At 72.2% G+C, this 55,142-nt stretch carries 54 protein-coding genes (2 of these 54 running past the window's edge); 24 read left to right on the top strand and 30 right to left on the bottom strand.

Features of this window, described 5'->3' with window-relative positions:
• Positions 1–767, bottom strand: the 5' portion of a protein-coding gene (locus tag ACFZBD_RS12340; protein ID WP_391139291.1) for a diacylglycerol kinase family protein. 202 nt of this gene lie to the left of the window's left edge; the window shows 767 of its 969 coding nt (coding positions 1–767); it begins with the start codon at positions 765–767; the stop codon falls past the left edge of the window.
• Between the two features lie 74 nt (positions 768–841).
• Between ACFZBD_RS12340 and ACFZBD_RS12335 the strand changes: the two genes are divergently transcribed.
• Positions 842–1,279: a hypothetical protein gene (locus tag ACFZBD_RS12335; protein ID WP_391139290.1), complete on the top strand. Its 438-nt coding sequence runs from the start codon at positions 842–844 to the stop codon at positions 1,277–1,279.
• Between the two features lie 99 nt (positions 1,280–1,378).
• On the opposite strand, the gene ACFZBD_RS12330 is transcribed toward ACFZBD_RS12335, so the two are convergent.
• The 3 genes from ACFZBD_RS12330 to ACFZBD_RS12320 form a co-directional block, all read right to left on the bottom strand.
• Entirely contained in the window at positions 1,379–2,317 is a 939-nt protein-coding gene (locus tag ACFZBD_RS12330) for a SigB/SigF/SigG family RNA polymerase sigma factor (RefSeq protein WP_391139289.1), read from the bottom strand.
• Positions 2,314–2,727: an anti-sigma regulatory factor gene (locus tag ACFZBD_RS12325; RefSeq protein WP_015036094.1), complete on the bottom strand. Its 414-nt coding sequence runs from the start codon at positions 2,725–2,727 to the stop codon at positions 2,314–2,316. Before ACFZBD_RS12325 ends, ACFZBD_RS12330 begins: the two co-directional genes overlap by 4 nt.
• Positions 2,728–2,986: 259 nt before the next feature.
• Positions 2,987–3,247, bottom strand: coding sequence for a UBP-type zinc finger domain-containing protein (locus tag ACFZBD_RS12320; RefSeq protein ID WP_391139288.1), 261 nt, complete (start codon positions 3,245–3,247; stop codon positions 2,987–2,989).
• 47 nt (positions 3,248–3,294) lie between these two features.
• Between ACFZBD_RS12320 and ACFZBD_RS12315 the strand changes: the two genes are divergently transcribed.
• Positions 3,295–4,893, top strand: a complete 1,599-nt coding sequence (locus ACFZBD_RS12315) for a Na+/H+ antiporter (protein WP_391139287.1) — start codon at positions 3,295–3,297, stop codon at positions 4,891–4,893.
• Between the two features lie 220 nt (positions 4,894–5,113).
• On the opposite strand, the gene ACFZBD_RS12310 is transcribed toward ACFZBD_RS12315, so the two are convergent.
• Positions 5,114–6,031 (bottom strand): pyridoxal-phosphate dependent enzyme, encoded by a 918-nt coding sequence (locus ACFZBD_RS12310; RefSeq protein ID WP_391139286.1) that lies wholly within the window; start codon positions 6,029–6,031, stop codon positions 5,114–5,116.
• Between the two features lie 153 nt (positions 6,032–6,184).
• Entirely contained in the window at positions 6,185–6,775 is a 591-nt protein-coding gene (locus tag ACFZBD_RS12305) for an N-acetylmuramoyl-L-alanine amidase (protein WP_391139285.1), read from the bottom strand.
• Positions 6,776–7,041: 266 nt separating this feature from the next.
• Between ACFZBD_RS12305 and ACFZBD_RS12300 the strand changes: the two genes are divergently transcribed.
• Positions 7,042–8,457: a family 2B encapsulin nanocompartment shell protein gene (locus tag ACFZBD_RS12300; RefSeq protein ID WP_391139284.1), complete on the top strand. Its 1,416-nt coding sequence runs from the start codon at positions 7,042–7,044 to the stop codon at positions 8,455–8,457.
• Positions 8,458–8,636: 179 nt separating this feature from the next.
• Positions 8,637–9,665 carry a family 2 encapsulin nanocompartment cargo protein polyprenyl transferase gene (locus ACFZBD_RS12295; RefSeq protein WP_391139670.1) on the top strand — a complete coding sequence of 343 codons (1,029 nt, stop codon included), beginning with the start codon at positions 8,637–8,639 and terminating at the stop codon, positions 9,663–9,665.
• Here ACFZBD_RS12295 and ACFZBD_RS12290 read toward each other — a convergent pair.
• Positions 9,646–10,248: a TetR family transcriptional regulator gene (locus ACFZBD_RS12290; RefSeq protein ID WP_391139283.1), complete on the bottom strand. Its 603-nt coding sequence runs from the start codon at positions 10,246–10,248 to the stop codon at positions 9,646–9,648. The two genes, ACFZBD_RS12295 and ACFZBD_RS12290, sit on opposite strands and share 20 nt — an antisense overlap.
• A gap of 119 nt (positions 10,249–10,367) precedes the next feature.
• On the opposite strand from ACFZBD_RS12290, the gene ACFZBD_RS12285 reads away from it, so the two are divergent.
• Positions 10,368–10,955 carry a dihydrofolate reductase family protein gene (locus ACFZBD_RS12285; RefSeq protein WP_391139282.1) on the top strand — a complete coding sequence of 196 codons (588 nt, stop codon included), beginning with the start codon at positions 10,368–10,370 and terminating at the stop codon, positions 10,953–10,955.
• Between the two features lie 458 nt (positions 10,956–11,413).
• Complete coding sequence (locus ACFZBD_RS12280; protein ID WP_391139281.1) at positions 11,414–11,833, top strand: DUF6304 family protein; 420 nt, start codon at positions 11,414–11,416, stop codon at positions 11,831–11,833.
• Positions 11,834–11,926: 93 nt separating this feature from the next.
• On the opposite strand, the gene snpA is transcribed toward ACFZBD_RS12280, so the two are convergent.
• A complete protein-coding gene (gene snpA / locus ACFZBD_RS12275) occupies positions 11,927–12,589 on the bottom strand; it encodes a snapalysin (RefSeq protein ID WP_391139280.1) in 663 nt (220 codons plus the stop codon).
• A gap of 186 nt (positions 12,590–12,775) precedes the next feature.
• Here snpA and ACFZBD_RS12270 point away from each other — a divergent pair, with 186 nt between their 5' ends.
• From ACFZBD_RS12270 to ACFZBD_RS12260, 3 genes are read left to right on the top strand one after another with little or no spacing between them, the layout of a single operon-like run.
• Positions 12,776–13,732 (top strand): LysR substrate-binding domain-containing protein, encoded by a 957-nt coding sequence (locus ACFZBD_RS12270; RefSeq protein WP_391139279.1) that lies wholly within the window; start codon positions 12,776–12,778, stop codon positions 13,730–13,732.
• On the top strand, positions 13,729–13,938 hold the full coding sequence (locus tag ACFZBD_RS12265) for a hypothetical protein (RefSeq protein WP_391139278.1): 210 nt from the start codon (positions 13,729–13,731) through the stop codon (positions 13,936–13,938). The genes ACFZBD_RS12270 and ACFZBD_RS12265 overlap by 4 nt, the downstream gene beginning before the upstream one ends.
• Positions 13,935–14,402 carry a GNAT family N-acetyltransferase gene (locus ACFZBD_RS12260; RefSeq protein WP_391139277.1) on the top strand — a complete coding sequence of 156 codons (468 nt, stop codon included), beginning with the start codon at positions 13,935–13,937 and terminating at the stop codon, positions 14,400–14,402. The genes ACFZBD_RS12265 and ACFZBD_RS12260 overlap by 4 nt, the downstream gene beginning before the upstream one ends.
• Here the strand turns inward: ACFZBD_RS12260 and ACFZBD_RS12255 are convergent.
• Together ACFZBD_RS12255 and sodN are read right to left on the bottom strand one after the other, a co-directional pair.
• Complete coding sequence (locus ACFZBD_RS12255; protein WP_391139276.1) at positions 14,375–15,520, bottom strand: hypothetical protein; 1,146 nt, start codon at positions 15,518–15,520, stop codon at positions 14,375–14,377. The two genes, ACFZBD_RS12260 and ACFZBD_RS12255, sit on opposite strands and share 28 nt — an antisense overlap.
• A 271-nt stretch (positions 15,521–15,791) precedes the next feature.
• On the bottom strand, positions 15,792–16,187 hold the full coding sequence (gene sodN / locus ACFZBD_RS12250; protein WP_215065625.1) for a superoxide dismutase, Ni: 396 nt from the start codon (positions 16,185–16,187) through the stop codon (positions 15,792–15,794).
• Between the two features lie 151 nt (positions 16,188–16,338).
• On the opposite strand from sodN, the gene sodX reads away from it, so the two are divergent.
• Positions 16,339–16,791 carry a nickel-type superoxide dismutase maturation protease gene (gene sodX / locus ACFZBD_RS12245; protein ID WP_391139275.1) on the top strand — a complete coding sequence of 151 codons (453 nt, stop codon included), beginning with the start codon at positions 16,339–16,341 and terminating at the stop codon, positions 16,789–16,791.
• On the opposite strand, the gene ACFZBD_RS12240 is transcribed toward sodX, so the two are convergent.
• Positions 16,746–17,324, bottom strand: coding sequence for an ABATE domain-containing protein (locus ACFZBD_RS12240; protein ID WP_391139274.1), 579 nt, complete (start codon positions 17,322–17,324; stop codon positions 16,746–16,748). The two genes, sodX and ACFZBD_RS12240, sit on opposite strands and share 46 nt — an antisense overlap.
• Positions 17,325–17,418: 94 nt before the next feature.
• Between ACFZBD_RS12240 and ACFZBD_RS12235 the strand changes: the two genes are divergently transcribed.
• Positions 17,419–18,183 (top strand): methyltransferase domain-containing protein, encoded by a 765-nt coding sequence (locus ACFZBD_RS12235; RefSeq protein WP_391139273.1) that lies wholly within the window; start codon positions 17,419–17,421, stop codon positions 18,181–18,183.
• Positions 18,184–18,288: 105 nt separating this feature from the next.
• On the opposite strand, the gene ACFZBD_RS12230 is transcribed toward ACFZBD_RS12235, so the two are convergent.
• The 3 genes from ACFZBD_RS12230 to ACFZBD_RS12220 are packed head-to-tail and all read right to left on the bottom strand — an operon-like array spanning position 18,289 to position 20,992.
• Positions 18,289–19,050: an ATP-binding cassette domain-containing protein gene (locus tag ACFZBD_RS12230; RefSeq protein ID WP_391139272.1), complete on the bottom strand. Its 762-nt coding sequence runs from the start codon at positions 19,048–19,050 to the stop codon at positions 18,289–18,291.
• 5 nt (positions 19,051–19,055) lie between these two features.
• Entirely contained in the window at positions 19,056–19,988 is a 933-nt protein-coding gene (locus tag ACFZBD_RS12225) for an ABC transporter permease subunit (RefSeq protein WP_391139271.1), read from the bottom strand.
• Positions 19,989–20,017: 29 nt separating this feature from the next.
• On the bottom strand, positions 20,018–20,992 hold the full coding sequence (locus tag ACFZBD_RS12220; protein WP_391139270.1) for a transporter substrate-binding domain-containing protein: 975 nt from the start codon (positions 20,990–20,992) through the stop codon (positions 20,018–20,020).
• 535 nt (positions 20,993–21,527) lie between these two features.
• Here ACFZBD_RS12220 and ACFZBD_RS12215 point away from each other — a divergent pair.
• From ACFZBD_RS12215 to ACFZBD_RS12205, 3 genes are all read left to right on the top strand, one after another.
• Positions 21,528–22,739, top strand: a complete 1,212-nt coding sequence (locus tag ACFZBD_RS12215; RefSeq protein WP_391139269.1) for a malic enzyme-like NAD(P)-binding protein — start codon at positions 21,528–21,530, stop codon at positions 22,737–22,739.
• A gap of 270 nt (positions 22,740–23,009) precedes the next feature.
• A complete protein-coding gene (locus ACFZBD_RS12210; RefSeq protein ID WP_391139268.1) occupies positions 23,010–23,975 on the top strand; it encodes a zinc-binding dehydrogenase in 966 nt (321 codons plus the stop codon).
• Between the two features lie 65 nt (positions 23,976–24,040).
• On the top strand, positions 24,041–25,495 hold the full coding sequence (locus ACFZBD_RS12205; protein ID WP_391139267.1) for a cellulase family glycosylhydrolase: 1,455 nt from the start codon (positions 24,041–24,043) through the stop codon (positions 25,493–25,495).
• 124 nt (positions 25,496–25,619) lie between these two features.
• On the opposite strand, the gene ACFZBD_RS12200 is transcribed toward ACFZBD_RS12205, so the two are convergent.
• A complete protein-coding gene (locus tag ACFZBD_RS12200; protein WP_391139266.1) occupies positions 25,620–26,552 on the bottom strand; it encodes a helix-turn-helix transcriptional regulator in 933 nt (310 codons plus the stop codon).
• A gap of 1 nt (position 26,553) precedes the next feature.
• Complete coding sequence (locus tag ACFZBD_RS12195) at positions 26,554–27,426, bottom strand: DUF4097 family beta strand repeat-containing protein (protein ID WP_391139265.1); 873 nt, start codon at positions 27,424–27,426, stop codon at positions 26,554–26,556.
• A gap of 215 nt (positions 27,427–27,641) precedes the next feature.
• On the opposite strand from ACFZBD_RS12195, the gene ACFZBD_RS12190 reads away from it, so the two are divergent.
• On the top strand, positions 27,642–28,457 hold the full coding sequence (locus ACFZBD_RS12190) for a hypothetical protein (RefSeq protein WP_391139264.1): 816 nt from the start codon (positions 27,642–27,644) through the stop codon (positions 28,455–28,457).
• Between the two features lie 69 nt (positions 28,458–28,526).
• Here ACFZBD_RS12190 and ACFZBD_RS12185 read toward each other — a convergent pair whose 3' ends face one another.
• The 7 genes from ACFZBD_RS12185 to ACFZBD_RS12155 form a co-directional block, all read right to left on the bottom strand.
• Positions 28,527–28,712 carry a DUF6104 family protein gene (locus ACFZBD_RS12185; RefSeq protein ID WP_260228030.1) on the bottom strand — a complete coding sequence of 62 codons (186 nt, stop codon included), beginning with the start codon at positions 28,710–28,712 and terminating at the stop codon, positions 28,527–28,529.
• 111 nt (positions 28,713–28,823) lie between these two features.
• Positions 28,824–32,660: a multifunctional oxoglutarate decarboxylase/oxoglutarate dehydrogenase thiamine pyrophosphate-binding subunit/dihydrolipoyllysine-residue succinyltransferase subunit gene (locus tag ACFZBD_RS12180; RefSeq protein ID WP_391139263.1), complete on the bottom strand. Its 3,837-nt coding sequence runs from the start codon at positions 32,658–32,660 to the stop codon at positions 28,824–28,826.
• A 259-nt stretch (positions 32,661–32,919) separates the two neighbouring features.
• The gene (locus ACFZBD_RS12175; protein WP_391139262.1) at positions 32,920–34,005 is read right to left on the bottom strand and encodes an ATP-binding protein; all 1,086 of its coding nucleotides are present in this window, start codon (positions 34,003–34,005) and stop codon (positions 32,920–32,922) included.
• A complete protein-coding gene (locus ACFZBD_RS12170; protein WP_391139261.1) occupies positions 34,002–34,739 on the bottom strand; it encodes a response regulator in 738 nt (245 codons plus the stop codon). Before ACFZBD_RS12170 ends, ACFZBD_RS12175 begins: the two co-directional genes overlap by 4 nt.
• 59 nt (positions 34,740–34,798) lie before the next feature.
• Positions 34,799–35,464, bottom strand: coding sequence for a spermidine synthase (locus ACFZBD_RS12165; RefSeq protein WP_391139260.1), 666 nt, complete (start codon positions 35,462–35,464; stop codon positions 34,799–34,801).
• A gap of 298 nt (positions 35,465–35,762) precedes the next feature.
• A complete protein-coding gene (locus ACFZBD_RS12160) occupies positions 35,763–36,275 on the bottom strand; it encodes a hypothetical protein (protein WP_391139259.1) in 513 nt (170 codons plus the stop codon).
• A 233-nt stretch (positions 36,276–36,508) separates the two neighbouring features.
• Positions 36,509–37,135, bottom strand: a complete 627-nt coding sequence (locus tag ACFZBD_RS12155) for a GNAT family N-acetyltransferase (RefSeq protein WP_391139258.1) — start codon at positions 37,133–37,135, stop codon at positions 36,509–36,511.
• A 137-nt stretch (positions 37,136–37,272) separates the two neighbouring features.
• On the opposite strand from ACFZBD_RS12155, the gene lon reads away from it, so the two are divergent.
• Together lon and ACFZBD_RS12145 are read left to right on the top strand one after the other, a co-directional pair.
• A complete protein-coding gene (gene lon, locus ACFZBD_RS12150; RefSeq protein WP_391139257.1) occupies positions 37,273–39,717 on the top strand; it encodes an endopeptidase La in 2,445 nt (814 codons plus the stop codon).
• Positions 39,718–39,984: 267 nt separating this feature from the next.
• Entirely contained in the window at positions 39,985–40,644 is a 660-nt protein-coding gene (locus tag ACFZBD_RS12145; RefSeq protein ID WP_391139256.1) for a DUF5701 family protein, read from the top strand.
• A 64-nt stretch (positions 40,645–40,708) separates the two neighbouring features.
• Here the strand turns inward: ACFZBD_RS12145 and ACFZBD_RS12140 are convergent, their stop codons facing one another.
• On the bottom strand, positions 40,709–41,545 hold the full coding sequence (locus ACFZBD_RS12140; RefSeq protein ID WP_391139255.1) for a GH25 family lysozyme: 837 nt from the start codon (positions 41,543–41,545) through the stop codon (positions 40,709–40,711).
• A 242-nt stretch (positions 41,546–41,787) separates the two neighbouring features.
• Between ACFZBD_RS12140 and ACFZBD_RS12135 the strand changes: the two genes are divergently transcribed.
• Complete coding sequence (locus ACFZBD_RS12135; protein WP_391139254.1) at positions 41,788–42,270, top strand: MarR family transcriptional regulator; 483 nt, start codon at positions 41,788–41,790, stop codon at positions 42,268–42,270.
• Between the two features lie 133 nt (positions 42,271–42,403).
• Here ACFZBD_RS12135 and ACFZBD_RS12130 read toward each other — a convergent pair whose 3' ends face one another.
• Positions 42,404–43,195 carry a hypothetical protein gene (locus ACFZBD_RS12130; RefSeq protein WP_391139253.1) on the bottom strand — a complete coding sequence of 264 codons (792 nt, stop codon included), beginning with the start codon at positions 43,193–43,195 and terminating at the stop codon, positions 42,404–42,406.
• 365 nt (positions 43,196–43,560) lie between these two features.
• Between ACFZBD_RS12130 and ACFZBD_RS12125 the strand changes: the two genes are divergently transcribed.
• The 5 genes from ACFZBD_RS12125 to ACFZBD_RS12105 all read left to right on the top strand — a co-directional run bounded on the left by ACFZBD_RS12125 (position 43,561) and on the right by ACFZBD_RS12105 (position 49,647).
• Positions 43,561–46,632 (top strand): nitrate- and nitrite sensing domain-containing protein, encoded by a 3,072-nt coding sequence (locus tag ACFZBD_RS12125; protein ID WP_391139252.1) that lies wholly within the window; start codon positions 43,561–43,563, stop codon positions 46,630–46,632.
• The gene (locus ACFZBD_RS12120; protein WP_391139251.1) at positions 46,629–47,108 is read left to right on the top strand and encodes a roadblock/LC7 domain-containing protein; all 480 of its coding nucleotides are present in this window, start codon (positions 46,629–46,631) and stop codon (positions 47,106–47,108) included. Before ACFZBD_RS12125 ends, ACFZBD_RS12120 begins: the two co-directional genes overlap by 4 nt.
• A complete protein-coding gene (locus tag ACFZBD_RS12115; RefSeq protein WP_391139250.1) occupies positions 47,105–47,518 on the top strand; it encodes a DUF742 domain-containing protein in 414 nt (137 codons plus the stop codon). Before ACFZBD_RS12120 ends, ACFZBD_RS12115 begins: the two co-directional genes overlap by 4 nt.
• Positions 47,499–48,257, top strand: a complete 759-nt coding sequence (locus ACFZBD_RS12110; protein ID WP_391139249.1) for an ATP/GTP-binding protein — start codon at positions 47,499–47,501, stop codon at positions 48,255–48,257. Before ACFZBD_RS12115 ends, ACFZBD_RS12110 begins: the two co-directional genes overlap by 20 nt.
• A gap of 151 nt (positions 48,258–48,408) precedes the next feature.
• Positions 48,409–49,647 (top strand): styrene monooxygenase/indole monooxygenase family protein, encoded by a 1,239-nt coding sequence (locus tag ACFZBD_RS12105; protein ID WP_391139248.1) that lies wholly within the window; start codon positions 48,409–48,411, stop codon positions 49,645–49,647.
• A gap of 79 nt (positions 49,648–49,726) precedes the next feature.
• Here the strand turns inward: ACFZBD_RS12105 and ACFZBD_RS12100 are convergent, their stop codons facing one another.
• The 5 genes from ACFZBD_RS12100 to ACFZBD_RS12080 form a co-directional block, all read right to left on the bottom strand.
• Positions 49,727–50,356 carry a DUF664 domain-containing protein gene (locus ACFZBD_RS12100; protein WP_391139247.1) on the bottom strand — a complete coding sequence of 210 codons (630 nt, stop codon included), beginning with the start codon at positions 50,354–50,356 and terminating at the stop codon, positions 49,727–49,729.
• A 61-nt stretch (positions 50,357–50,417) separates the two neighbouring features.
• Positions 50,418–51,839 (bottom strand): NlpC/P60 family protein, encoded by a 1,422-nt coding sequence (locus tag ACFZBD_RS12095; protein ID WP_391139246.1) that lies wholly within the window; start codon positions 51,837–51,839, stop codon positions 50,418–50,420.
• A 76-nt stretch (positions 51,840–51,915) separates the two neighbouring features.
• Complete coding sequence (locus ACFZBD_RS12090) at positions 51,916–52,233, bottom strand: hypothetical protein (RefSeq protein WP_391139245.1); 318 nt, start codon at positions 52,231–52,233, stop codon at positions 51,916–51,918.
• Positions 52,234–52,243: 10 nt separating this feature from the next.
• Complete coding sequence (locus ACFZBD_RS12085; protein WP_391139244.1) at positions 52,244–52,975, bottom strand: TetR family transcriptional regulator; 732 nt, start codon at positions 52,973–52,975, stop codon at positions 52,244–52,246.
• Positions 52,976–53,170: 195 nt separating this feature from the next.
• The gene (locus tag ACFZBD_RS12080; RefSeq protein ID WP_391139243.1) at positions 53,171–54,106 is read right to left on the bottom strand and encodes a diiron oxygenase; all 936 of its coding nucleotides are present in this window, start codon (positions 54,104–54,106) and stop codon (positions 53,171–53,173) included.
• Positions 54,107–54,295: 189 nt separating this feature from the next.
• Here ACFZBD_RS12080 and ACFZBD_RS12075 point away from each other — a divergent pair, with 189 nt between their 5' ends.
• Positions 54,296–55,142: the 5' portion of a diiron oxygenase gene (locus ACFZBD_RS12075; protein WP_391139242.1), read on the top strand. It continues 263 nt past the right edge of the window; only the first 847 of its 1,110 coding nucleotides appear in the window; it begins with the start codon at positions 54,296–54,298; the stop codon falls past the right edge of the window.

Genomic DNA, 55,142 nt, shown 5'->3' with positions numbered 1-55,142 from the left:
ACCGCGGGGGCCGACAGACGGCTCAGGCCGAGCACGTCCAGGGCGGTCTCGAAGGACGCCTCCGGGGACGCGTACACCGGACGATTGCCCAGGTAGGTCCAGGGGGAGGTGTTGCAGATTATCGACAGGACCAGGTCCTCGACCGGGTCCTCGCCGGGCCGGTCCAGCGTGATCGTCCCGTGCCGGCGGTGCGGATCGTCCAGGAACTGGCGCACCACCTGGCGGAGGTAGAGGGCGTGCGTCGATCTCTTGCCGCGTTCCCGTTGCTGTTCGACTCGGCCGACGACACCCGCGTCGAAACCGAATCCCGCGCAGAAGGTGAACCAACGGGCCGGAACCGCCTCGTCCTCGCTTCCCGGCGTGCCGGAGGCGAGCCCCAGGCTCACGGTGCGTGTGCGGCGCTCACGCAGCGCGTCGAGGAGCGCGCCGGTCGCCTCCACGGCGTCGTTCGGCAGGCCGAGCGCCCGGGCGAAGACGTTGGTCGAACCGCCGGGGACCACCGCGAGGCCCGGGAGCCGCTCCGGATCGGGACCGCCGTGGAGCAGTCCGTTGACGACTTCGTTGACGGTGCCGTCCCCGCCGAGGGCGACGACCAGATCGACATCGTCCGCCTCGGCGGCCCGTCGCCCCAGGTCACGAGCGTGGCCGCGGTACTCGGTGGTGACGGCCTCCAGCTTCATCTCGCTGGCGAGGGCGTGGATGAGGACGTCCCGGGTGCGAGCACTGGTGGTGGTTGCTGCCGGATTGACCACGAGAAGTGCGCGCATGGTCGCCAGGGTACCTACCCGGTGGTACCGGGCCCAGAGGGGCAGGTCGGGGGGGTCCGGCTACCCTGCCTGGTATGAGCAGTACGGAGCAGACCGGGGAACGCCCCGCCGAGCAGCCCCCCCGCCCCGCCCGCCTGGCCGCCGCTGCCGCGGTGGCGGGCATCGAGGCGCTGGCCCTGGTGGCCGGCGGGCTCTACGTCCTCGTGACGGGAATCACCGGCGACCCGGACAGTCTCACCCAGGCCGTCACCGGAGGCGCGACCCTGGCCGCGCTCGGGCTGATCCCCGGGCTGGCGGCGCGCGGCCTGCTGCTGCGCCGGGGCTGGAGCCGCGGCCCGGCGATCATCACGCAGATCCTGGCGCTGCCGGTCGCCTGGCAGCTCCTCCAGGCGAACAGCGCGCTGATCCCGGCGGGCATCGCCCTCGCGGTCCTCGCCGTGACGGGCCTGGTGCTCCTGGTGAACCCCGCGACGACCGAGGCCCTGGGCATCGGCCGCCGCGGCGAGGCGTGACCGGCGCCCTGGCCTGAGCGGCGCCGGGACGCGACCGTCGCGCGGTGGCGTGGCCACCGCGGCGCGGCCCGCGCGCCTGTCCGCGCGGGCGCCCGCCGCCTACTCCTCGACGAGAAGCTTCTCCCGGAGCTGGGCCAGTGTCCGGGCCAGCAGCCGGGACACATGCATCTGCGAGATGCCGACCTCCTGCGCGATCTGTGACTGGGTCATGTTCCCGAAGAAACGGAGCAGCAGGATCCGCTTCTCCCGCGGCGGCAGGTCCTCCAGGAGCGGCTTGAGCGACTCGCGGTACTCGACGCCCTCCAGGGCCTCGTCCTCCGCGCCCAGGGTGTCCGCGACCGCCGGGGACTCGTCGTCCGTGTCGGGAACGTCCAGCGAGAGCGTCGAGTAGGCGTTGGCCGACTCCAGGCCCTCCAGGACCTCCTCCTCCGAGATCCCGAGGCGCTCCGCCAGCTCGTGCACGGTCGGCGAGCGGCCGTGCTGCTGGGACAGCTCCGCCGTCGCCGTCGTCAGCGACAGCCGCAGCTCCTGGAGCCGGCGCGGCACCCTGACCGCCCAGCCCTTGTCGCGGAAGTGCCGCTTGATCTCGCCGACGACCGTCGGGGTCGCGTACGTCGAGAACTCGACACCCCGCTCGGGGTCGAAGCGGTCCACCGACTTGATCAGGCCGATGGTCGCGACCTGGGTCAGGTCGTCCAGCGGCTCCCCGCGGTTGCGGAACCGCCGGGCCAGATGCTCCACCAGCGGCAGGTGCATCCGCACCAGCCGGTTGCGCAGCTCCGCCTTCTCCGGGGAGCCCTCCGGCAGCGTGCGCAGCTCGATGAAGAGCGCCCGCGCGCCGCTCCGGTCGTGCGGGTCCGGAACCCGCGGCGGCTCCGTCTCCGTGACCGCGGGCGCCTCCACGACCTCGGGAACCCTGCTGTGCTGCTCGTGCTCGCTCATGTGGACCGCCTGCTCCGTAGCGACCTCGACCTCGACCTCCGGATGCGGCCGCGCCTGCTGCTCAGGGAAGCCGGCCGTCGCGTCCCCGCTCCTCACGCCGGGCCTGGCCCCGCGCCGCGCTGTTTGTACAGGCTGATGGAGACCGTACGGTCCTCGGCCACGGACGACTCGACCTTTCCGGCCAGCGCGGACAGGACGGTCCACGCGAAGGTGTCCCGCTCGGGCGCCCGGCCGTCCGTCGTCGGGGCCGAGACCGTCACGTCGAGGGAGTCGTCCACCAGCCGGAAGACGCAGCTGAGGACGGACCCCGGCACGGCCTGCTGGAGCAGGATCGCGCACGCCTCGTCGACCGCGATCCGCAAGTCCTCGATCTCGTCGAGGGTGAAGTCCAAGCGCGCCGCGAGGCCGGCCGTGGCCGTACGCAGCACGGACAGGTAGGCACCCGCAGCGGGCAGCCGGACTTCCACGAAGTCCTGGGTCCCGGGCTCGCCTGCGATCTGGGACACCCTCACCTCCAAGGTGGCACAAGCTCATTCGGGGCCCGGGGAGAAAGCCCCCCGAACCGGGCGGTACGCAGTCGGTTGCGCAGTCCGCCGTGACGCTATCGCGATCCGTGCCGCCGTGTCGCCGTGGACCCCGCCGGGCCCCCGCCACTCCTGTGACTCATGGTAAGGCCATGAGAACGCACAGTGGCTAGGGGTCGGCAGAGCCCAATTGCGAGCGATCGACGGCACCTTGGCCGCGGAGGGGTGACGTACCCAACCGTCAGACGATCGAACCGTCCACGAAGCACCAGCGCCAGCGCTCGTTCGGCTCGAAGGTCCGCATCACCGGGTGGCCGGTGGTCGAGAAGTGCCCCGTGGCGTGCCGCCCCGCCGAGGAGTCGCAGCACCCGACGTGCCCGCAGCTCAGGCAGATCCTCAGCTGCACCGGATGGGTCCCGTCCGCCAGGCACTCCGGGCAGGTGTCGGTCAGCGGCGCGGGTTCGGGGCGCGGCATTTCGGCAACGTGCGGGCACTCGCTCATGATGGCCAGGTTACGTGGAACGCGGCGCATTGAGACGGGGACGGGGCATGGACGCTCTGCAGCTGGTGGGACTGGTCGCGGCGAGCGCGGCGGTGGCGGGCGCCGCCCGCAGGACGCCGGTGCCGGCCCCGCTGCTCCTGGTGGCGGCCGGCCTCGCCGCCTCGTACGTACCGGGCGTCCCCGACTACACCCTCGACCCGCACATCGTGCTGCCGCTGATCCTGCCGCCCCTCCTCTACACGGCCGCGGTGGAGTCCTCGTACCTCGATCTGCGGGCCAACATCCGGCCCGTCGCCCTGCTCTCCGTGGGGTACGTCCTCTTCGCGACGCTGGCGGTCGGCTGGCTGGCGTACAACCTGGTGCCCGATCTGCCGCTGACCGCCGCGCTGGTGCTCGGCGCGGTGATCGCACCGCCGGACGCCGTCGCCGCGACCGCGATCGCCCGCAAGCTGGGGCTGCCGAACCGGATCACCACCATCCTCCAGGGCGAGTCGCTGGTGAACGACGCCACCGCGATCACCGCCTTCAAGGTCGCCCTCGCCGCGGCGGTGGGGGAGGGCGTCAGCTGGGCGGGCGGGATCGGCGAGTTCGCCCTCGCGGCGGTCGGCGGCATCGGCGTCGGCCTGGTGCTCATGGTCCCCATCCACTGGCTGCGCTGCTGCCTGGACGGCCAGGCCCTGCTCCAGAACACCCTCTCCCTGCTGATCCCCTTCGTCGCCTACGCGGCGGCGGAGGAGGTCGGCGCCTCCGGAGTCCTCGCCGTGGTCGTCGTCGGCCTCTTCCTCGGCCACCGCAACTGGCAGGTCGACTTCGCCACCCGCCTCCAGGAGGAGGCCGTGTGGAAGATGGTCGCCTTCATCCTGGAGTCCTCGGTCTTCGCGCTGATCGGACTGCAGCTGCCGTACGTCGTCCAGGGCCTCGGGCAGTACGGCATCGCCGAGGCGGCCTGGTACGCCGCCGGGGTCTTCGTGGCCGTGGTCGTGGTCCGCTTCCTCTGGGTCTACCCGGCCACCTTCCTGCCCCGCTGGATGTCCGAACGCATCCGCGAGCGCGAGCCGGGCGTGGACTGGAGGGCTCCGCTGATCGTCGGCTGGGCCGGCATGCGGGGCGTGGTCTCCCTCGCCATCGCCTTCTCCATCCCCGTGATGACGGACGGCGTGGAGTTCCCCGCCCGGAACCTCGTCCTCTTCCTCACCTTCACCACCGTGATCGGCACGCTGGTGGTGCAGGGCCTGACGCTGCCGCCGCTGATCCGGCTGCTGAAGCTGCCCGGCCGCGACACCCACGCCGAGACCCTCGCCGAGGCCCAGGCCCAGAGCGAGGCGTCCCGGGCCGCCCAGGAACGCCTCGACCTGCTCCTGGCCGACGAGTCCAACACCCTGCCCCTGCCGCTCGCCGACCGGCTCCGCACGGTCCTGGAACGCCGCCGCAACGCGGTCTGGGAACGGCTCGGAGCGGTCAACGACGTCACGGGGGAGACGGCGGACGACACCTACCGCCGGCTGGCCCGCGAGATGATCGACGCCGAACGCGAGGTCTTCGTCCGGCTCCGCGACGAGCGCCGCATCGACGACGAGATGATGCGCACCCTGCTCCGCCGCCTGGACCTGGAGGAGGCGGCCGCCTACCGCGAGGAGACGGCCTAGGCCGTCTCCGGAAAGTCCCGCCTGGCCCGCGACGCCTGGCACGCCCTCCCCCGTAGCCCTTCGGGCACGGGAGGTGCCCCCACGCTGCGTTGTCGGGATCACCCGAGTACGCCCAGTACGAGGGCGACCCTCCGCCTTGCGATCGCACGCGCCAGACGCCGCGGGCCCTGCCCTGCGGGCAGACGGCGCTACTTTCCGGACACGCCCTAGAGGGGCGCCCTCAGCGCGGGGGCGCGCCCGTGATCACGGCGGCGATCCGGGTTCCCGGGGCGAACGCGCCCTCCTCGGCGAGGGTCACGAGCCCGAACAGTATTTCGGCCACATACAGTCGCTCGATGGCGAGTTCATGCCGCGCCTCGAAGTCCGCCGCGAACGCGTCGAGCGCCGGGGTCGTACGGGCGTAGCCGCCGCAGTGGAAGCGGTCGTCGAGGCTCCAGTCGCCCCGTGGACCGCCGAACGCGGCGGCCTGGAGGGCGCGTACCTCGGCGCCGAGGAAGCCGCCCTTGAGGACCGGCACGCCGATCGCCCGCCGACCGGGCGCGAGGCCGCCGGCGAGGCCCGCGAGGGTACCGCCCGTGCCGCAGGCCACGGCCACCACGTCCGCCGCCCCGGACAGTTCACGGCCCAGCTCCGCGCAGCCCTCGACGGCGAGCGCGTTGCTGCCGCCCTCGGGGACCACGTACGTCCCGGCGGGGGCGTCGGCGAGGAGCGCGGCCCGCACCTCGGGGTCGTTCTTGGCGCGGTACGTGGAGCGGTCCACGAACACCAGCCGCATCCCGTCCGCCGCGCAGCCCGCGAGCGAGGGGTTCAGCGGCCGGCCGGCAAGCTCGTCCCCGCGGACGACCCCGATCGTCTCGAAGCCGAGCAGGCGTCCGGCGGCGGCCGTCGCGCGCAGATGGTGGGAGTACGCGCCGCCGAAGGTGAGGAGCGGGCGGCCGTCGGCCGCCCGCAGGTTGAGCGCGAGCTTGCGCCATTTGTTGCCGGGCAGGTCCGGATGGATCAGGTCGTCTCGTTTGAGCAGGAGCCGCAGACCGCGGCGGGTGAAGCGCTCGTCCGCGACCGGCTCCAGGGGGGACGGCAGCCGCGGCCGCAGCCGGGCGAGGGAGTGGTCGAACGCGTTCACCAGGCCATTGTCCATGGCGGGCCCGTCCCCTGGGGGAGGGCGGGCGGTCGTCGAGGGCGGGGCCGGGCGGGCGGGGCGCCGCGGGGAGGGGGTCGGGGTCGGGGTGCAGGGGTTCCGCGGGCAGGGGTGCGAAGGTGCCGGTTCGCCGGGGGCCGGGGTGGCGGGCCGCTATCTCAGGCGCTCGCCGATGCGCTGCCGCATGGAGGCCATGGTGAAGCCCCGCGGGTCCACCTTCCCGGGCTGCCACTCCAGGTGGCCGATGACCGAGCGCTGGGACCAGCCGTGCGCGCGGCACACCGCGGCCGCCGCCTTCTCGATGGCCTCCAGCTGCACCTTCGGCCACGGATCCGTCCCGTTGCCGAGGTTCACGCACTCGAAGCCGTAGAAGTGCCGGTTGCCGTCGACGGTGGCCTCGTTGTCCGGCGGCAGGCCCCGCTCGGCGATGACCGCCCGCAGGACCTCGTCGTCGCCGGCGCCGGCATGGTTCGCGCGGCCGTAGCCGACCAGGTGGACGGTGCCGTCCTTGGCGATCACGCCGTGGCAGAGGGGCCCCGGGAGCGAGGCGTGGCCGTCGCGGCAGAGCCGGACCGAGTTCGCGGTGCCCCGGGTGACGGTGTGGTGGATCATCACGCCGTGGACGGGGCCCCACGGGCCCTTGTGGTTGCGGTTGTGGGTACGCCAGTCGCCGACCTCGACGACCGAGAGTCCCTCGTCGCGCAGCGCGTCGAGGAACCTGCTCGCGGACAGGGGTGGTGCCATGGACCGACTCCTTCGGATGAGCTGGACGGGAGGAGACGCTGGTACCGGAGTACCGGAGTCTCCCGCTCCGCGACCATCCGTTCGGACCGTGTGCGAGCCGATTCGGACAACGGCCCGTTCGGCCGTCAGAAGGGGGGCTGTTCGAGTGGAAACAGGGGGACATGCCCAGCTGGAGCCGGTCCAAGCCACTCGTTTGTGTAATGGCGCGCGCACTCTCCGTGCTGAAAGGCTTCGTCTCGCAGTTCAGTCATACGAGAGGGAGTTCCATGTCCGTTGGTTCGGTTGGCGACGAGGTCCGCGTGGATCAGGCAGGTCCGCAGCAGAGTCTCGGTACCGCCGCCGCGCGGAACCTCGCGACCACCACCAAATCGGCCCCGCAGATGCAGGAGATCACCTCCCGGTGGCTGCTGCGGATGCTGCCGTGGGTGCAGGTCCAGGGCGGTACGTACCGGGTGAACCGGAGGCTCAGCTACTCCGTGGGAGACGGGCGTGTCACGTTCGTGCAGACCGGCGAGCGCGTCGCGGTCATCCCCGCCGAGCTCGGTGAACTCCCCGCCCTGCGTGGTTACGACGACGAGCTGGCCCTCGTGGAGCTGGCGTCCCGCTGCCGCCAGCGGGAGTACGCGGCCGGCGCGGTGATCGCCACCGCCGGCGAGCCCGCCGACCGGGTGTTCCTGCTCGCCCACGGCAAGGTCGAGCAGCTGGGCGAGGGGCCCTACGGCGACGAGGCGATCCTCGGCGTCCTCGCCGACGGCTCCTATTTCGGCGACAGTTCGCTGACCCAGGAGGGGGCCACCTGGGAGTGGAGCGCCCGAGCGGCCACCGCCTGCACCGTCCTCGAGCTCACCCGTGACGACGTGCGCAACCTCGCGGACCGCGCCGACTCGCTCGCCACCCACCTGGCGGGCGTCGCCGCCCTGCCCCACCAGCGCACCAACAAATACGGCGAGGCCGCGATCGACCTCTCCGCCGGCCACGTCGGCGAGGCGGTCGTCCCCCACACCTACGTCGACTACGACGCCTCGCCGCGCGAGTACGAACTGTCCGTGGCCCAGACCGTGCTGAAGGTCCACAGCCGGGTCGCCGACCTGTACAACCAGCCGATGAACCAGACCGAGCAGCAGTTGCGGCTCACGGTCGAGGCGCTGCGCGAGCGCCAGGAGCACGAGCTCGTCAACAACCGGGAGTTCGGCCTCCTCTCCAACTGCGACTACGGCCAGCGGCTCCAGCCGCACGACGGTGTGCCCAGCCCCGACGACATGGACGAGCTGCTCTCCCGCCGTCGCGGCTCCAAGATGTTCCTCGCCCACCCGCGCGCGATCGCGGCCTTCGGGCGCGAGTGCAACCGCCGGGGACTCGTGCCCGAGTCCATCGAGATCAACGGCAACCGCATCCCGACCTGGCGCGGCGTGCCGATCTTCCCCTGCAACAAGATCCCGGTCTCGGACGCCCGGACCACCTCCATCATCTGTATGCGTACGGGTGAGGCGGACCAGGGCGTGATCGGCCTGCAGCAGTCCGGCATCCCGGACGAGATCGAGCCGAGCCTTTCGGTCCGCTTCATGGGCATCGACGAGCAGGCGATCATCTCGTACCTGGTCACCGCCTACTACTCGGCCGCCGTGCTGGTCCCGGACGCCCTCGGAGTCCTGGAGAACGTGGAGGTCAGCCGCTGGCGCTGAGCCGGAGCGGACGGGGCCCCCGAGCCTTGCCCGGACCCCCGCCAGGGACCGGGGCGGGGCCCCGTCCCGCCCCGGTCCCGGACGCCCGGGAAGCCCTCGGCGGGGCCCCGGCCCCGCCGAGGGGAGAGCCGAGCCACACAGACAGGAAGGTGACCGTGACCACGACCAGCGCGGATGCCATGACCGACGGCGGCCAGGGCGCCGCGGCATTCCTCGACGAGACCAGGACCGTCGTCCACCCCCAACTGCGCCGCACCGTGGAATCGCTGCCCGGCTCCATACGGCGCGTGGCGATGTACCACCTCGGCTGGGAGCACGCGGACGGCACACCGGCCGCCGAACAGGCGGGCAAGGCGATCCGGCCGGCGCTCGTGTTCGCCGCCGCCCGGGCGCTCGGCGGCGACCCCGCCCCGGCGGTGCGGGCGGCCGCCGCGGTGGAACTCGCCCACAACTTCACCCTGCTCCACGACGACATCGTGGACGAGGACCCGACCCGTCGGCACCGGCCCACCGCCTGGACGGTGTTCGGGATCCCGGACGCCCTGATCGCCGGGGACGCCATGCTCGCCCTGGCCCTGCGCCTGCTCGCCGAGGACGGCCATCCGGCGTCCGCCGCCGCCTCGGCCCGGCTCACCGCCTGCATCATCGAGCTCTGCGCCGGACAGCAGGCCGACTGCGCCTTCGAGCAGCGCGCCCCGCACGAGGTGTCGCTGGAGGAGTGCCTGGCGATGGCCACGGCCAAGACGGGCGCCCTGCTGGGCTGTTCCTGCGCGGTGGGCGCCCTCTACGCCGGGGCGGGCGAGGAGGAGGTCGCGGCGATGGACTCCTTCGGCCGCGAGGCCGGGCTCGCCTTCCAGCTCATCGACGATCTGATGGGGATCTGGGGCGACCCCGACCGCACGGGCAAACCCGCCGGTGCCGATCTCGTCGCCCGCAAGAAGTCGCTGCCGGTGGTGGCGGCGCTCGCCTCGGGGACCGAGGCGGGGGAGGAGCTGGCCGCTCTCTACGCCCGCCCGGTGCTCGACGGTCCGGCGGTGCGGGCGGCGGCGGACGCCGTCGAGCGGGCGGGCGGCCGGGACTGGGCACAGACCCAGGCGGCCGACCGGATGGGCCGGGCCGTGCAGCAGCTGGCCCGGGCGGTGCCGGACCTGTCGGCCGCCGGGGACCTGCTGGCCCTGGCGGAGTTCGTCACCCGCCGGACGCGGTGAGGGGCGGGCGGTCCGTCGGCACGATCCGGGTGACGACCGTGTCGATCAGCTCGTCGAGCTCCCGCTCGGCGTGCAGACCGGGCACCGTCAGGTGGTCCAGGAAGAGGCCGGTCAGCGCGAGGTAGAGCAGCCGGACGGTCTCGGCGTCACCCGGCATGCCCGCCGCCAGGTGCAGGCGGGTGTTCTCGTCCAGGTCCGCGCGCAGGACCGTGGTGAGCCGGTCGCGCAGCTCGGGGCGCCGGGTGGCTTCGAGGCGCAGCTCGAAGAGCCCCAGATAGCAGGTGCGTTCGGCCACCATCCGCCGGGCGGTCCACCGCATCAGCTCGGCGACGAGCTCCCGGCTCGGCTCGGGCCGCAGGGCCGTGTCGACGGAGGCGGCGTCCGGAGTCAGCCGTACGAAGATCCGTTCACCGACCTGGGAGAGGAGCTGGTCGCGGTCGGTGAAGTAGTTGGACGAGGTGCCCGTCGGGACCCCGGCCCGGGCGTCGACCGCCCGGAAGGTCAGGCCCCGGGCGCCCTCGTCCGCCAGCACCTCGATCGCGGCGTCCAGAAGGGCCGTACGCCGCTCCGGGTTCCTTGCCATGCCGACTCCTCGTAAAAAGATCTTCTTCTGATAAAAGCCTTGCGCAACCACTACAGGTGAAGCACTATAACCGTCGTGGTTGCGGTCGCAGCCGCCTTCCCGCACAGAAGAGGACCGGTTTGCGCAAGCTCACCTACTACATTGCCTGCTCCATCGACGGCTTCATCGGCGACCCGAAGGGCGACGCCTCGTCGATGTTCGCGTTCCACGCGGGCGAGTACGGGGCGGCCATGACCGCCGAGTATCCCGAGACCATCCCGGCGCACGTCCGGCACCTGCTCGGGATCGACCCCTCCACCGCCAACAGGCACTTCGACACCGTCGTCCAGGGCATGGCCTCCTACCGCCTCGCCCTCGACATCGGCGTCACCAGCCCGTACGCACACCTGCGGGAGCTGGTCGCCACCCGCTCCCTCGCCGAGTCGCCCGACCCTCACGTCGAGCTGATCGCCGACGACCTGGTCGGCCGCGTCCGCGAACTGAAGGCCGAGGACAGTCCGCTCGGCATCTGGCTCTGCGGCGGTTCGACCGTCGCCGGAGCGCTGATCGAGGAGATCGACGAGCTGATCATCAAGACCTACCCGCAGGTCTACGGCTCCGGCATGCCGATGTTCGGCGCCGACTTCACCCCCCGCGACTTCACGCTGGGGGCCGTACGCGCCTACGACAACGGCGTCCTCGTGCGGACGTACACCAGGAAGCGGTGACATGTCGCGCGCCCTACCCTGGAGGTATGGGCACCGACCAACGCCTTACCGGCCACGATCCACAGGCCGAGCCGGTCTGCCCGGCCTGTGGACGGCCTGTCGGTACGGCCATCAGGCGGCACAAGGTCCTGGGCGCATGGGTGCCGCTCTGGGAGGCACGGCCGTGCCCCCACGCGGACTGCGCCCTCGTCGGCCGCCGCGCGGACGGCTCCCTGCCGCCGGCGCCGAACCGGAGGACACCCGGCCGGGGAGCACCGGGGCGGCGTAGCCCGGCGACGCCGACGATGCCGGAGGTACCCGGGCCGGTGGGTCACGCGCGGGGTGCGGAAGACGCGGGGGCAGGTGGCGCGGAAGCCACTACCACGCAGGTGACCGGCAAGAACGGTGAGACCGGGAGAAGTCCGGCCCCCGGGTGACCGGCCGCGCGGTGGAGCCGGTCATACCGCTACAGTCCGCGCATGTCATCGGAGTCGACAGAAGTCTGGACCGGCTGGTACCGGGACCGCGGCGGCGCGGAAGCGATCGTCATCACGGTGGACGGCCGTCAGGTGTCCACCCGCATCAGGGGAATCGAGTACACGGGCGCGGGCTTCGGCGCGCTCCGCGCGGCCGACGGGAGCGGCGAGCCGCTCACCGGGTGCGTCCTGGAATGGGACCTGCCCCTTCCCGTCGTCCTTGAAGGGGTCTCCGAGCAAGCCACCTTGGGCTGCCTGCTGGCCCTCGGGGAGCGCGTGGACCTCAGCCTGACCCTGCACTACGGCGGCGCCGCCTACGAATCCGGGATCGCCGGCGGCGACTTCGAGGAGGCGCTCGCCCGGGTCAGGCGCCAACTGCCCGCCGGGGCCGCCTTCGGCCGCCCCGTGCTGCAAGCCGCCTGACGCGTCGGCTCCGGCTCCCGGGTTCTCTCCGCCCTGCCCGGCGGGGTGCTCCCCGCCCCCCGGCCGGCGCCGGGGGGGCGGGAAGCCGTCGGATCAGGGGGTCTTGAACGCCGACGCGAGACCGTAGCGCCAGAGCTGGTCGACCCGGGCGCGTTCCTGCGCGTTCGGCGTCGCGTTCTGGCACGAGGTGCCCGGACCGCCGCCGGACATCAACTCGCTGCACGGGCCGGAGTAGCGGTCCGGCAGACCGAGGACGTGCCCCGTCTCATGGGCGGTGACACGGGTGGAGTTGTACTGCTGGTTCTGCCGGTAGTCGAGGAAGATGTAGCCGCTCCCGTGGCCGTCCGTGCTCGCGTACGAGCCCCGGGAGTCGTTGCCCTCGTAGTAGCGGAAGTCGGGGTTGCTGCCCTCCACCAGCCGCACGTTGACCACGGAGCTGTTCCATATCTGGGTGCTCCGGGAGATCTGCGAGCGGAACGAGGGCGCGTTGGCGGCGCTGTACACGACGGTGACGGCGGCCGCGCCCGGCGCGGCGGCACGCTTCTTCGCCACCGACTTCACGACGGCGTCGAAGAACGCCTTGTTCGCCTTGGCCTCCGCCGTGGATCCGGCGTAGGCCGCGAACCCGGCGGGTGCCGCCACGGCGGACGGGGCGACGGTGGTGGCGGAGGCGGTGGGGGCGGCTCCGAGTGCGGCGGCGAGGCCGAGACCGAGGGTCGCGGCGAGTGAGGCGGTGAGGATCTTGGGGCGTCTCATGGGGGGCTCCTCCTGATCGGTTGGGGAGAGTGTCGGGGGAGCCGGGGCGTGCGCGGATGATGGCAGCCGCCGATAGCCCGAACGCATCACCCCCGCCCCGTCGGCCCCAACCGCCCCCGCCCACACAGGAATTGATGCGACGCAGGTGTCTGGTGCGACGGGGGGTGCCGCCCTACCCTCTGGGTCATGGAGCTGGAGGTGAGGCATCTGCGCGCGCTCTGCGCCATCGCGGACACCGGAAGTCTGCACAAGGCCGCGCGCCACCTCGGCATGAGCCAGCCCTCGTTGACCACCCAGCTGCGCCGGATCGAGAACGCCCTGGGCGCCGAACTCTTCTCCCGGGGCCGCACCGGCTGCCGGCCCACGCCCCTCGGATGGGCCGTCCTGAGCAGGGCCCGGCCGCTGGTCGACCAGATGGCCACGCTGATCAGCGAGACCAGGGCCGCGGCGGCCCGGACCGACGGACCGCTGTTACGGGTCGGATCGACCGCCAGCCGCGCACTGCCGGGCTGGCTGCGCCGACTGCGCCAGGGAAGCCCGGTGACCGACATCGCGCTGCACATGGACGTCTCCGCCAACGCGCTGCTGCGCGCGGTCGCGACCGGCCAGCTGGACGTGGCCTTCGTCCACGAGGTCGAGGGGTGCCCGCTGCGGGTCCCCGAGGGCCTTCAGGCGCGGGTCCTGGTGGAGCGGGAGCCCCAGTTCGTCTCGATGGCCCGCGACCATCCGGCCGCCGGGCGGGCGGTGGTGGACCTGTCCGACCTCGCCGAGGACCGCTGGATGGTCGACCCGACCGTGGACGGCGAGTGGGACGGGCTGCGCCGGGTCCTGCGCGAGGCCGGCATCGACCCGCCGCTACTGCACGGCGACTACCACACGGCCGCCTCGCTGATCGCCCTGGGCGAGGCCGTGGCGCCCTGCCAGCCCACCTCCGGCCCCCGGGAGGACATGGCCATCCGCCCTCTGCGGAACGACCCGCTGGGCGTCCGCCTGCTGCTCTACGCCCGCCCGGGACTCCCGCTGGAACCTCTGTACGCCGACCTCGCGGCGGCCTACCGGGAGGCGGCGCTGCGGGCGGCACCGTACCGGCGGTGGCTGCGGCGGCACGGGATGTCCGTGGGGCCGTGCATGATGACGGCATGACGGATCTTGTGGACGAGGCCGCGCCGCTCTCGCCGCCGCGGGGACATCACGCTCGGGCCGTACGGTCGTTCGGGGTGCGGCAAGCCGGCGGGCAGCTCGCGGCGCGCGACCGGGTCGGGGTGCGGGAAGCCGGCGGGGAACTCGCGGCGGGTTACCGGGTCGGGGCCTGGGCGGCCGGCGTCCTCGCCGGCGGAGGGATCCGGTGACCGCCGCCCGCGTCCGCCACGCACGCCCGGAGGACCTGGAGCGGGTGGCCGAACTGGCCGCCGAGCACGCCGTCTACGAGAAGTCCCCGCCCCCGGCCCCGGGCCTCGCGGACCGGCTCGCCCGCCTCCTCTTCGGCCCCGAACCCACCCGCCTGCGCTGCCTGGTGGCCGAACTGCCCGACGGCACCCTGGCGGGCTACGCCACGTGCGCCCCCGAACTCTCCACATGGGACGCCGCCGAATACCTCCACCTGGACTGCCTCTACCTCTCGCCCACCCAGCGCGGCCTGGGCCTCGGCCCCCTCTTCATCACCGCCCTTCACACCGAGGCCCGCGCCCTCGGCCTGACCGAACTCCAATGGCAGACCCCCGCCTGGAACGAGGGCGCCATCCGCTTCTACGACCGCCTGGGCGCCACCTCGAAGCCGAAGCTCCGCTACTTCCTCCCGGTGGACCCGGGGTAGGGCCAAGCCCCGGCGAGCAGGCGCCGTGCCTCCTCGACGATCGAGTCCGCCAGGGGTTCCCGGTCGCCCGTTCGGATCGCCGACCAGTCGTTGTAGGCGTCGGTCATCTCGACCAGCGGCCTGAGCGCCTGCGGCCGGGCCAAAGCGCCCCACCCTTCGTACGTGATGAGGTCACCGCCGTGGCCGGGGGACAGGCTGCCGATCACGATCAGCCGGAGCCACCAGCGGACGAGTTCCCGGCGGGCGGCTTCCCAAGGGAGGTCGGTGGTATCGGCGGGAAGTTCCTGGAGCAAGCCGAGTTCGTCCAGCACCCGGTCGAACAGGGCGTCGGCGTGCTCGTGCTCGGAGCGTGACAGGCCGGCGAGAAGGGGGAGGGACTCCGTCTCGACCTCGAGGACCAGGGCCGTGAGGCCCGCCTCGATGAGCTGCTCCGGGTGATGCCGTCGGCCGATCAGGCGTTCCAGGGCCAGCATCCGGAGGAAGTCGACGGCCTCCTGCGCGGTCGTGGCGTACGGGACGAACGGCGTGGGCGCGGTGACATCGAGACCCGGGCCGCCCTCCACGAAGTACGACCAGAAGTCGACGGTCGAGTGGGCGAGGAGACTGCTTGATCGCCCGGCGAACTCGTGGTGGATGTAGTCGGCGAGATCGTTCCCGTAGAGGATGACGTCGGTCTGGTGGACGGACAGCACGGGATGACCGTGCTCGCCCGCCGTGCCGGGCAGGTAGCGGTGTCCGTAGACCGGGACCAGCTGCGGCACGCTCGCCAGCTCGGTCCCCGCGACGCGCAGCGCCTGGGATGTCTCCGCCGGCCTCGACGGCCAGGCGGGATGCCAGAACGCGGCGTGCTCCACGTCGAAGAGCACCCCCTCAACCGGCCACGCCAGCCGCCCGGCCAGGTCCTCGGGGTCGCCGTCGCGCCAGTCGGGCCACGACGAGCCGCGCGGGAGCCCCGCGGCGAGGAAGACGCGGTGGTCCGCCGAGAACGTGAAGCCGAACCGTGTCTCGACCGCGTCGAGCTCCCGCGCGGTGAGCCCCGGGCCGATCTCGGTGCGGAGCGCGCCCTGAAGGGCCCGGGCGATGTCCAGGGTCAGTCGCGGATTCGACAGCGTGTTCACGCCGGCCAGCGTAGTAAGCGGTAACGGCGCACCTGCCGGGACCCGATCGCAGTCGCTCCCTCATCGCGTTTCACCACGGAGGCCCCCTGATCGAACCGAGCCCGGAGGAGCGGCCGCCGTCACCGCGCCGCGCCTCTTTGCACCCCACAACCGGCCGGAAAAGACCGCACCCGGGCCCCAGGGACGCCGGGTTCGGCGGTCTGGGGGTCCGGGTGCGGACAGCTAAGCGGCGCGACCCGCGAAAGTACAGGTCAGGCCGCCTAGAGGGAGATCAGGCCTTCTTCGTCTCCCAGAAGATACGGTCGATCTCGGCGATCAGCTCGAGAGCCTTCTCGCCGGTCTTCGGGTCCGTCGACGCCTTGGCGGCCGAGAGGGCCTTCAGGGTGTCGTTGATGAGCTGGTGCAGCTCCGGGTACTTCTCGAAGTGCGGGGGCTTGAAGTAGTCGCTCCACAGCACCGACACGTGGTGCTTGGCGAGCTCCGCGCGCTGCTCCTTGATGACCGTGGCGCGGGCGCGGAAGTGCGCGTCCTCGTTGGCCTGGTACTTCTCCTGGACGGCCTTGACCGACTCGGCCTCGATCCGGGCCTGGGCCGGGTCGTAGACACCGCAGGGGAGGTCGCAGTGGGCGCTGACCTTCACCTTGGGGGCAAACAGGCGGGAAAGCATGCAGCTGGTCCTTCCTCGTGATCGTCTTCTCAGGTGGGAGATTACTCCCCGAGAAGCGTGTTTTCGCGAGCGCCCCCTGAGGCTTAGGGCAAAAGTCCAGGGTCACCATGGGACTCGTGGAGGAGTGGACGATCGGACCGGGAGGTGCCGGATGACGGAATCGGGGCGGGAGCCGGGGCGGGGGTCCGGGCCCCTGTTCGGGATCGCCGAGGTGACGGGGGTGTCCATGGTGCCCACGCTGCTCCACGGTGACCGGCTGCTGGTGCACTACGGAGCGCTCCCGCGACCCGGGAGCGTGGCCGTGCTGCGCCACCCGCTCCAGCAGGATCTGCTCATCGTCAAGCGGCTGGTCGAGCCCCGGGGCGACGGCTGGTGGGTGCTCGGCGACAATCCGGCCGCCGAGGGGGACAGCCGGGTCTTCGGGGTGGTGCCCGCCGAGATGGTCCTCGGCCGGGTGCGGGCGCGCTACCGCCCCGTGACGCCCGGCCGCCGGCGTTCGCCCCTCGTGGTCCTCTCGTGGCTGTTCTCCGCCCTCAGACCCGTCGTGACGGTCCGTTCCTACGGGGCGGAGCGTTCGGCCTCCAGGCGCTTGCGGGCCCGGTAGGCGGCCACGTTGGCGCGGGTCGCGCAGCGGTCCGAGCAATAACGGCGGGAGCGGTTGGTCGAGGTGTCGAGGTACGCGTTCCGGCACGGCGACGCCTGGCACAGGCCGAGCCGGTCGGCGCCGAACTCCGTCAGGTGGAAGGCGAGGCCCATCGCCGCGATCGCCGCGTAACCCGCCGTCGCGTTCGAGGGGTGGTCGGCGAGGTGCATGTGCCAGCGCGGCCGCCCCTCGTCGTCCAGATAGTCGTGGCCGGAGATCTGCGGGCTGACCGGGAACTCCAGCAGGAGCGAGTTCAGCAGGTCCACGGCACGGGTGTGGTCGCCCTCGTCGGCCGCGGTGAAGACCCCCCGCAGCCGGCCCCGTACCGACCGGAAGCGGGTCACGTCCGCGTCCGTGGTCCGCCGCGCCATCTGCGAGGCCGTGCCGAAGAGCTCGCGCACCGCCTCGACGGAGGTGAGGGAGTCCTTGTTGCGGGTCGGCTCCTCGGTGTTGACCAGACGCACGGCGTAATCCGAGTAATAGGCCAGTTCCACTTGTAGTCCTTACTCCGGCGGTCTAGGGTCTGGGCGACAGGGGGTAACGGCTGTTTCCCCTTCGAGGGTATTACGAAGAGGGTGAGGTTCGGCGATGACGGACGCGGCGACGACCGGAACCGACTGGGCGGCCTGGCAGCAGAGCTGGGACCGTCAGCAGGAGTGGTACATGCCGGACCGGGAGGACCGGTTCCGCGTGATGCTCGACATGGTCGAGGCCGTGGTGGGGACGGAGCCCCGCGTCCTGGACCTGGCGTGCGGTACAGGGAGTATCACGGACAGGCTCCTCAAGAGGTTCCCGAAGGCGACCAGTACCGGCGTCGACCTCGACCCCGCACTGCTCGCCATCGCCGAGGGCTCCTTCGCCGACGACCCGCGCGTCACCTTCGTCACCGCCGACCTCAAGGACCCGCATTGGGTGACCCGGCTCCCGTACGGGACGTACGACGCCGTGCTCACCGCCACCGCGCTGCACTGGCTGCACACCGAGCCGCTGACCGCGCTGTACGGGCAGCTCGCCGGCCTCGTCCGTGACGGCGGCGTCCTCATGAACGCCGACCACATGATCGACGAGACCACGCCCCGCATCAACGCCGCGGAGCGGGCCCACCGGCACGCCGCCATGGACCGGGCCAAGGCCGACGGCGCCCTCGACTGGGCGGCGTGGTGGGCCGTGGCCGCCCAGGACCCGGTCCTCGCCGAGCCCACCGCCCGCCGCTTCGAGATCTACGGCGAGCACGCCGACGGGGACATGCCCTCCTCCCGCCGCCACGCCGAGATCCTCCGAGCCGCCGGCTTCGCCGAGGCCCGGCCGGTCTGGGCCTCGCCCTCCGACACCCTCGTCCTCGCGGTGAAGTAGACCGCCGCCGGCGCCCGGCCCGCGAAGGCTCCGACGCCCCGGACAGTGCCGGACACGGGAAGGGGCGGTACGGGAGATCCGTACCGCCCCTTCACGACGTACCGCCTACAGCACCTTGGACAGGAACGCCTTCGTCCGGTCGTGCTGCGGGTTGGTCAGGACCTCGCGCGGGTGGCCGGCCTCGACCACCACGCCGCCGTCCATGAAGACGAGCGAGTCGCCCACCTCGCGGGCGAAGCCCATCTCGTGGGTGACGACGATCATCGTCATGCCCGACTCGGCGAGGTCGCGCATGACGTCCAGGACGTCACCCACCAGCTCCGGGTCGAGCGCCGAGGTCGGCTCGTCGAAGAGCATCAGCTTCGGCTCCATCGCCAGCGCGCGGGCGATGGCGACACGCTGCTGCTGGCCGCCGGAGAGCTGCGAGGGGTAGCTCCCGGCCTTGTCGGCCAGGCCCACCCGGTCCAGCAGCCGCTCGGCCCGCTCGCGGGCCACCGCCCGGGACTCGCCCTTCACCTGGATCGGCGCCTCCATGACATTGCCCAGGGCCGTCATGTGCGGGAACAGGTTGAAGCGCTGGAAGACCATGCCGATGTCCCGGCGCTGGGCCGCGACCTCGCTGTCCTTCAGCTCGTAGAGCTTGTCACCCTTCTGGCGGTAGCCCACCAGCTCGCCGTCGACGTACAGCCGACCCGAGTTGATCTTCTCCAGGTGGTTGATGCACCGCAGGAAGGTGGACTTGCCCGACCCGGACGGGCCGATCAGGCAGAACACCTCACCGTTGTTCACCTCGAGGTCGATGCCCTTGAGGATGTGGGCGGCACCGTAGGACTTGTGGACGCCCTCGGCCTTCACCATTGCCGTCATGTGTTTCACCGCCGCCAGTTGGAGAGGGAGAGCATGTTCGCCTTGACCTTCTGCCACGGCGTGGGCGGCAGCGAGCGCAGCGAGCCACGTGCGTAATGCCGCTCCAGGTAGAACTGGCCGACGCTGAACACCGACGTCAGGATCAGGTACCAGATCGAGGCGACGAAGAACATCTCCATCACCGCGAACGAGGTCGACGCGATGTCCTGGGAGGCGCGCAGCAGATCCGGGTACTGCACGGCGACGACCAGGGACGAGGTCTTCAGCATGTTGATGAACTCGTTGCCGGTCGGCGGGATGATCACCCGCATCGACTGCGGGAGCACCACGCGCCGCATCGTCTTCGCCTGGCTCATGCCCAGGGCGTGCGACGCCTCCGTCTGACCCTCGTCGACCGACTGGATGCCGGCCCGGACGATCTCCGCCATGTACGCGCCCTCGTTGAGGCCGAGACCCAGCAGGGCGGCCAGGAAGGGGGTCATGACATCGGTCATCTCGTCCTTGTAGAACCCGATGTTGAAGATCGGGAAGATCAGGGCGAGGTTGAACCAGATCAGCAGCTGTACATAGACCGGCGTGCCGCGGAAGACCCAGATGTAGAGCCAGGCGACCGAGCTGGTCACCGGGTTCTTGGAGAGCCGCATGACGGCGAAGAGGACACCCAGCACCAGACCGAGCGCCATCGAGGCGACGCTGATGAGGATGGTGTTCCCCAGGCCCTCCAGGATGCTGGGGTCGAACAGCTTCTCCGGCACGGTCGCCCAGCGCACGTCGCCCTGCGAGAAGGCGAACGCGAGGAGGACGAGGAGGGCGACGACCACGACGCCGGCGACCCAGCGACCGTAGTGGCGGACCGGAATGGCCTTGATGGCCTCCGGCGGGATCCCGGCCGGGGCGGGCGACGCCCCGGCGGGAACCTTGTCGAGCTTGTCAGTCACTGCGACTGCCCTTCAGTGGTGCGTGGGGGTCAGGAGCCGCCGTTGATCTTGGCCGCGGGGATGGCACCGTCACCGGCGTTCCACTTGTCGAGCGCGGCCTTGTAGGTGCCGTCCTTGATGATCGCGTCCAGGGCTTCCTTCAGCGCGTCCCGGAGCTGCGTGTTCTTCTTGTCCACCGCGATGCCGAAGAGACCGGCGTCCGTCTTGTTGGCGATGGCCTCGAAGTCGTTGCCGCCGCCCGCGGTCTGCGCGATGTACGCGGCGACCGGCGAGTCGTTCAGGTCGGCGACCGCGCCGCCGGCCTTGACGCGGGTCTGCGCCTCGGCGTCGGTCGGGAAGGACTCGAAGGTGAGGGCCGGCTTGCCGTCCTTCTTGCACTTCTCGGCCTGGTCCTTGGCGGCCTGCTCGTAGGTCGTCCCGCGCTGCACGGCCAGCTTCTTGCCGCACAGGTCGTCGAGCGACTTGATGTTCTCCGGGTTGCCCTTCTTCACCAGGATGCCGGTGGAGGCGGTGAAGTAGTCGACGAAGTCGACACCGGTGCCGGTCTTCTTGCCCTTGTCGTCCAGGCCCTCCTGGCGGGCCTTGGTGTCGGTCATCGAGGACATGACGATGTCCGTACGACCGGTCGGCAGGGCGGTGAGCAGCGTGTCGAAGGTGCCGCTGGCGAACTCGAACTTCACACCGAGCTGCTTGGAGAGGGCGGCGGCGATGTCGGGGTCGACACCGACGATCTCCGCGCCCTTCTTGAACTCCATCGGGGCGTACGTGGCGTCCGTGCCGACCTTGATGACGCCGGCCTTCTGGATGTCGGCGGGCAGCTTCGAGAAGAGCGGGGCCTTGGAGGCGCCGCCGGAGGCGCTGGCCTCGGGGGTCTTCGCGCCCTCGGTCTGGTCTCCACAGGCGGTCAGCAGCATGGAGCCGGCGACCGCGATGGCGGCGACCGCGGCAAGACGGGAGGTGCGGGTCTTGGCGGCGGTCGTACAGCGCGTGGAGCGTGCGGTCATGGTCGGGTTCCTCCGGCGTGTGAGGGAGTTGCCATAGGCCGCGCACGCACCTTCGGGTGTCGCGACCTCGTGTGATTACGGCATCTTGCCATTCGGACCACCCCAAACAGGGGGCCCCGCATGTCAAAATCGGATAACGGGTGACCCCCGAACCCGGACGGACCGCTCCCGCAAGGCCGCACCTTCTCCGGGGATACCTGATACGGACCGGAAAATCTCCGGTTGATCTCGCCATTCGGACGACACGAAGCGCGCGAATTCGTGCTCTCGGGTATCAGTCAGGACATGGGGTGACGTGTCCACCCAGGACAACGTGACGATACGGCCGTATGAGTCGCATCACCGCTCCAATTCGGACTCGTCCGCGGTGCCGTCTGTCCGGTAAGAAGGATCCTTACACCCCTCATCCGGGGCTCAGGGCGCGTTGTGCGGCGCGCCCGCGCGGCTACCAGACACGGTGGCCGCGGGACCCACCCACCCCTCCTCAACCAGGAGCGGCCACCCTCAAATGATGAAGACTTAAGGGGTCAACCCAATGGCAGCGGAGATCGTCAACCCTCGCAGCGACAGCGGTCCGGAAGGGGCTCAGGAAGAGCCCTTCGATCCGGCCTTCGCGCTGCACCGCGGCGGCAAGATGGCCATCTCGGCCACCGTGCCGCTCCGGGACAAGGACGACCTGTCCCTCGCGTACACGCCCGGAGTCGCCAAGGTGTGCACCGCGATCGCCGAGCAGCCGGAGCTGGTCCACGACTACACCTGGAAGTCGCAGGTCGTCGCGGTCGTGACCGACGGAACGGCAGTGCTCGGCCTCGGCGACATCGGCCCGGAGGCCTCGCTTCCGGTCATGGAGGGGAAGGCCATCCTCTTCAAGCAGTTCGGAGGCGTGGACGCGGTGCCGATCGCGCTCGCCACCACCGACACGGACGAGATCGTGGAGACCGTCGTCCGGCTCGCCCCGTCCTTCGGTGGAGTGAACCTGGAGGACATCTCGGCGCCGCGGTGCTTCGAGATCGAGCGCAAGCTCCAGGAGCGCCTCGACATCCCCGTCTTCCACGACGACCAGCACGGCACCGCCGTCGTCACCCTCGCCGCGCTCCGCAACGCCGCGAAGCTGACCGGCCGGACCCTCGGTGACCTGCGGGGAGTCATCTCCGGCGCCGGCGCGGCCGGGGTCGCCATCGCCAAGTTCCTGCTGGAGGCGGGGCTCGGCGACGTGGCCGTCGCGGACCGCAAGGGCATCGTGAGCCGCGACCGCGACGACCTCACCCCGGTCAAGCGTGAACTCGCGGAGCTCACCAACAAGGCCGGCCTCTCCGGCACGCTGGAGACCGCCCTGGCCGGCGCCGACGTCTTCATCGGCGTCTCCGGCGGTACGGTCCCGGAGGCGGCGGTGGCCTCGATGGCCCCGAACGCGTTCGTGTTCGCCATGGCCAACCCGAACCCCGAGGTCCACCCCGACGTCGCGCACAAGTACGCGGCCGTCGTGGCGACCGGCCGTTCGGACTACCCCAACCAGATCAACAACGTGCTCGCCTTCCCGGGCATCTTCGCGGGCGCCCTCCAGGTCCGGGCCTCCCGGATCACCGAGGGCATGAAGATCGCCGCGGCGAACGCGCTGGCGGACGTGGTCGGCACCGAGCTCGCCCCCGACTACGTGATCCCGTCCCCGTTCGACGAGCGCGTCGCCCCGGCGGTCACGGCCGCCGTGGCGGCGACGGCCCGCGCCGAGGGCGTGGCGCGCCGCTGACGCGACGGCACACACGAGGGGTGTGAGAGGGGTCCCGTTCCTTCCGAGGACGGGGCCCCTCCGTGCGTCCCGCGCCTTTCGAGGGGCCCCTGCGTGCGTCCCGTGCCTGTCGTGGGCGGGCCCCTCCGTGCGCCCCGCACCTGTCCGGAGCGGGCCCCCTTCGTGCGTTCGAGAGGTGCCGGCGGGGCGGCCGCGAGGGCTGTCGCCAGGGACATGCGTCACACCGTGGCATGGTTCCGTGACGGAGCCGCTGACCCTACGCTCAAGGTCATGTTCGCTGCCTACGCCGCCCGCATCGACCGCGACCGGCCCCTGAACGGACTCGAGCTCGGCGAGCGCCCCGAGCCCGAGGCCCGCGCCGGCTGGACCACCGTCACCGTCAAAGCCGCCTCCCTCAACCACCACGACCTCTGGTCGCTGCGCGGGGTAGGGCTGCCGGAGGAGAAGCTGCCGATGATCCTCGGCTGCGACGCGGCCGGCATCGACGAACACGGCAACGAGGTCGTCCTGCACTCGGTCATCGGCCAGACCGGCCACGGAGTCGGCCCTGACGAGCCCCGCTCCATCCTGACCGAGCGCTACCAGGGGACCTTCGCCGAGCGGGTCACGGTCCCCTCCTGGAACGTGCTGCCCAAGCCCGCGGAGCTCTCCTTCGAGGAGGCCGCCTGCCTGCCGACCGCCTGGCTCACCGCGTACCGCATGCTCTTCACCAACGCCGGCGTGCGGCCCGGCGACTCGATCCTCGTGCAGGGCGCGGGCGGCGGCGTCGCCACCGCGGCGATCGTCCTCGGCAAGGCCGCCGGCCTGCGGGTCTTCGCCACCAGCCGCGACGAGGCCAAGCGCAAGCGGGCCGTGGAGCTCGGCGCCCTGGAGGCGTACGAGCCGGGCGCGCGGCTCCCGCGGCGCGTGGACGCGGTCATCGAGACCGTCGGCGCGGCCACCTGGTCGCACTCGGTCAAGTCCCTGCGGCCGGGTGGCACGCTCGTCATCTCGGGCGCGACGAGCGGCGACCGGCCGTCGCACGCCGAGCTGACCAGGATCTTCTTCCTGGAGCTGAAGGTCGTCGGCTCGACGATGGGCTCCAAGGACGAGCTGGAGGACCTGCTGTCCTTCTGCGCGGCCACCGGCGTCCGCCCGGTGATCGACGAGGTGCTGCCGCTGGACCGCGCCCGCGAGGGCTTCGAGAAGATGGCCTCCGGCGACCTCTTCGGAAAGATCGTCCTCACGACGTCTTGATGGTTCGTCAGATGTACTGATGGGATCTCCGGCACCGCGAACTCATCGTCGTACCGGAGGTCCCCGTGTTGCGAACGTCGCCCACCGTACGAACCTCGCCCGCCGTACGAACGACCCTGGCGGCAGGCGTCCTCGCCGCCGCTCTGCTCGCCGCGCCGCTCGCCCCGCCGCCCGCCGCCCCGGCCCTCGCCGCCCGCGCGGTGACCGCCGGCTCCGGCGGCGGCGCGATACCCGCCCTCACCGACGAACAGGGCCGGGTCCTCACCCTGCGCGGCTGGAACGTCGAGGACAAGGCGAACCGCGGCGAGCAGGCCCTCGCCGCCGTCACCGAGCGGCACTTCCGGGACATGCGGGCCAAGGGCTTCAACTTCGCCCGGCTCCTGATCTTCTGGGACGACCTGGAGCCACGGCCCGGCCGCTACAGCCAGTCCTATCTGCGGAAGATCGAACGTGTCCTGGGCTGGGCCCACAAGCACGACGTGCAGGTGCTGATCGACGCCCACCAGGACGTCTTCGGCCCGGCGTTCGGCCACCGGGGCGTGCCCGAGTGGGCGACCCGCGCCGACGGGCTGCCCTTCACCCCGCACCCCGACGACTGGTTCGCCGAGTACTTCGAGCCCGCCGTGCAGCGGGCCTTCACCCATCTCTACGAGGACGAGGACCTGCGGCGCGCCCAGGCCCGGATGTGGCGGGTCCTCGCCGACCGGTTCGCCGACCATCCCGCCGTCCTCGGCTACGACCTCATCAACGAGCCGATGGGCGAGCTGCGGGAGGGCGAGGAGCTGCCGGCCGCCGCCCGGCGGATCGAGCGCGAGCACCTGACCCCGATGTACAACCGCCTCGCGGACGCGGTCCGCTCGGTCGACCGGGACACCTGGATCTTCGTCGAGCCCACTCCGATCGTCGGCGAGGGCGTGCCCACGGGCCTCGGCAGGATCCACGACCCGAAGATCGTTTACGCCCCGCACTTCTACAACACCGCCATGGAGGCGGGCGCCGACTACGACCCGGACGCCGGCTGGATCGAGGCGTACGAGCGAGCGGTGACCCGTTACCCCGAGGCGTACCGGGTTCCGGTCGTCGTGGGGGAGTGGGGGCCGCTCAACAACGCGCTGCCCCGCATGAGCCGCTTCTACCGGGACGCGATGGCCTCTCTCGGCCGGTACGGCTCCGGATGGGCCGGCTACGTGTGGTGTTACGGCGGCGGCTACTGCGCGGTGGACGGCGCCGGGGCCTTCCGTACGAACAAGGAGCTGACGGCCGAGCCGTACGCGGAGGCGGTCGCGGGCACCGTCCGCTCATCCGCGTACGACCCCGGGAGCGGGGTCTACCGTCTGGAGTACGACTCCGGGCGGCGCGGCCCCCGCCTGACGAGGCTCTCCCTGCCGCCGGGCGACTGGACGGTCACGGCCCACGGCAAGGCGGTCGTGCTGCGCGAGCGGCCCGGCGCCGCCTGGGTCCTGGCCACCCCGGGCGCCCGGGTGACGGTCACCGTCACCCGGGACCGAGACCGAGACTGAGGCCGGGACCGGGACCGGGACCGGGACCGGGACTGAGACCGAGACCGAGACCGCGACCGAGACGGGCTTCCGGGCCGGCCGTGAGCCGGGCCCGGGTCCCCGGACCGGTCGTGCGGCGGGGACGCTAGCCCCTGTCTCTCTCCTGTCCCTGTCCGTGTGCCGGCCCCCGCTGCCCGTCCTTCTGGGCGGGCGTCAGCAGGGCGGTGATCCGGTCCGCGGCCGTCGACAGGTGGCCGCGGGCCGTGGCCAGCTGGTCGGGGGTCACGCCGTGGTCCCGGGCCGTGTCGCGGATGTCGTCGCGGAAGCGGTCCAGGAGACGGTCCAGATCGCGGGCCGGGTCGCCGGTCGGGGTGTGGTCCTTCGCCCACTCCGACGCGGCCTGCTCCGGGGTCTGCGGCTGCTGCGCCGTGCCCTTGGCGTGCACACCGGTCACCAGGCCGCCGAGCTGCGCGGTGATGTCCGAGAGGCCCTCCCAGACGCCCTTGGGCCAGTCGCCCCGGGCGAACCGGTCCTGCACCTGCTCCTGCACCTGCTGGGCGATCCGCTGGAACTCCTTCGCCTCGCTCCGCGCCGACTGCGCCTCGGCGCGGGCCTGGCGGGTCTGTTCCTTCCACTCCTGCTTGGCGCGGCGCAGCTCCTCCTTGACGTCGGCGAACGACGAGTCCTGGCGTCGGGTCTCGCTCGCCGCCGCGCGCATCTCGCTGCGCAGCTTGCCGGCCGCACCGCGCACGTCGTCACGGATCTCGGAGGCCAGCTCCGACACGGACTCGCGGATCTCCCGCTCGAGGTCGGTCAGTTCGCCGCCGCGGCCGGCCAGCTCGGCGCGGCCCGCGTCGGTGATCGAATAGACCTTCCGGCCGCCCTCGGTGGCGTGCGTGACCAGGCCCTCGGCCTCCAGCTTGGCCAGCCGCGGATAGACCGTGCCCGCCGAGGGGGCGTACAGACCGTGGAAGCGCTCCTCCAGGAGGCGGATCACCTCATAGCCGTGGCGGGGCGCCTCGTCGAGGAGCTTGAGGAGATAGAGGCGGAGTCGGCCGTGGGCGAAGACGGGCGGCATGTCAGAGCACCTTTCCGGAGGTGGTGGACGCGTCGGGGGCCTCGCCCTCGGCGGGGGCCGGGTCGGGGCGGCGCAGCAGTGCGATGGAGCCGGAGACGGTGGTCGCCTTGAGCGTGCCCCGGCCCGCCCCGAGGGTGCCGGTGATGCTCTTGGAGCCCCACTGCCCCGCCACCCGCAGGTCGGCGAAGGCGTTGGTGACGGAGCCGCTGGTCGTGTTCGCCTGGACCCGGGCGTCCGTCGGGTGGGGCAGCCGGATGGCGACCTCCCCGGAGACGCTGGTGAGCCGGATGTCGGCGGGCGGTCCTTCCCGGTCGGCCGGGTCGAGATCGATGACCATGTCCCCGCTGACCGTCTCGGCCTTCACCGAGCAGCCCGCGCCCTCGATCACCGTCACGTCGCCGGTCACCGAGTTGACCCGCAGCGCGCCCGTGACCGCCTGCGCCTCCAGGCTGCCGGAGACGCTCTCGGCGTGGACCGGTCCGGAGAGACCGACGAGCGTGGTGTCGCCCGTGACGCCGCGGATGTCCGTACGGCCCCGGATCCCGGAGACCACCGCGCCGGCGCCGACCACGCCCACCTCCACGTCCACCCCGGCCGGGACGGCGACGGAGACGACGGCCCTGCGGCGCAGGCCCTCGCGGTCGAACCACTTGAGGAACCCCTTCCAGTGCAGGTCCTCATAGCTCACGGTCAGCGTCGAGCCGTCCTGGGTCACGATCAGCGGTGGTCCCTCGATCTCGGAGACCTCCAGGCGCGCCGCACTCTCGTCGGTCCCGACGACGTTCACCGCGCCGCCGACGATGCGGACCCGCAGCCGGGTCACGGGCTCGGGCAGGGTGAGCTTCCTGGGCTCGGCGACGGACCACTCTGTCATGGTGCTGACCTCCCGTTTGACGACGCGATACGCGACGCCCGGTCTCCGGCACGCCGACGCGGTGACGCATCACGCAACATATCGCGTCTCCGAAAGACACGATATATCGCGGCGGTCGGAAGTCAACCCTCTCCGGGGGCGCCCGGGGACACCCGGCTCGCCCTCGGGCCACCGGAATACCCCGAACCATGACAAATTGGCCTAGCGTATGGGCCATGAACGCGACATCCGGCGTCCGCCCCGTCGGGGCCCTGCTGCTCTGCCGTGCCGACCCCGCGGCGGTCCGCCCGCCGGCCCAACTGCTGCGGGAGGAGCTGCTCCTCGCCCCGGCAGGCAGCGAATGGAGCGTCATCGTCCCCGAGGGGAAGCCGTGGCTGCACGGCGGCGAACCCGTCGACCGGGTCGTCACGGGCTGGGCCACCGCGCTGGCCGTCTCCGCCGCCACCTGGCCCGTCCTGGCGCTCTGGTGGGACGAGGACCGGGCCGGGTTCACCCTGGCCAACGGCTTCCGCCGCACCGTCGGCTACACCTGGCTGGCGGCCGGCACCCCGGTCGGCGAGGACGAGGCCATGCGCACCTTCGCGGCCCGGCTCGCCCTCGACCCCGTCCTGGACGTCCAGGACCTGGAGCCGCTCACCGAACCCGACGCGGACGCCGACGCCCACAGCAGGCTCATCGGTCTGACGGCGGTCCTCGCGCGCGTGGGCCTGGATCTGCCGGTCGGGCTCACCCCCGGCGAGAGCGCCGACCGGCTCCGCTCCGTCGCCCTCGCCCAAGGGGCGGAAGAGCTCGAATGGTCCGGCTGGCGCGAGGCCGTACGCGCCGAACTGGCCGCGGTGGAGGAGGGCCGCCTGGGGCCGTACCTGCGCGGGCCCCGGGCCCGGCTCCTCGGCGCGGCCCAGCTGGGGGCCGGCCTCCCGCTCCTCGCCTGGGGCCTCGCCCGCCGCAGCGGCGGCTGGGCGGCGGCGGGAGCACTGCTCGTCGCCCACGGGGGCCTGGGCCTCGCCTACGACCGGATCCGCGGGACGTAACCCCCCACCGAACCCTTCACGGGCTCCAGCGGCCCCTGCCGTCCCCGTCCGGACGGCTTCCCTCCGGTCCTACTCCTCGTCCTCGTCCTCGTCGTCCAGGCGCGCCAGCCAGGTCGCCAGGCGCTCGACCGGCACCTCGAAGTCGGGGTTGAGGTCCACGAACGTCCGCAGCTGCTCGGCGAGCCACTCGAAGGAGACCTCCTCCTCGCCGCGCCGCTTCTCCAGTTCCTCGATGCCACGGTCAGTGAAGTACATGCGCTCAGGATAGGCCGTGCGCCCCGGGCCGGGACGGGCGCGTACGCCGGAGGCCCGGCCCCCTCGCGGGGTGCCGGGCCTCCGTACGCGGAACGTACCGGAACAGCGGGATCAGGCGTCGAAGACCTCGTTGACCAGCTGCTGCTGCTCGGCCTGGTGGCGCTTGGCCGAACCGACCGCCGGCGACGAGGAGTGCGGACGCGAGATCCGGCGCAGGCGCTCGCCGTGCGGGATGTCGGCGCCGACCGCCAGGTCCAGGTGGTCGATCAGGTTGAGCGCGATGAACGGCCAGGCACCCTGGTTCGCCGGCTCCTCCTGCGCCCACAGGTACTTCTCGGCGTTCGGGTACTTGGCGATCTCGGCCTGGAGCTCGGCACCCGGCAGCGGGTACAGGCGCTCCAGACGGATGATCGCCGTGTCCGTGACACCGCGCTTCTGCCGCTCGGCCTCCAGGTCGTAGTAGACCTTGCCGGAGCAGAAGACGACCTTGCGGATGTCGGCGGCGTTCGTCGTACCCGCCTCGACGGCGGAGTCGCCGATCACCGGACGGAAGCCGCCGGTGGTGAACTCCTCCACCTTCGACGCCGCGGCCTTCAGACGCAGCATCGACTTCGGGGTGAAGACGATCAGCGGCTTGTGGTGCGGGTTGTGGACCTGCCAGCGCAGCAGGTGGAAGTAGTTCGACGGCAGGGTCGGCATGGCGACCGTCATGTTGTCCTGCGCGCACATCTGGAGGAAGCGCTCCGGGCGGGCGGACGAGTGGTCCGGGCCCTGGCCTTCGTAACCATGCGGCAGGAGCAGCGTGACGCCGGAGGTCTGGCCCCACTTCTGCTCGGCCGAGGAGATGAACTCGTCGACGACGGTCTGCGCGCCGTTGACGAAGTCACCGAACTGGGCCTCCCAGATCACCAGGGAGTCCGGGCGGGCCAGGGAGTAGCCGTACTCGAAGCCCATCGCCGCGTACTCGCTGAGCAGCGAGTCGTAGACGTTGTAGTGGGCCTGGTCCTCGGCGAGGTAGAGCAGCGGGGTGTAGTCCTCGCCGGTCTCCTGGTCCACCAGGACCGCGTGCCGCTGGCCGAAGGTGCCACGGCGGGAGTCCTGGCCGGACAGCCGGACCGTGGTGCCCTCCATCAGCAGCGAGCCGATGGCGAGGGTCTCGCCGAAGCCCCAGTCGATGGTGCCGTCGTCGATGGAGGCCGCGCGGCGCTGCATCTGCGGCATCAGGCGCGGGTGGACCGTGACCCGCTCCGGGATGCTGACCTGCGACTCGGCGATCCGCTTCACGACCTCCTGGGAGACCGCGGTGGTGACGGCGACCGGGAACTCGGGCTGGGCGTCCGGGACGTGCGCCGGGGCCGGCGCCGAGGTGGCCTCGCGGACCTCCGCGAAGACCTTCTCCAGCTGGCCCTGGAAGTCCTGGAGCGCCTGCTCCGCCTCTTCCAGCGTGATGTCGCCGCGACCGATCAGCGACTCGGTGTACAGCTTGCGCACCGAACGCTTCTTGTCGATCAGGTTGTACATCTGCGGGTTGGTGAACTGCGGGTTGTCGCCCTCGTTGTGACCGCGGCGGCGGTAGCAGATGAGGTCGATCACGACGTCCTTGTTGAACGTCTGGCGGAACTCGAAGGCGAGCCGCGCGACGCGGACCACGGCCTCCGGGTCGTCGCCGTTCACGTGGAAGATCGGCGCCTCGATCATGCGGGCCACGTCGGTCGCGTACATCGAGGAACGCGAGGACTCCGGGGCGGCGGTGAAGCCGACCTGGTTGTTGATGACGATGTGGACCGTGCCGCCGGTGCGGTAACCGCGCAGCTGCGACATGTTCAGCGTCTCGGCGACGACGCCCTGGCCGGCGAAGGCCGCGTCGCCGTGCAGGGCGACGGGCAGGACGGTGAAGTCCGTGCCGCCCTTGTTGATGACGTCCTGCTTGGCGCGGACGACACCCTCCAGGACCGGGTCGACCGCCTCCAGGTGCGAGGGGTTGGCGGTGAGCGAGACCTTGATTTGCTCGCCGTCCAGGCCGGTGAAGGTGCCCTGGGCGCCCAGGTGGTACTTCACGTCGCCGGAGCCGTGCATCGACTTCGGGTCGAGGTTGCCCTCGAACTCGCGGAAGATCTGCGCGTACGACTTGCCGACGATGTTGGCGAGGACGTTCAGGCGGCCGCGGTGGGCCATGCCGATGACGACCTCGTCCAGGCGGGACTCGGCGGCGGAGTCGATGACCGCGTCGAGCAGCGGGATGACGGACTCGCCGCCCTCCAGGGAGAACCGCTTCTGGCCGACGTACTTGGTCTGCAGGAAGGTCTCGAACGCCTCGGCGGCGTTCAGCCGGCGCAGGATCCGCAGCTGCTCCTCGCGCTCCGGCTTGGAGTGCGAGCGCTCGACACGGTCCTGGATCCACTTGCGCTGCTTCGGGTCCTGGATGTGCATGAACTCGACGCCGGTGGTACGGCAGTACGAGTCGCGGAGCACGCCGAGGATGTCGCGGAGCTTCATCATCGACTTGCCGGCGAAGCCGCCGACCGCGAACTCGCGCTCCAGGTCCCACAGGGTGAGGCCGTGCTCGGTGATGTCCAGGTCGGGGTGCTTGCGCTGGCGGTACTCCAGCGGGTCGGTGTCGGCCATGACGTGGCCGCGGACCCGGTAGGAGTGGATCAGCTCGAAGACCCGCGCGGCCTTGGTGACGTCGTCGTCGTGCGAGGCGTCGATGTCCTTGAGCCAGCGGACCGGCTCGTACGGGATGCGCAGGGCCTTGAAGATGTCGTCGTAGAAGCCCTCCTCGCCGAGGAGGAGGTTGGCGACGATCCGCAGGAACTCGCCGGAGGCGGCGCCCTGGATGACCCGGTGGTCGTAGGTCGACGTCAGCGTCATGACCTTGGAGATGCCCAGCTTGTTCAGGGTGTCCTGGGAGGTGCCCTGGAACTCGGCGGGGTAGTCCATCGAGCCGACGCCCATGATGACGGACTGCCCGGGCATCAGACGCGGCACGGAGTGGACGGTGCCGAGGCCGCCGGGGTTGGTCAGCGAGACCGTGACGCCGGAGAAGTCCTCCATCGTCAGCTTGCCGACACGGGCGCGCTTGACGATGTCCTCGTAGGCCTGCCAGAACTCGAAGAAGTTCAGGGTCTCGGCCTTCTTGATGCCGGCGACGACGAGCTGGCGGTCGCCGTTGGGCTTCACCAGGTCGATCGCGAGACCGAAGTTCACGTGCTCCGGCTTGACCAGGGTCGGCTTGCCGTCCTTCTCCGCGAAGGAGTAATTCATCGACGGCATGGCCTTGATCGCCTGCACCATGGCGTACCCGATGAGGTGCGTGAAGGAGATCTTCCCGCCCCGGGCGCGCTTGAGGTGGTTGTTGATCACGATCCGGTTGTCGAAGAGCAGCTTCACCGGGACGGCGCGGACGGACGTGGCCGTCGGCACCTCCAGCGAGGCGTTCATGTTCTTCGCCACGGCGGCGGCGGGGCCGCGCAGGGTGATCAGCTCGGGGCCGTCCGGGGCCTCGGCCGCCGGAGCGGCGGCGGGCTTCGCCGGAGCCTGGGCCGGGGCCTTGGCGGCCGGGGCCGGCGCCTTCGGGGCCGGAGCGGCCGCCGCGGGCTTGGCGGGCGCCTGGGCCGGCGCGGCCTGGGCCGGAGCCGCCGGGGCGGCAGGCGCGGCCTGTGCGGGGCCCGCCTGCGGCGCGGCGGGCGCGCTCGGGGCCGGCGACGTGGCCGGCGGGGTCGGGGTGGCTCCGGCCGCCCCCGCGGCGGCGGGAGTCTCCGAAGAGCCGGGCTTGTAGTCGGCGAAGAAGTCCCACCAGGCACGATCGACCGAATTCGGGTCCTGGAGGTACTGCTGGTAGATCTCGTCGACGAGCCACTCATTGGCGCCGAAGGCGGTCGCAGGGTTCTGACCCTGCCCGTCTTGGTCGGTGGAGATGCTCGAGTTACTGGGGGACTGAGACGACACGGCGGTAACCGCCCTCTTCCGCTTCACAAGGTGATGGACAGCGGAAATAAAGGCTACGCCTCCCTGGCCGGGAGGTGCAGGCCGGGCACTCCAACGTCGCGCAAGTCACACTTGACGGAGCGTTTCGGGGCATGGAATGGCGGGAAACAAGCGTGGTTCTGCCCTCTCCCGGGTAGGGGAGACGGGGGTTGCGGCCCCCTGGGGCCCGCAACCCTGACCACGTACCCGCGGGCCTGGTCCTTCCGGTTCGAACCCTACGTCAATCCCGCGCCGGAGGGCCGCCCGGAAGGGTGACCTGGATACGGCAGCCGCGTGACGATTCGGCCACTCCGATCTCCCCGCCGTGCAGATCCACCGCCCAGCGGGCGATCGCCAGCCCCAGCCCCGTGCCGCCGTCGCTGCCCGGGCCCGACTGGGCCGGCACCGATCCCCGGTTGAACCGCTCGAAGACCGTGCGGCGCAGGTGCTCCGGGATTCCCGGACCCTCGTCCTCCACCTCCAGCGCCAGCGAGTCCGGCCAGGCCCCCCGCCGGGCCCGTACGGTCACCCGGCCGTGCGCGGGCGAGTGCTTCACCGCGTTGTCGATGAGATTGGCCATCACCTGGTGCAGCCGCTCCGCGTCCGCGTGCGCCGTGAGCTCCGGCGGCGAGACGTCGAGGTGCAGATGGACGTCCGTGCGCCGGTGCAGGCCGGAGGTGGTCGTCAGGCCGCGCTGCGACGCGGCCAGATTGGCCTCCCGCAGCACCCCCGACAGGTACGGCCACACCTCGAACCGCCGTGCCTTCAGCGTGACGACACCGTTGTCAAGACGTGACAGGTCGAGCAGGGTCTCCACCAGCCGGCCCAGCCGCTCGGTCTGCTTCAGCGCCGTCCGCATCGTCTCCGGGTCCGCCTCGGAGACCCCGTCGACCACGTTCTCCAGGACCGCTCGGAGCGCGGCGATGGGCGTCCGCAGCTCGTGCGAGACATTCGCCACCAGCTCCTTGCGGTGCCGGTCGACCGCCTCCAGGTCGTCCGCCATCCGATTGATCGTCGAGGCGAGGTCCCCCAGCTCGTCCCGGCGGTCCGCGCCGCGCACCCGCCGGCTGAAGTCGCCGCGCGAGATCGACCCGGCCACCGTGTTCATCTCGTCCAGCGGCGCCGTCAGCGACTGCGCCACGAACTGGGTGATCAGCAGCGTCGCGATCATCGCGAAGACCGTGATGTACCGGAACTCCGTCGAGGTCCTGATCGCCACCAGGGCGAGCCCGGAGGTCAGCAGGACCGCCCCGACGACCAGCGTGCCCAGCTTGGTCTTGATCGAGATGGCGATCCGGCGTCTCGTACGCGCCTCGCGGCGGATCACGGCGCCGGTGTCTCCAGGGCGTAGCCGACGCCGTGGACGGTACGGATCCGCTCCGCCCCGATCTTCCGGCGCAGCGCCTTGATGTGGCTGTCCACGGTCCGGGTCCCCGAGGCGTCCGCCCAGTCCCACACCTCCGCGAGCAGCTGCTCCCGGGAGAGGACCGCGCGGGGGGTGTTCGCCAGGCAGACCAGCAGGTCGAACTCGGTGGGCGTCAGATGGACGTCCTCGGCCCGGACCCGGACCCGGCGCTGCGCGTGGTCGATCTCCAGCTCGCCGAGGCGCAGGATGCCGCTGCGCGGGGTCACGGCCGCCATCGCGGCCCGCTCCACCCGCCGCAGCAGGACGTGCACCCGGGCGGCCAGCTCGCGCATGGAGAACGGCTTGGTCATGTAGTCGTCGGCGCCGACGCCGAGCCCGACCAGCATGTCCGTCTCGTCGTCCCGGGCGGTGAGCATCAGGACCGGCACGGGCCGCTGGGCCTGGACCCGGCGGCACACCTCCAGGCCGTCGAAGCCCGGGAGCATCACGTCCAGCAGCATCAGGTCCGGCTGCCAGGCCTCCGCCGCGTCGACGGCCGCCGGACCGTCCGTCGCCGTCTGGACGAGGAACCCCTCCGCCCGCAACCGCGCGGAGATCGCATCCACGATCGTCGTGTCGTCCTCGACGACCAGCACACGCCGCTGCGCGCCCGGAGTGGCCGCCGCACCGTGGTGAGTGGTGTGTGTCTGCTCCATTGCCCTGCCTTGCGTAGCTGATGTCGGTCAGCAGCGTAGAGGCAGCGGCGGCGTCCCGGCTACGCAGGCCTGATGCCGAGGTGCACCACGTCCGGGACGCCCCGGGCAACCGGGATCTCTTCCGTCCGTACCCCGCTGAATCCGGCATTCCGCAAGGTTGCTTCGAAATCGGCGGACGGCTGCGCGGACCAGACGGCGAGGATCCCACCGGGGTTGAGGCGGGCCGCACAGGCCGCCAAGCCCTCGGCGGAGTACAGGGATTCGTTGCCTTCGGTGACGGTCCAGCCCGGGCCGTTGTCGATGTCCAGACAGATCGCGTCGAAGGTGTCGGGGGAGTCGTGCAGGTACTCGATCATGTCCGTGTGCAGGATCACGCACCGCGGATCCGCCAGGGCGGCGCCCGAGACCGCGGCCAACGGGCCACCCCGGTGCCAGTCGATGATCGCGTCCTCCCGCTCCACCACCGCGATCCGCGCCCACCGCGGGTCGGCGGCCGCGTGCGCCAGGGAGAAGCCGACACCGAGACCGCCGATCAGGACCGAGCCGCCATGACGTCCGCCGAGCGCCTCCATCGCCGCGTCGATCAGCGTCCGCTCGGAACGCCCATCGGAGGTGTCCATGAGGAACGTGCCGTTCACGATGATCTCGAAGTCGTCGCCGCGGCGGCGCAACACGACCTCTCCGTACGGTCCCTCGCGGCGGTCGAGGGTGACGGGACTCGACATGGTTCTCGCTCCGATCTCGGGCTCGGCGGGTCGTCCCGCCATCCTATTTTTTTGGGGGCTCGGTTCGCCTCCGGGGCCTTTGAGCCGGACTCACACAGCCGTACGTGCTTGCTGCCCCCCTTTTTTTTGGAGGCTCGGTTCGCCTCCGGGGCCTATGAGTCGGACTCACACAGCCGTACGTGCTCGCTCCCTCGTTCCTCGGGAGCTGCGCGCGCTCGGCCGTGTTCCCCCGACGGCCCCTTCGGCTCACTCGCCAGAGGGCACTTGGGAGGGGGCGACGGCGGAACGCGGTGCGGGGTCAGGGGGTCGTCGGCGGGCCGCCGTCGGGAAGGGCGTCGAAGACCCGCCGCAGGGCCGCCGGAAGCTCGCCGTCCGCGGCGACGACGACCCGGTACCGGTGCGACACGACGTACCGGAAGCCGTCGAAGACGGGCTTACCAGTGGGGCGTACGGGCACCGCCGCGTACGCCGGGGCCTCCAGCGCGGCGCGGAGTTCCGCGACCTGGGCGGGGGTCATCCGGCCGGTCCGCGCCGGCCCGGTGCCGGAGCGGGTGGTGTAGCCGCCGTCGTAGTGGACGACCAGCTGGTTGTTCACTCCGGCGTAGCCGCCGCTGACGCCGACTTCGACGAGGACTTCCCGCGGGCCCGGCCGGTGGTCGCTCGCCGTCGGGGTCGGCGGGACGCTCACCTCGGGCGGAGCGGAGGGCGGGGTCGGCGCGTCGGAACCGGGCGCCGTCGTGGGGGAGTCGGCGCGGGGTGGGGGCGCGTCCGGCCCGCAGCCGGCCACGGCCAGCGCCGCGCCCAGCGTCACCGCGACGGCCCACAGCCTCGCGTACGGCCGACGATCTCTTCCCGTCCGCGCGCCCGTGTTCCGGCCGACCCGCCTCACGCGCCCACCCCTCTGTCCCATGCGCCCGAGCATGCCTTCCGGCGGGTCCGGTTGAACAGAGGCCGGGTGAGGGCATCCGAGCCGACAGCCGGGCGCCGAGAGCCGGCGGTCGGAGTCTGGGGCGCGGTCCATCCGTGACGGCAAGGCAGCCGGCTTCAGGCGCGCACGATCCCGGTGAGCGGACCCTCGTACCGCCACCCCAGCGTCCCGTACAGGCCGATGCCGTCCGTCGTCGCCGAGAGGACCCCGGTCACCGCCCCGGCCTGCGCGGCGGCCGCTTCGAGGGCGCGCATGACGTTGGAGCCGAGGCCGCGCCGGCGGTGGGCGGGGTCGGTCTCGACCTGGTCGGCGACCGCCGTCGAGCCGGTCGGGGCGATCTGCCCGCGCGCGGCGAGGGTGCCGTCCGGGGCGAGGATCCTGACGCGGATCACGCCGTCGGTGACCTCGGTCGTCCGGGCGTACCCCTCCGGCGCGGGCGGACGCACGCGCGCGTCGAGGCGCTTGCACATCATGAAGCCGGGGTCGTCGGGGATCGACCAGCCCGGAGTGATCCACTCCGCGGCCTCCTCGGCCGTCGCCATGATCTTCAGCCAGGCGTACGGCTCGGTGACGTCCGCGCAGAGCTTGCCCACCGAGACCGCGTCGGGGGCCGGCAGGACATGGCGGAAGACGTGCCGCGGCAGGCCGACGTCGATGCGGTAGCCCCAGGGCTCGGGGACGGCGGGCGGGGTGCCCCGTGAGACGGTCCAGCCCGCCACCCACGCGGCTGTAATAGCTCCCATATCCATAGAGGTATTACACCGGCAGCGTGGCGGGCCGCGCGAGGGTGATCGCTGAGAGCGAACGGCGGCAGGGGAACATTCGGAGGCTCACATGCATTGAGTCGGCATAACTCAACTTGACTGCCGAAGGGGAGATCATGACTGCCGAGTCCACGGAGTACCCGACGCTCACCCTGCCCGTGCTGCCGCTCGACGACGAGGTGGTGCTGCCGGGGATGGTGGTGCCGCTCGACCTGTCCGACGCCGATGTACGCGCCGCGGTGGAGGCCGCCCAGGCCGCCGCGCGCTCCGGCTCCGCCGGAGCCGGGGACGGTGCGGGTGGCGGTGCGGGCAAGCCGCGGGTGCTGCTGGTGCCGCGCGTCGACGGGACGTACGCCGGGACCGGCGTCCTCGGCACCGTCGAGCAGGTCGGCCGGCTCTCCGACGGCGACCCCGGCGCGCTCATCCGCGGTCGCGGCCGTGTGCGGATCGGCGCCGGGACGACCGGCCCCGGCGCGGCCCTGTGGGTCGAGGGGACCGTCGTCGAGGAGACCGTGCCCGACCCGCTGCCCGGCGCCGTGACCGAACTGGTCAAGGAGTACAAGGCGCTGGCCACCAGCTGGCTGAAGAAGCGCGGCGCCTGGCAGGTCGTGGACCGCGTCCAGCAGATCGACGGCGTCGCCGCCCTCGCCGACAACTCCGGCTACTCGCCCTTCCTCACCGTCGAGCAGAAGGTCGAACTCCTGGAGACCGCCGACCCGGTCGCCCGCCTCCGGCTCGCCACCGCGCAGCTGCGCGAGCACCTGGCCGAGCAGGACGTCGCCGAGACGATCGCCAAGGACGTCCAGGAGGGTGTCGACAAGCAGCAGCGCGAGTTCCTGCTGCGGCGCCAGCTCGACGCCGTACGCAAGGAACTGCGCGAGCTGAACGGCGAGTCCGAGGGCGACGAGTCCGACGACTACCGCGCGCGCGTGGAGGCCGCCGACCTGCCCGAGAAGGTGCGGGAGGCGGCGCTCAAGGAGGTCGAGAAGCTGGAGCGGTCCAGCGACCAGTCCCCGGAGGGCTCCTGGATCCGCACCTGGCTGGACACCGTCCTGGAGCTGCCGTGGAACGAGCGGACCGAGGACCGTTACGACATCCAGGGCGCCAAGGGCGTCCTCGACGCCGAGCACGCGGGCCTGGAGGACGTGAAGGAGCGGATCACCGAGTACCTCGCGGTGCGCAAGCGGCGCGCCGAGCGGGGCCTCGGCGTGGTCGGCGGCAGGCGCGGCGGCGCCGTGCTCGCGCTCGTCGGCCCGCCCGGCGTCGGCAAGACCTCGCTCGGCGAGTCCGTGGCGCACGCCATGGGGCGGAAGTTCGTCCGGGTCGCGCTCGGCGGCGTACGGGACGAGGCGGAGATCCGCGGCCACCGGCGGACGTACGTCGGCGCTCTGCCGGGACGGATCGTACGGGCGGTCAAGGAGGCCGGGTCCATGAACCCGGTGGTCCTGCTCGACGAGATCGACAAGGTCGGCTCCGACTTCCGGGGCGACCCGGCCGCGGCCCTGCTTGAGGTCCTCGACCCGGCGCAGAACCACACCTTCCGGGACCACTACCTGGAGGTCGAACTCGACCTCTCCGACGTCGTCTTCCTGGCGACGGCGAACGTCCTGGAGGCCATCCCGGAGGCGCTGCTCGACCGGATGGAGCTGGTCCGGCTCGACGGGTACACCGAGGACGAGAAGATCGTCATCGCCCGCGACCACCTGCTGCCCCGGCAGCTGGAGCGGGCCGGCCTGGAGCCCGGCGAGGTCGTCCTGGAGGACGCTTCGCTGCGGAAGCTGGCCGGGGAGTACACCCGGGAGGCGGGCGTCCGCACCCTGGAGCGCTCGATCGCCCGGCTGCTGCGGAAGGTCGCGGCGGAGCACGAACTGGGCGACCGCGAGCTGCCGTTCACGATCACCCCGGACGACCTGCGGGGGCTGATCGGGCGTCCGCACCACGTGCCCGAGTCGGCGCAGGACCCGGCCGAGCGGCGCACCGCCGTTCCCGGCGTCGCGACCGGCCTCGCGGTCACCGGGGCGGGCGGTGACGTCCTCTTCGTAGAGGCCTCGCTGGCCGACCCGGAGACGGGGGCGGCGGGGCTCACGCTCACCGGTCAGCTCGGCGACGTGATGAAGGAGTCCGCGCAGATCGCGCTCTCCTTCCTCCGCTCGCACGGCGCCGAACTGGAGCTGCCCGTCACCGGCCTGAAGGACCGCGGCGTGCACATCCACTTCCCGGCGGGCGCCGTCCCCAAGGACGGCCCGAGCGCGGGCGTCACCATGACGACCGCGCTGGCCTCGCTGCTCTCCGGCCGGCTGGTCCGCACGGACGTGGCGATGACCGGCGAGGTGTCGCTGACCGGCCGGGTCCTGCCGATCGGCGGCGTGAAGCAGAAGCTCCTCGCCGCCCACCGCGCGGGCATCACGACGGTCGTGATCCCCAAGCGCAACGAACCGGACCTGGACGACGTCCCGGCCGAGATCCTGGAGAAGCTGGACGTCCACCCGGTCACGGACGTGCGCCAGGTCCTCGACATCGCCCTCTCCCCGGCGGAGGTCCCGGTGAGCGTAGTGGCGTAGGCGACGGAGGTACGCCTACGGAGATCTGCGTACGGAGATCCGGGTACGGCGTGGGGCGCCCCTTTCCGAAGGGGCGCCCCACGCGCGCGTGTGCGGGGTCACCGGGCCGAGGGCCGCCGTCGTGCGGGGAGTTGACGCGGAATGGATGGCGTGGCCGGGAACATTTCACGGGGTTGTGCCGTTCTGCTGCTGCTACCCGCGTGGACCGGGTGTACCGCCGAACCCTGCGCACCGCCCGTACCGCCGTCGTACGAACCAAGGAGAGACTTGACCGACACCCCGTCGAACCCCGCACTGCCCCCGCTTCCGCCGCTCGCCGCCCAGGCCGAGCGGCTGATCGAGCTCGGCGTGCACGAGCTCGCGGGCATACCGGCCGACGAGCTGCGCGCCTTCGCCGAGGGGGCCGGCGCCGCACGCGAGGACGCGCTGCTCGCCGTCCACCCGGACCGTGCGCCCGCCTCCGCGCTCGCGCCGTTGCTCCGGCGCGGCGACAAGGCCGGCTTCGTCGTCGTCGACATGCCCGACGTCGACGCGTTCGCCCCGCTCGACACCGTGCCGGTGCCCGACGCTCCGCTGTACCTCGTCACCGGCGTCGACCGCGGCGACCACATGTCCAACTGGAGCCCGGACGAGGCGCTGCCCGCCCTGGCGAAGGAGGACCGCACCCCGCTGCTGCTCAGCGAGGGCATCCACTGGGTGCTCCAGCAGCCGGCGGCCCTGGAGCGCAACCTCTGCTTCATGACCATCGGCTCCCGGCTGCGCAAGGCGAACGGCACCTTCGACGCGCGCACCCCGGCGATCTGGATCAGCAACGGCACGGGCCGGGACGGCCGCGAGCGGCGCGACGCCCCCAAGGTCGGCTGGTGCTGGTGGAACAACCGCCACACCTGGCTCGGCTTCGCCTCCACCACGGGTCGGGTCGCCTAGGGGCGACGGTGGCCGTGGCGGCTTCCCGGGCGGGCCGCGCGCCCGGGAAGCCACCGGCCGCCGCTCAGCCGTTGGCCAGCGCCTGCACCCGTGAGAGGTCGCCGTTGAAGTGGTTGTGGTCGCCGACCGTCGGGCCGGACGAGGTGTACTGCCACATCGTGTAGTACGGCCATCCCGCCGGGAGTTCGCCGACCGCCGTGGCGTACCGCGCGACCCAGAGCGGGTTCGCCGCCCCGAAGCCGGCGTAGTTGCCGGTGCACTGCTTCCACCAGCTCGTCGCGGTGTAGATCACCGCGTCGCGGCCGGTCCTGGCCCTGTACCGGTCGAGGAAGTCGCGGATCCAGGTCACCATCCCGGACTGCGTCTTGCCGTAGCAGGCCGCGCCGTACGGGTTCCACTCGATGTCCAGCGCCCCCGGCAGCGTCCTGCCGTCCTTGGACCAGCCGCCCCCGTTGTTCACGAAGTAGTCCGCCTGCGCCGCGCCCGTCGTCGTGTCGGGGGTCGCGAAGTGGTACGTCCCGCGGATCATGCCCACGTTGTACGAACCGTTGTACTGCTGCGAGAAGTACGTGTTCTTGTAGTACGTGCCCTCCGTCGCCTTGACGTAGGCCCACCGCACCCCGCTGTTCCACAGGGTCGACCAGGCCACGTTCCCCTGGTGGCTGGAGACGTCCACGCCCTCGGTCTGGCCGGCCTGGACCGAGGCGCCGCCGGGCCTGGCGCCGTGGCCGTCGTGCGCGGGCACCCCCATGCCCATCCACGCGGAGCCCCGGGCGGGCACCTGCCGGGCGCCGGGGTCGTCCGCGGCGTTCGCCGGGCCGGAGAGGGTGAGGGGGAGGAGCAGGCTCAGGGCCGCGAGGGCGGCCCCGGCGAGGGTCTTTCCGGATCTGTGCACGGGCATGGCGTGCCTCCGAAAGGCTCGGTGGGAGGGGAAGAGGGGGCAGGGCCGTGCCATGCCCCCGCCGGTCTTGCGGTGGACATGTCATTCGGTGCCGGGAGAGACGCTACGCACGTAGACCCGCCCCACGGAAGAGGGGCCGGGTGCTGCCGTTGGTCTACTCCTGCGAAATACTGAGGGAGCTGCGGGAACGGCCGTCGGCGAAGGAAACTTTCAGCGACCGGAAAGCGCGCGAGGGGGCTGACGTGCACGGCAGCGGTACGGGAAGTGAAGGCGGGCCCACCGGCGGAAGTGGTGTGGACCAGGAATTCCTGGCGCTGGAACGGGAGCTGGCGGTCTTCCTCCGGCGCGCCCGCGCCCAGTCCGGCGAGATGGCCCGCGAAGTCCACCCCGAACTGGAGCCCGCCGCCTACGGCCTCTTCGTACGGCTGGACGACACCGGCCCGCAGCGGGCCACCGATCTCGCCGGCTACTTCGGTGTCGGCAAGGCGACCATGAGCCGTCAGCTGCGCGCCCTGGAGGACCTCGGCCTCGTCGCCCGCGACCCCGACCCGGCCGACGGGCGTGCCTCGCTCGTCCGGCTCACGGAGGAGGGCCAGGGCCGCTTCCGGCGCGTACGGGACGCCCGGCGCGGGCGGTACGTCCGCAAGCTCGCCGACTGGGACCGGGGCGAGGTCGCCGAACTGGCCCGCCTGCTGCACCAGCTGAACACCCGCGCGGAGAGCTGACCTTTCGGGGCCGGGCCCTCGGGACCGCTTCTTCCGGGCGCACCTTCCGAGGGCCGGCCTTCCGCGGCTGCCCTCCGGGGCCGGCCGCCCTCCGGGACCGGCTGCCTTCCGGGATCGGCCGCCCGGACACGACCTACGCCCCCGCCGGCTCCGCGTACACCGCCGTCGCGTCGTCGTGCCGCTTCCCCCGGCGGGAGCCGCCCGCCGCGGCGTCCGCCGTCTCCAGCGCCCGTACGCGCCGGAGGAGTCCGGGCGCCCCCTCCGCGCGCAGCACCCCCACGCAGGCCGCCCAGTCGCCCGCCTCGAACCGCTCCACCCACCGCGCCGCGCCGTCGGTGAGCGCCGCCAGGGCCCGTACCTCCGCCGCCGGCGTCGTGCCGGTCACCGCCCACCGGGCCACCGCCGGATCCGCCGCCGCCGTGAAGAAGCCGCCCTCCTGATTGCGCAGCCGGTCCGTCGCCTCCAGCGAGAGCAGCGTCTCGGCCGGAACGCGGTCCAGCCGGTCGTCCCGCACCGCCCGCACCGCCCCGCCGGGCGCCTCCAGCAGCAGGACGGCGTCGGACAGCACCAGGTGTTCGACCCGCTCCCCGTCCCAGCGCGCCATCGCGACCGTCGCCTGCGGCGTACGGACGTGAGAAAGGTCACAGCTGCCCCGGTGGGCGTCCGCGGTGCGCCGGATTGCCGACGCGAGGATCTCGGACAACGTCATCTCGGGCCGGGAAGCGGACAGTTCGGTCAAAGCGCCGCCAAGTCGTGCGGTGAACCAGGGGACTCCGTGCACACATCCGTACGCTCCGAGCGGCGGCGTCACCCCGTCCAGCACCACGACCGTCCCGCCCGTGCCGGAAGCGGGAAGAGCAGCGGCGGCCCAGTCCTCATTGGGGCGTTCGGGGCTGCCGGGCAGAGTGGCCACGTCGGTACGCATGATCCCCAGTCTGCCCCCGTGCGCATCACTCCTTCACAGCACCTCCAGACGGCCGAATCAGGCCCGTACCAAGCGTCCGAGGCCCGGACGGCAGGCGGAACGGCGGCCTCCGGGAAGCTGCGGGCGGGCATCCTGCCAAAGCCCGCGCGGAAGATCCAACCGGGGCCTCGCGCGACCCCCTGTCGGGCGTCCGCGGAAGTTGTTCGCCAACTCGGGAGTGTTGTTCACTCGTTCGGGTGGCGGTGCGGCCGATGCGCGTCCCCTTCCCAGAAAAGCGCTGGAATGGTCGGAAGCCGTACCAGGGGTGGGGGCGCTCTATCACGTGACCGGTCGTCACCTCTGCTTCATGGGCGGACGAGTCGAGAATGCGAGCACCGGTGCAGAAGAAGCGGCCTCGGAGCAACAGCGGCACGCGGAGCCAGACCCCGGGTGACCCGCTGTCCACGGGCGACGCCCAGGGCCCCGGCGCGAACACCCCCCTGCCCGGCCCCGGTACGGCTCCCGTGAGCAGTGCGGGCACCACGCCTCCCGCGGCGCCCGTCGGCCGCCCCAAGCGCGTCCGGAACCGCCTGGTCGCCGGAGTGGCCCTCGTCGGGATCACCGTCCTGGCCGCCGGCGCCCCCGCCGTCCTCACCGCCTCCGGCGAACTGAGCGACTCCCAGCGGCTCGTCACCCTCGCCCAGCTCGACCGCCAGGCCGTCACCCTCGCCCACTCCCTCGCCGACGAGCGCGACGAGGTCGTCGCGTACATCGCCGCGGGCCGGGACGAGCAGAAGGGCCCCCGCGAGGACCGCCGCCAGATCACCAGCGCCGGCTCCACCCGGGTCGACCGGCAGATCGACGAGATCCGGCCCGCCGCCGGCTCCGAGCTGCGCCGCGACCTCGCCGCCCTGCCCTCCGTCCGCCGTACCGCCCTCACCGGCAAGGGCACCGCCCTGGAGGCCCACCGGGCCTACTCGGAGATCATCGCCAAGCTCCACGGCCTCGCCGAGGAACTCGCCGAGAAGACCCCGCCCCGCGCCGCCGAGGCCACCAGGGCCCCCGCCGCCCTCGGCCGCGCCGTCGAGCAGGCCTCCGCCGCCCGCGGCCTGCTCCTGGCCGCCCTCGCCGTCCCCGAGCCGGAGTCCACCGGCACCACCCACTACGACCCCGTCACCGGTACGTACGTACCGGACGAGCCCGAGGGGGCGGAGGAGGCCGACCGCGCCCGGGACGCCCTGACCGCCGCCGCGCAGCAGGCCCGGGTCCGGGAACTGGCCGCCCTCGCCGACTTCGACCAGGCCGCCACCGCCGAGGGCCGCGACTCCCTCGCCGCCACGGTCACGGGACCGGACGTCAAGAGCGCCGAACGCTACCTCGCCCGCCTCACCGACCAGCCCGAACTGTCCGCGTCCGAGCGGAAGACGGACCACGAGAAGCTGGGGTCCGCGCTCTCCGCCCGCATCGAGCAGATGCGGGGAGTCGAGTCCGCGCTCGCCACCGGACAGGTCGAGCGGTTCACCGAGCTCCGCGACGACGACGTCACCGCCCTCGAAGTGCGCATCGCCTTCCTCGGCGGCTGCCTCCTCGTCGCGGTCGGCATCTCCACCTTCGTCGCCCGGACCCTCACCCGTCCGCTCGCCGTGGTCCGCATCGGAGCCGCCCGCCTCGCCGGCGCCCCCGAGACCGAGGAGCCGATCCGCTTCACCGGCCGCAACGACGAGTTCGCCCAGGTCGTACGGTCCCTCAACACCCTCCAGACCAAGCTGGCCGCCCTCGCCACCCGCACCGAGCAGCTCGACAGCGAGCGCGCCGACCTGGCGGGCGCCCGCGACGCCGTCGCCGCCGACCTCGCCACCCAGCGGGCCGAACTGCAGGGACAGACGGCCCTGCTCACCGCCGAACTGGCGCGGCTGCGCGGCAGCGTCCACCACACCTTCGTCAACCTCTCCCTGCGCAGCCTCGGCCTGGTGGAGCGCCAGCTCGGCGTCATCGAGAAGCTGGAGGAGCGCGAGCAGGACCCGGAGCGCCTCGCCACCCTCTTCAAGCTCGACCACATGGCGACCGTCATGCGCCGCCACAGCGAGAACCTGCTGGTCCTCGCAGGCCACGAGCACGTCCACGGCCACCCGGGGCCGGTCCCGCTCGTCGACGTGCTGCGCGCCGCCGTCAGCGAGATCGAGCGCTACGAACGGGTGACCATCCAGTCCCTCCCGCCGCACGCGCAGGTCGCCGGGTTCGCCGCGGACGATCTCAGCCACCTGGTCGCCGAACTGCTCGAGAACGCCACCGCCTTCTCGCCGCCCGACGCCCAGGTCCAGCTCTCCGGCTGGCTCCTGGAATCCGGCGAGGTGATGCTCTCCGTCCAGGACGAGGGCATCGGCATGACCGACTCCCGCCTCGCGGAGCTCAACGCCCGCCTCGCCGAGGCCGACCCGGCGGACATCGACGGGGAAGGGCTCGGCATCCGCGTCGCGGCCCTGCTCGCCGCCCGCCACGGCGTACGGGTGGAGCTGCGCGAGCAGAAGCAGGGCGGCATCGCGGCCGTCGTCGTCCTCCCGCTGCCGCTGCTGCCGACGGCCCCGCCGACCGCCGTCCCGCCGACCGTGCCGGTCGCGGGCGGGGCGCCCACCCTGAACCTCCCGGGCTCGGTCGCCGAGGCCAACTCCAACACCCTGCCGTCCCGCACCCGCGACCCGCTCGTCGAGGCGGCGGAACAGGCCATCGCGGCGGACCAGGCGGAGCAGGCCGGCCGGGCGGAGCAGATCGAGCAGGCGGAGCAGGTCGCACAGGCCGGTGCGGTGGCGGAGCGGGGCGCTCCGGAGCCTGGCGTCAGCGAGTCCGGCGTCAGCGAGCCGGAGCCTGGCGCCAGCGAGCCCGGCCTTGGCGACTCGGGCCCGGCGGAGCCGTACGAGCCGGAACCCGCGCCCGCGGCGGCGGCCGAGCCGGAACCCGCGCCCGTACCCGCCCCCGCTCCTGAACCGGAACCGGGACCCGCCGTGGAGTCCCTCGCCGAGACGACCCTCCAGGTCCGTCTCCCCGAGCCGCCGCCCGAGCCGGACACCCACGAGCGCGCCACGCCGGAAGGCCCGCACGCGGAGCCGCACGCCTGGGACGAGGCGAACGAGCCGCAGGAACCGGCGGAGACCCCGCGCGTCACCGACAAGGGGCTGCCCAAGCGCACGCCGAAGATAGTCCGCCAGGCCGACACCCCGACCACCCCGCGCAGGGGCGGTGTCGACGCCGATGCCCTGCGCCGCAGGCTCGGGGGCTTCCACCAGGGGGCCCAGGCGGGCCGCCGGGACGTGGAGGCGGAGATCGAGGCCGTACAGACCGCCCGTACCGAAGAACGCACCGAGGCCCGCGGGGAAGCGGGACCGGAGGCGGACGCGGCGGCACAGACGGAAGCACGGACCGAGGAGAAGACGGGGGACACAGTCGAGGAGGCACGCAGTTGACTGCGACCGGAACGTTCGGACTGAGCAGGGAAGCACGCAACCTGCACTGGCTGCTGGGCAACCTCGTCGAGGAGGTGCCCGGCGTGCGCTCCGTCGCCGTCGTGTCCTCCGACGGGCTGCTCCTGCTGTCCTCCGACCCGGCCCAGAACGTCGGGCCCAGCGAGGAACGCCCCACCGGCCCCCGGGGCTCCAGCGCCGACCTGGCGACCATCGTCTCGGGCATCGGCAGCCTCACCATCGGCGCGGCCCGGCTGATGGACGGCGGCGGGGTCAAGCAGACCATGGTGGCGATGGAGGAGGGCAGCGTCTTCGTCATGTCGATCAGCGACGGCTCGCTGCTCGGCGTCCACGCCACGCCTGACTGCGACATGAGCGTCGTCGCCTACCACATGGCGCTCTTCGTCGGCCGCGCCGGACACGTACTCACCCCCGAACTCCGCAGCGAGCTGCGCAAATCGATGGAGAGCACCCAGTGACGTCCGCCTCCCACGTCCCCCACCTGCCGATCCGCGGAGAGGGCCGCCGGCCCGCGCGGGTCCGCCCGTACTCGCTCACCGGTGGCCGCACCCGCTTCGGCCACGTCCTGCTCGTCGAGACCTTCGTGGCCGCCCTCGAAGCGCCGCCGCGCCGCAAGGTGCTGACGGACGGCGGGCCCGGCGCCCGCGGCCTCATGCCGGAGATGCGGGCCATCGTCGAAATCTGCCGCCGGATGCGTACGGTCGCGGAGATCTCGGCCCTCCTGAAGATGCCGTTGGGTGTCGTCCGGGTGCTGCTCAGCGACCTGGCCGACCAGGGAAAGATCCGTGTGTACGGGACCGGTCACGGCACCGGCCAGCCCGACCGCGCGCTCCTCGAAAGGGTGCTGAGTGGACTCCGTCGCCTCTGACGTCACCGCCGCCGTCTCCGACTCCCCGGCGCTCGCCGGCATCCCCGCCCAGCCCCGGACCGAGGCCGCGGCCGAGACCGTGTCCGCAGCAGGGCACGCGGCCGCGCCGGGAACCGCCCCCGACGCCGGGCCCGATCCGCTGCGCCCGGCGGCCGAGGACGGCGCACAGGACTGGCAGCTGGACCACACCCGCGCCCCGATAGCCACCAAGGTCGTGGTCGCGGGCGGCTTCGGCGTCGGCAAGACGACCTTCGTCCGCGCGGTCTCGGAGATCACCCCGCTCCAGACCGAGGCGCTGATGACGCAGGCGAGCGAGGAGACCGACGACCTCTCCGCGACGCCCGACAAGCTCACCACGACCGTGGCGATGGACTTCGGCCGGATCACCCTCGACAGCGACCTGGTCCTCTACGTCTTCGGCACGCCGGGCCAGCAGCGCTTCTGGTTCATGTGGGACGACCTCGTGCGCGGCGCGATCGGCGCGATCGTGCTCGCCGACACCCGCCGGCTGACGGACTGCTTCCCCGCCCTCGACTACTTCGAGAGCTGCGGGCTGCCGTACATCGTCGCCGTCAACCACTTCGAGGGCACCGAGCGCTTCGAGCCCGAGGACGTCCGGGAGGCGCTGACCGTGCCGCCGCACGTACCCGTGGTGATCATGGACGCGCGCAAGCGGTACAGCGTGGTCGAGTCCCTGCTCGCCATGGTCGCGCACGCGCTGGAATCCACCCCGGAATAGCCGGAGCGGGCCGGAGCGCGCCCGAGGAGCCGCCGCGGGCCGCGGAGCCCGCCGACGGACCCGGCGCGCACCGGAGCGGGCCGGAGCAGAGCACGCCGGAACACGGGCCACCCCCCAGAACCACGCTGATCAGTCGTAAGGAACCCCCGCCATGCGGAAGATACTCATCGTCGGCGCCGGCCAGTCCGGTCTCCAGCTCGCCCTCGGACTGCAGTCGCAGGGGTACGAAGTCACCCTGATGTCCAACCGTACGGCGGACGAGATCCGGTCCGGCCGGGTCATGTCGACCCAGTGCATGTTCGACACCGCGCTCCAGCACGAGCGCGACCTCGCGATCAACTTCTGGGAGTCCCAGGCCCCGCGGATCCAGGGCCTCGGCGTCTCCGTCGCCGCCCCCGACGCCTCCCGCCCCATCGACTGGGTGGGCCGGCTCGACGGCTACGCCCAGTCCGTCGACCAGCGGGTGAAGATGGCCGGCTGGATGGAGACCTTCGCGCAGCGCGGCGGCCAGCTCGTCATCCACGGCGCCGCCGTCTCCGACCTGGACTACTTCTCCCGCTCGTACGACCTGGTCCTCGTCTCCGCCGGCAAGGGCGAGCTGGTCTCCATGTTCGGCCGGGACGCCGCCCGCTCCCCGTACGCCGAGCCGCAGCGCGCGCTGGCCGTCGCGTACGTCCACGGCCTGGGCCCGCGCCCCGAGCACCCCGACTTCGACGCCGTGCGCTGCAACCTGGTCCCCGGGGTCGGCGAACTGTTCGTCATGCCCACGCTCACCACCTCCGGCCGCGCCGACATCCTCTTCTGGGAGGGCGTCCCCGGCGGACCGCTCGACGTCTTCCAGGGCGTCAAGGACCCCGCCGAGCACCTGGCGCTCACGCTGGAGCTGATGGAGCGGTTCACGCCGTGGGAGTACGCGCGCGCCACGAAGGTCGAACTGACCGACGCGGGCGGCACGCTCGCCGGCCGCTACGCCCCCACCGTCCGCAACCCGATCGGCCGCCTCCCCGGCGGCGGCCTGGTCCTGGGCGTCGCCGACGTCGTCGTCGCCAACGACCCGATCACCGGCCAGGGCTCCAACTCCGCGTCCAAGTGCGCGGCCGCGTACCTCGCCTCGATCGTCGAGAACGGCGACCGGCCCTTCGACGAGTCCTGGATGCGGGCCACCTTCGACCGCTACTGGGACACCGCACAGCACGTCACCAAGTGGACCAACGCCATGCTCGGCGTCCCGCCGGAGCACGTCCTGAACCTGATCGGCGCGGCCGGCCAACTGCAGCCCGTCGCCGACCGGTTCGCCAACGGCTTCAACGACCCGGCCGACTTCGAGAACTTCTTCTACGATCCGGAGAAGACGGGCGCGTACCTGGCCTCGGTCTCCGCCGGCCAGTAGGCCGCCGACCGGGTCCGGAGCCTTCCGGAGGGGGCGGGGCGACAGTACGCACCGTCGGCCCCGCCCCCTCCGGCGTGCGTCAGCCGTCGCCGTCGCCGATGCCGATGCCGTTGCCGTCGCCGACGTCGCGCGCCACGCGCTCCAGCCGGTTCCGGTGCTCCTCCCACCAGGCCCGGTCTCCCGGGTGCAGGGCCGGCTTGCCGTCCTGCTGCCCGACGGATCCGTCGATGAGCTCTCGTACGATGTCGGCGTGCCCGGCGTGCCGCTGGGTGTCGGAGATCACGCGCACCAGGATGTGATGCAGGGTCACCTCCCGCCGTTCCCGCGGCCACCACGGGACGTGACCGGTTGCGTCGAGCGCCAGCGTCGCGATCGTGCAATCGGAGTGCTCCCAGGCCCGGCGGTACAGCCCGACGATGTCGTCGCGCGACTCGTCCGCGGTGGCCCACATGTCCGCGTTGGGCTCCGCGTCCTCCGTGTACCACCAGGCGGGCGGCTCCTCGACGAAGAACGGCCGCCCGAACGTGTCCCCGAAGTACCCCAGCTCCACGCCCGCGAGGTGTTTGACCAGCCCCAGCAGGTTCGTGCCCGTAGGGGTCAGCGGGCGGCGCACGTCGTACTCGGAGAGCCCGTCGAGCTTCCACAGCAGGGCTTCACGCCCCTCTTGCAGGTAGCGGAGAAGGTCCGCCTTCGCACTCGGTTCGACCATGGAGCGCAGTCTTCCACCCCTGGCCAGGACCCGGGCCACCGCCCGCCCTCGCCCTGATTGCTCAGGGCTGGTCGAAGCCCTCGTCCGAGCCGTCCGTGGCCCCCTCCGGCAGCGTGGGCGGCGCGTACGCGTCCAGGGGCGCCCCGCCGGGGTCGGGGCGGACCGCCCCGAGCAGGGGATTGGCCGCGATCGGGGAGACCTTCACCCGGCCGCCCGGGCGGGGGGCGTGCACGACCATGCCCTCGCCGGCGTAGACGGCCACATGGGTGGCCTCGGGGAAGTAGACGACCAGGTCACCCGGGCGCAGCTCGTCCAGCGGCACCTTGGGCAGGGTCCGCCACTGCTCCTGGCTGGTGCGCGGGATCTCGAGACCGGCGCCCGCCCAGGCCTGCTGGGTCAGCCCCGAGCAGTCGTACGACTCCGGCCCCTCGGCGCCCCATACGTACGGCTTGCCGATCTGGCGGACGGCGTGGCGCAGCGCCTCGGCGCCCGCGCGGGAGGGCGTGCGGCGCACGTCCAGGACGCCGGAGCCGAGGAGTTCGCGCTGGGCGCCCGCGGTCTGCGTCCGTTCCAGCTCGGTCAGCCGGGCCAGTTGTGCGGCGGAGAGCGAGGCGAGCAGCCGCTCGACCTCCGTGAGCCGGGCCCGGACGTCGTCGCGCTGCTTGCGCTGCCGCCCGGCGAGCTTCCGCTCGCGCTCCAGGCCCTCGCGGGACGCCCGCGCGAGCGCGTCGGCCCGCTTCTCCGCGCTCCGGAGCCGCACGACGGTCGCGGCCCGGTCGCGGGCCGCGCGGGTGACGAGCTGCTTGCGGTCGAGGGCGTGCCGGGGGTCGGGGGCGAGCAGCACGTCGAGGTACGAGGAGAGGGCCGAGGCGGCGGCCCGGCCCTGGTACTGCTCCCGCGCGAGCCGCCCGGCCGCGTCCCGTCCCTGGGCGAGGGCCCGCCGGGCGGCGGCGAGCCGGTCGGTGACCTTCCGGGTGTCGGCGGTGTGGCGCGTCAGGGCCTCTTCGGTGGCGTTGTAGGTCTCGGTGGCCTGTTCGGCCTGGCGGTAGAGCGTCCGGAGCCGGGTGAGGAGGGAGGCGACGGAGTCACCGCCGGGGGGCGGGAGAGCGGCGGCGTCATCGTCGGCGTCGTCCGGGCCTGGGGGGTCGGTGGCTTCGGCGTCCGGGGGGTCGGTGGCGGGGGCGGCGGCTTCGGCGGGGTCGCCGGCTGAGCCCTCACCCGGCTGATCGCCCGGCTGATCGTGCGGCTCTTGGCCCGGCTCCTCGATCGGCTCGTCCACCGGTGCGGCTTCGTCCCCGACCCCGCCCCCGCCCCCGCCCCCGTCCTCGGGCTCGGGCACGGGGGGCGTGGCGGCCTTGGCGGGAGCCCCCGCCAGGGCGGCCGCGGGGGCGCCCGGGGCCTCGACCGGCGAGACCACCGTCAGCGCCGTCGTCGCGGCGAGCACCGCCCCCGTACAGATCGTGCGCAGCAGGTTTCCTGACACGCCATCACCTCCACGGAGATGATGGCGCACCAAATCATCCGATTAACGCATGAAGGGGCGTTTCGGTGGGGGTGGCTCACTCGTCCGGCGGGGACGCGGGCGGGGCGGCCGGAGGCGCGGCGGGTGGAGCGGAGGGCTTGGACCAGGGCCACTTCAGCTCGCGGCGCTCGCGGCCGCCGGGAGCGTACTCGTAGACCCAGCCGCGCTGGATGCCGAGCCGCTTGGTGTGTCCGGCGGGCTCACGGCGGTACGCGTACACGGTCGGCGGCCCGTCGTCGGCGTCGGGGACCGGTACCTCGTACCACTTCGGGGGATGGCCGGTCGGACCCAGGAGGATGGGAAGGACCCGGCCGTCCAGGGGCCCGCCGCGAAAGGGGGTGTTCTCGCTTTTCACCCCACCAGTTTCATATGAGGTGGGCCGCCTCGCCGACCACCGGGAGGACCCGCCGGGCCAGCGTCCCCACCGGCCCGTCCGCCGTCTCCTGCGCGAGCATCCGCTTCACCACCCCCGACGTCTCCTCGTCCCGGGCGGTCGTCGCCGCGAGGAGGGCGATCAGATGGTCGACCAGCCAGTCCCGCAGCTCGCCGGCCGGGGGCTGCTTCTCCTCGTCCAGCCAGATCAGCGAGGCCGCCTCCACGGCGGCGATCCACGTCCGCACCATCATCCCGAGCCGAGGCCCGGGCCGGTCGACGCCCAGGTGGACGAGGATCTGCTCGGCGGCGGCGCGCCGCACCTCGTCGACGATGGTGGTGGTCCGGGACGTCTCGGCGACGCTGCCGCCCCGCAGGAGGGCGCTGAACCCGGCGTCGTGCTGGTCCACGAAGACCAGATAGCGGTCGAGGACGCGGGAGAGCCGTTCGGTCGGCGATCCGACGGGCGGCTCGGCGAAGCACAGCTCCAGCTCGTCGGCGGCGGAGCGCAGTGCGGCTTCGTACAGCTGCTGCTTGCCGCCGGGGAAGTAGCGGTAGACGAGCGGCCGGGAGACGCCGGCCGCCTCGGCGACGTCGTCGAGCGAGACGTCGTCCGGCGCCCGGTGCGCGAACAGCGTCAGGGCGGCCCCGAGGAGCTGGATCCGGCGCTCCTCGACACTGAGCCGACGGTACGCGGGCGACGCGGGCGTGCCGGGACTGGTCATGCACGCAGCGTAACTCCGCCGCCCCCGGCCGGGCAGCCGCGGTCCGGTCCGGCAGGGCGGCGCCGGTGCGGGACCGAGTGGCATCGAGCGGCGCCGGAGGGGGCTCTACCGGCACCGACCGGGACCGACCGCCACCGAGCGGTGCCGGAGCGGGACCGAGGCGGCGCCAGGGACTCCCCGGCCCGGCCCCGCCCGTCACGCCAGCAGCCCCGACGCCTTCCAGAGTCGCCGGCCGGGCCCGCGCAGTACCCCGATGTCGTCGAGGAAGTCGGTCAGGCGCCGGGCGCCCGACTGCATGACCTCGCGGCGGTGGCCGCTCGCCTTGACCTGGGCGACGGCCTCGCGGCGGTTCAGGCCGACGTTGTCGTACACCTGCGGGTTGATGAAGCAGACGGAGAAGACGCGAGCGGCCTCGCCACAGCTGAGCCGGGTGAACTCCTGCTCCCAGCGCGGCGCGGTCACCATCTGCCGGCGCAGCTCCTCGCGGGCGTACCGCACGTGCCGCGCCTCCTCGACCACGTGGATGCGGGTCACACCGCGCACCAGCGTCTGGACGCGCTCGTCCGGGAAGGTCAGGCGCTGCATCCAGTCGAGGATCTCCTCGCCGAGGAGGGTGGCGGCGAAGGAGCCGGGGGTGGTCGAGACGGTCTTCAGGACGCGGGCGAGGTTGTGGTAGATCCGCGGGACGGGATAGGCGGGCGCGCCCCCCTTCTGGATCATCCTGGCGAACATCATCGAGTGCCGGCACTCGTCGGCTATCTCGGTGAGGGCGTAGCGCACGTGGTTGCTGGTGACCGACTTGTCGTAGATGTGCCGCACGAGCAGCTGCATCAGGATGATCTCGAACCAGATGCCGAGCGAGGCGAGCGACGCGGCCTCGTGGCGGGCGAGGTCCATTCGCTGTTCCTCGGACATCCGCTTCCACAGGGGGGTGTCGTAGAGGGACACCAGCTCCGGCGGCCAGAACCACTTGCCGTCCTCGACCGGGGCCTCCCAGTCGAGTTCGGTCTCGGGGTCGAAGGAGTGCTTGAGGGAGGACTCGAGCAGCCGCTCGGCGACCTGTTCCCGGTCGCGGAGGGGGCCCAGGGCGTCCCGGAGGAGGGTGAAGTCTTGCTCGGTCAGGGCGGTCATGACGGAGGGGCACCTCGCTGTGCTCGCGGCCGGTGGAGCGGGACGGCGGTCGGGTCACCGATGGTCACTCTTATGAGACTGCTCGTCAGTAAGGCCGTCAATCCCCTGCGCGCCACTTGTTGACCCCGTGTCTACCAAGGTGTCAGCTAGAAGGCGGCCCGCTCAACGTTCCGAGTGAAGGAGGCGTCGGTGTCGACGCACGACCTCTACGCGAAGGCCCCCGGGGAGCCCATCTGGCCCGTACCGGCGACGGGTTCGGCCCGCTTCACCTGGGAGTACGACGACGGACGCGACCGTCTCCTCGCCCTCTACCAGAAGGGCAAGGACAAGCAGTGGGACGGCGCCACGCGCATCGACTGGTCGCTGGAGGTCGATCCTTACGACCCCCTCGGCGTTCCGGACGAGGTGATGACCCTTCACGGCACGCGCCACTGGGCCGCGATGACGCCGAAGGACAAGGGGGAGATGCGCCGGCACTACGCCTCCTGGCAGTTCAGCCAGTTCCTCCACGGCGAGCAGGGCGCGATGGTCTGCGCCGCCCGGATCGTCGAGTCCGTCCCCGACCTGGACGCCAAGTTCTATTCGGCGACCCAGACGATGGACGAGGCGCGGCACGCGGAGATCTACGGCCGCTTCCTCCACGAGAAGATCGGGATGCTGTACCCGATCAACGACAACCTCCAGAGCCTGCTCGGCGACACCCTGAGCGACGCGCGCTGGGACATGCCGTACCTCGGGATGCAGGTCCTGATCGAGGGTCTGGCGCTGGCGGCCTTCGGCATGATCCGCGACACGACGGACAAGCCGCTGCCGAAGCAGATCCTCGCGTACGTCATGCAGGACGAGGCCCGGCACGTGGCCTTCGGCCGGATGGCGCTGCGCGACTACTACCGGCAATTGTCGGACGCGGAGCTCCGCGAGCGCGAGGAGTTCGTGATCGAGGGCTGCTATCTGATGCGGGACCGGCTGCGCGGGGTGGAGGTCCTGGAGAACTTCGGCATCCCGAGGAAGGAGGCCGAGGAACTCACGGAGCACA

The sequence above is a fragment of the Streptomyces sp. NPDC008121 genome (genome assembly GCF_042957155.1).
Classification (GTDB): Bacteria; Actinomycetota; Actinomycetes; order Streptomycetales; family Streptomycetaceae; genus Streptomyces.
Note: the sequence above shows the minus strand (reverse complement) of the source record. Positions and strands in the feature narration are given on the sequence as shown.

Coding starts and splice junctions, on each gene's coding strand:
- ACFZBD_RS12290 (WP_391139283.1), bottom strand. CDS start 10,248: ATGGCAAGGAACCCGGAGCGGCGTACGGCCCTTCTGGACGCCGCGATC.
- ACFZBD_RS12300 (WP_391139284.1), top strand. CDS start 7,042: ATGTCCGTTGGTTCGGTTGGCGACGAGGTCCGCGTGGATCAGGCAGGT.
- ACFZBD_RS12305 (WP_391139285.1), bottom strand. CDS start 6,775: ATGGCACCACCCCTGTCCGCGAGCAGGTTCCTCGACGCGCTGCGCGAC.
- ACFZBD_RS12165 (WP_391139260.1), bottom strand. CDS start 35,464: ATGTCGAGTCCCGTCACCCTCGACCGCCGCGAGGGACCGTACGGAGAG.
- ACFZBD_RS12155 (WP_391139258.1), bottom strand. CDS start 37,135: ATGGGAGCTATTACAGCCGCGTGGGTGGCGGGCTGGACCGTCTCACGG.
- ACFZBD_RS12200 (WP_391139266.1), bottom strand. CDS start 26,552: ATGCCGCCCGTCTTCGCCCACGGCCGACTCCGCCTCTATCTCCTCAAG.
- snpA (WP_391139280.1), bottom strand. CDS start 12,589: ATGAGACGCCCCAAGATCCTCACCGCCTCACTCGCCGCGACCCTCGGT.
- ACFZBD_RS12140 (WP_391139255.1), bottom strand. CDS start 41,545: ATGCCCGTGCACAGATCCGGAAAGACCCTCGCCGGGGCCGCCCTCGCG.
- ACFZBD_RS12270 (WP_391139279.1), top strand. CDS start 12,776: ATGGAGCTGGAGGTGAGGCATCTGCGCGCGCTCTGCGCCATCGCGGAC.
- ACFZBD_RS12125 (WP_391139252.1), top strand. CDS start 43,561: ATGCGAGCACCGGTGCAGAAGAAGCGGCCTCGGAGCAACAGCGGCACG.
- ACFZBD_RS12170 (WP_391139261.1), bottom strand. CDS start 34,739: ATGGAGCAGACACACACCACTCACCACGGTGCGGCGGCCACTCCGGGC.
- ACFZBD_RS12265 (WP_391139278.1), top strand. CDS start 13,729: ATGACGGATCTTGTGGACGAGGCCGCGCCGCTCTCGCCGCCGCGGGGA.
- ACFZBD_RS12315 (WP_391139287.1), top strand. CDS start 3,295: ATGGACGCTCTGCAGCTGGTGGGACTGGTCGCGGCGAGCGCGGCGGTG.
- ACFZBD_RS12100 (WP_391139247.1), bottom strand. CDS start 50,356: ATGGTCGAACCGAGTGCGAAGGCGGACCTTCTCCGCTACCTGCAAGAG.
- ACFZBD_RS12280 (WP_391139281.1), top strand. CDS start 11,414: ATGTCATCGGAGTCGACAGAAGTCTGGACCGGCTGGTACCGGGACCGC.
- lon (WP_391139257.1), top strand. CDS start 37,273: ATGACTGCCGAGTCCACGGAGTACCCGACGCTCACCCTGCCCGTGCTG.
- ACFZBD_RS12105 (WP_391139248.1), top strand. CDS start 48,409: ATGCGGAAGATACTCATCGTCGGCGCCGGCCAGTCCGGTCTCCAGCTC.
- ACFZBD_RS12185 (WP_260228030.1), bottom strand. CDS start 28,712: ATGTACTTCACTGACCGTGGCATCGAGGAACTGGAGAAGCGGCGCGGC.
- ACFZBD_RS12295 (WP_391139670.1), top strand. CDS start 8,637: ATGACCGACGGCGGCCAGGGCGCCGCGGCATTCCTCGACGAGACCAGG.
- ACFZBD_RS12230 (WP_391139272.1), bottom strand. CDS start 19,050: ATGACGGCAATGGTGAAGGCCGAGGGCGTCCACAAGTCCTACGGTGCC.
- ACFZBD_RS12220 (WP_391139270.1), bottom strand. CDS start 20,992: ATGACCGCACGCTCCACGCGCTGTACGACCGCCGCCAAGACCCGCACC.
- ACFZBD_RS12310 (WP_391139286.1), bottom strand. CDS start 6,031: ATGGACAATGGCCTGGTGAACGCGTTCGACCACTCCCTCGCCCGGCTG.
- ACFZBD_RS12085 (WP_391139244.1), bottom strand. CDS start 52,975: ATGACCAGTCCCGGCACGCCCGCGTCGCCCGCGTACCGTCGGCTCAGT.
- ACFZBD_RS12335 (WP_391139290.1), top strand. CDS start 842: ATGAGCAGTACGGAGCAGACCGGGGAACGCCCCGCCGAGCAGCCCCCC.
- ACFZBD_RS12080 (WP_391139243.1), bottom strand. CDS start 54,106: ATGACCGCCCTGACCGAGCAAGACTTCACCCTCCTCCGGGACGCCCTG.
- sodX (WP_391139275.1), top strand. CDS start 16,339: ATGACGGAATCGGGGCGGGAGCCGGGGCGGGGGTCCGGGCCCCTGTTC.
- ACFZBD_RS12320 (WP_391139288.1), bottom strand. CDS start 3,247: ATGAGCGAGTGCCCGCACGTTGCCGAAATGCCGCGCCCCGAACCCGCG.
- ACFZBD_RS12235 (WP_391139273.1), top strand. CDS start 17,419: ATGACGGACGCGGCGACGACCGGAACCGACTGGGCGGCCTGGCAGCAG.
- ACFZBD_RS12210 (WP_391139268.1), top strand. CDS start 23,010: ATGTTCGCTGCCTACGCCGCCCGCATCGACCGCGACCGGCCCCTGAAC.
- ACFZBD_RS12130 (WP_391139253.1), bottom strand. CDS start 43,195: ATGCGTACCGACGTGGCCACTCTGCCCGGCAGCCCCGAACGCCCCAAT.
- ACFZBD_RS12195 (WP_391139265.1), bottom strand. CDS start 27,426: ATGACAGAGTGGTCCGTCGCCGAGCCCAGGAAGCTCACCCTGCCCGAG.
- ACFZBD_RS12190 (WP_391139264.1), top strand. CDS start 27,642: ATGAACGCGACATCCGGCGTCCGCCCCGTCGGGGCCCTGCTGCTCTGC.
- sodN (WP_215065625.1), bottom strand. CDS start 16,187: ATGCTTTCCCGCCTGTTTGCCCCCAAGGTGAAGGTCAGCGCCCACTGC.
- ACFZBD_RS12215 (WP_391139269.1), top strand. CDS start 21,528: ATGGCAGCGGAGATCGTCAACCCTCGCAGCGACAGCGGTCCGGAAGGG.